The organism is Deinococcus sp. YIM 77859 (assembly GCF_000745175.1).
In the GTDB taxonomy this organism is placed as follows: domain Bacteria; phylum Deinococcota; class Deinococci; order Deinococcales; family Deinococcaceae; genus Deinococcus.
Genome location: NZ_JQNI01000002.1, coordinates 1807913 through 1863431, shown reverse-complemented (window position 1 = coordinate 1863431; position 55519 = coordinate 1807913). Strand labels below are relative to the sequence as shown.

Genomic DNA, 55519 nt, shown 5'->3' with positions numbered 1-55519 from the left:
CTGACCGCCTGCTGCGTGACGCCAGCCTGCCCGCCGGGCAGCGCCGTCAGGTGGACTGGGCCGCGCCCGGCGCCGTGATCGAAGTCACGCGCAGCTTTGTGCGGGGCGGTCAGGTGTTCAAGCGAGATACCCTGAAAAGCACCTACCGGCCCTGGCCGAACATCTTTCTGGTGGGTACGCGCCGGTAACGGCCCGCGAGTTTCCTACTCCTCTGCGGTGTATCCGAGCAGTTCCAGAATTCGGTCGAGTTCCTCGCGGGAGGCGAAGTTGAGTTCGACTCGGCCCTTGTCCTCGCCCGTGATGCGGACCTTTGTGCCGGTGCGGCGGCTCAGCGCGAGTTCGACCTGGCGGTAGGGCCGAGGCGGGTGGGCTGTGCTCGGGACGGACGGGCGCGCCTCCCGCTTCAGGGCTTCGGCTTCGCGCACATTCAGGCGGCGGGTACGAATCTGGTCGAGCGCCCAGGCTCGGTCCCCCTCCGGCTGGGCCAGGATCGCGCGGGCATGTCCAGCGCTGATCTCGCCCGCTTCCAGGGCGCGTAGGGCATCGTCGGGCAGGCTCAGCAGCCTCAGCGCGTTGGAGATGGTGCTGCGGCCCTTGCCCAGGGCCTGCGCGACCTCTTCCTGGCTCAACCCCTGTTCGAGCAGCGCCTGGTAGGCCCGCGCCTCCTCCAGCGGCCCCAGATCCTCGCGCTGGAGGTTTTCGATGATGGCGATCTCAAGCGCCTCACGGTCCCCTAGGTCGCGAATCAGGACGGGCACTTCGGTCAGGCCCGCCAGTTGCGCCGCCCGCCAACGCCGCTCGCCCGCCACGATCTCAAAGGTCTCACCGCGAGGACGCACCAAGAGAGGCTGCAACACACCCTTTTCACGGATGCTCTGCGCGAGCTCGGCCAGGGCTTCCGGCTCGAACACCTGACGCGGCTGGTAGGCGGCGGGCAGGATGCGGTCGACGCGCACCGTCTGGACCGCCGGGCCAGACGCGGGTTCTGCGGCTGGAGAGCGGCTCAGCAGCGCGTCCAGGCCGCGCCCCAGACTAGATTTTTTGGACACGCTGGATCACCTCCTCACTGAGGCGCTTGTAGGCGGCGGCTCCGCTCGATAGGGGCGCAAAGGCATGGATGGGTTTGGCAAAGCTGGGCGCCTCTGAAAGACGAACATTGCGCGGCACCACCGACCAAAACACCAGTTCTCCGAAGTGCTGCCGCACCATCGTCTCGACCTCCTGCGCGAGGTTCGTGCGCCCGTCAAACATCGTGATCACCACGCCCAGCACCTGAAGCCGAGGATTTAAGCCGCCCTGCACCCGCCCCACCGTCTCCATCAGCCCGGCCAGGCCCTCTAGCGCGTAATACTCGGCCTGCACGGGAATCAGCAGCGCGTCTGCGGCGGCCAACACATTCACCGTCAGGGGGCCCAGGCTGGGCGGCGCGTCGACAAAGGCGAGGTCATAGTCCTGCACGCTCGCCAAAAGCCGCGCCAGAGCATCCGGGTCATCGGCCAGCTCCACGCCTGCCCCAGCCAGGTCAGGGGTGGCAGGCAGCAGGTCGAGGCCCGGCTGGGAGGTCGGTTGGATGAATTCAGCCACCCGGCCAGGCTGCCCCAGCGCCTCATAGAGGCCTTGCTTCGCGCCGCGCAGCCCAAGCCCGCTGGTGGCATTCGCCTGGGGGTCCATGTCGAGCAGCAGCACCCGGCGTCCCCCCGCCGCGAGGTAGGCGGCGAGGTTGATGGCGGTGGTCGTCTTCCCTACCCCGCCCTTCTGATTCACGACTCCGAGGGTCTTCACGTCGCCCGCCAGAATAACGGCTTGCGGTTCGGCACGCCCTCACGCCGGGGGTAACGGTCGGGCGTAACGGCCACCTTCTCGATCACCACCAGCGTTCGGGCGTCGCGCGCAAGAGGCAGCTGAAAAGGTTCTACTCTTCGCAGCTCTCCCCCCACTTCGGCTGCCGCCCGTGTTCCGGCCTCCAGTTCCTCCGGCGTCAGTGACCCCTTCTGGGCGACAAGCAGGCCACCCACCCGCAGAAACGGAAGCGCGAGCTCTGCAAGGATGGGCAGAGCCGCCACCGCGCGGGTCACCACCCGGTCATAGGCTTCCCGTTGCCCCGGCTCGCGGCCCAGATGCTCAGCGCGGCCAACCCGCGGGGTCACATTCTCCAAAGCCAACGCCTGAGCCGCACGGTCCACGAACTCCACCTTTTTGCGGGTGGCGTCCATGGGGGTCAGCCTGAGGTCGGGCCGCACGATGGCCAGCGGCAGGGCCGGAAAGCCTGCGCCTGTTCCCAGATCCAGCACTCGCCCCTCACCGCTGAGCCAGCCGCCACGCAGACAGGTCAGCGAGTCCACGAAGTGCTTCAGGACGATATCCCGCTCGTCCCGCAGCGCCGTCAGGTTCATCTGCGTGGAGGTCTCCGTAAGCAGAACCAGCAGGCGGGCAAAGAGGCCTATCTGTGCGGCATCCAGGTGCAGGCCAAGGTCCGCGGCCCCTTGCCGCAACAGCAGTTCGCCTTCGGGCGTCACAATTTGCACTTCACTTTCATCGCCTGCTCACGCTTCAACATAGGGCTCTTCCTCTCCTCCAGAGACAGGGTGTTGAGGAGGGGCACCCGTAGGCCCGCACTTTTTGCCCCGCGCAGCCCGAGAAAGCGGCCGCGCCAAGACTCCTCGTGGCACGGTCAAGTTTCCCCTGCACCACGAGGAGCGTCAAGCTTCAGCGCCCAGCGCCCCCTCCACGAACGGGCTGACCTTTCTTCAGAGCCGCCGAGGCCGCGGCCCATGGCGGCGCAGATGAACCAACAGAGCGCTGATATCGGCATGCCGAACCCCCGGCACACGAGCAGCCTGCTCGACGGTGCGCGGCTTTGCTCGGCTCAGTTTCTCGCGCGCCTCATTGGAAAGAGCCCCAACCTCGTGAAAATCTACCCCCTCCAGGCTCAGCTCACGCGCTCTCTCCTCTGCCGCCAACTGGCGTTCAGCTCGCTCGATGTACCCGGCGTATTTCACGCGGATGGTGACGGCTTCGCGCTCCTCGGTCGTCAGAGGCGGCAGCGTCAGCCCCAACGCCTCCACGTCCTCCAGCGTGAACTCGGGGCGGCGCAGCCAGGCGTCCCCAGGCTGGCCCTGAACCCGTTGGGTTTGCAGGGTGCTTATCCCCTCGGCCACACGCGCGTACTTGGCCTGCACCGCTCGCCGCGTCGCCTCGTCCACCAAGCCCAGGCGTACGCCTAGGTCAGTCAGGCGCTCGTCAGCGTTGTCCTGCCGCACCAACAGGCGGTGCTCCACACGACTGGTCATCATGCGGTAAGGCTCGTCACTGCCCTTAAACACCAGGTCGTCAAGCAACACACCGAGGTAGCCCGTTTCACGTGAAATCTGAAGTTCAGGGAGACCCTGGGCACGGCGGGCCGCGGCCGTTCCCGCCACCAAACCCTGGGCCGCGGCCTCCTCATAGCCGCTGGTGCCGTTGATCTGGCCTGCCGTAAAGACACCGGGCAGAAAGCGGGATTCCAGGTTGAGGGTCAGCTCTGTGGAGTCCACCACGTCGTACTCCACGGCGTAGGCATAGCGCTGAATCACGGCCGCCTCAAAGCCGGGAAGGGTGCGTACAAGCTGGTCTTGCAGGGCGGGAGGCAGGCTGGAGCTGAAGCCCTGAAGATACACCTCGCTTGTCTGAACGCCGTCCGGTTCCACAAACAGCAGGTGCCGGTCGTGGTGGGCAAAGCGCACCACCTTGTCCTCGATGCTGGGGCAGTACCGCGGGCCCAAGGCGGCGATGTCCCCCGCGTACATCGGCGACGCGTGCAGATTCTCGTGAATCAGACGGTGCGTTTCGGGGGTGGTATGGGTCTGCCAGGTGGGCGACTGTGTCGCACGGGGACCAGGACGGCCCGTGAACCCGCGCGACTGAGGATCAGCGGGAATTTCCAGCAGGTCCTGAAAACGCACCGAGTCGGCCCGCACGCGGGGAGGCGTTCCAGTTTTGTAGCGCTTGAGGACGTGGCCACTGCGAGCCAGGGGCTCGCTGAGAAACCGGGCGGGCGGCTCGCCCTGGCGGCCTTCGGGTCGGGCGTGCCGCCCATACCAGGTCACGCCGCGCAAAAAGGTCCCGGCGGCCACCACCACGCTGCGGGCATGCAGCCGGCGGCCATCGGTCGTGATCACCCACCAGCCGCCCTGTCCGTCGGCTTCGAGATCAGCGGCCTCACCGCGCACCACGTCGATGTTCGCATGCCCCAGGATCACGTCCTGCGCCCGTTCTGCGTAGGCGTCGCGTTCGTTCTGCACCCGGAGGGACTGTACGGCCGGTCCCTTGCTGGCATTCAGAACGCGGGTATGAATCGCCGTGTCGTCGGCGAGGCGGCCCATCAAGCCACCCAGGGCCTGAAGCTCAAAGACAAGCTGGCTCTTGCCGGGACCGCCTACAGCCGGATTGCAGGGCATGCGGCCGATGGTGGCTGGATTCCCCACCAGCAGGGCCGTTCGGGCGAACTTCGCCGCAGCCCAGGCCGCCTCCAGGCCCGCGTGTCCACCCCCGATCACGATCACGTTCCACCCGCTCATACGGCCCGGAGTGTAGCAGCGGGGGAGAGGGGGGCATTCGAGCGGGGCTCACGGTGGTGCCGCGGAGAGCAGCGAAGCGGCTAGAATGCCTAACGAGCGTTAGCTAGACAAAAGGTGGCGGTGGCCCCCAGGGGGAGCACCCTGCCGAGCGCTCAGGAGGCCCCAATGATTCAGCCGTTCACGTCTGACCCCATTCGCTGGGTCGCAGAAGACGGCCAACCAATCCGGGAACTGCCCGCTCGCTTCACGCCCGCGCTGCTGCGAGAGCTGCACCGGGACATGGTGCGCGGTCGGGAGTTCGACAAGAAGCTCGTGACGCTGCTGCGTCAGGGCCGCACCACCTTCTATGCCCAGGCCAGCGGTATGGAAGCCACCCAGGTGGGGCTCGCCCGTTCCATTCGTGCTGGGCACGACTGGGTATGGCCGTACTACCGTGACCACGTCCTGGCCCTGGCGCTGGGTGTGCCCCTGCTCGACCTGATCAGTCAGTGCCTGGGCACCAACTCTGACCTGTGCCGTGGTCGGCAGATGCCCCACCACTTCGGCGCGGCGCAGCAGCGGTTCGTCTCGATCAGCTCCTCCATCGCCTCACAGGTGCCGCCTGCCGCTGGCAACGCGATGGCGCAGAAGTACCTGGGCGTCGATGAGATCACCGTCTGCACCTTTGGAGACGGCGCGACAAGTGAAGGCGACTGGCACGCGGGCCTGAATATGGCCGGGGCGGCAGGAGCTCCCTGCCTCTTTGTCTGCGAGAACAACCAGTGGGCGATCAGCACCAGCCTGCGCGAACAGACGGCCAGCGAAACCATTCACATCAAGGCCAAGGCGTACGGAATGCCCGGCTACTACGTGGACGGAAACGATATCGTGGCCGTGATGGAAGTGCTGAGCCACGTGGCGGAAGAGGTCAGGGCGGGCCAAGGCCCCGCGCTCGTCGAGTGCCTAACCTACCGCGTCGGCTCACACAGCAACGCGGACGCGGACGCCGAGAAGAACTACCGGAGCCGCGAAGAAGTCAATGCCTGGCTGGCGCGCGATCCCATCACCCGCGTCGAGCGGCTGCTCTCGCATCTCGGCGAGCCTGTCAGCGCCGAGGAACGCGCCGAACTGATCGGGGCGGCCCACCGCGAGGTGGATGAGGCGGTGCTGGCTGCCGAGGCGACCGGACAACCCGACTGGCGGATTCTTTTCGAGGACGTGTACGCGGACCTGCCGGTACACCTGCGCGAGCAGGCGGCCTTCCTGCGCGCCGAACAGGAAGGAGTGCAGGCATGACGGCCACCCAGCCCAAACTGGGCGCCGCCAGCGAAACGGGGGAGACGCGCATCCTCACCCTCATTCAGGCCATCACCGAGGCGCTGCGCGAGGAACTCGCCCGTGATGAGCGGGTGGTGATTTTCGGCGAGGACGTGGGCGCGCGTGGCGGTGTGTTTCTCGCCACAGCCGGGTTACAGGAAGAGTTCGGCAAGAGGCGTGTCTTTGATACGCCCCTTTCCGAAGCCAGCATTGTCGGCGCGGCGGTTGGAATGGCGGTGCGGGGCCTGCGCCCCATCGCGGAAATCCAGTTTGCCGACTACATGGGTCCCGGCTTCGACCAGATCATCAGCCAGGCAGCCAAGATCCGTTACCGCTCGGGGGGGCAGTTTACGGCGCCGCTGGTGATCCGCACGCCCTCTGGAGGTGGCGTCAAGGGCGGGCACCACCACAGCCAGAGCCCCGAGAGCTACTTCACGCACACACCCGGCCTCAAGGTCGTTATGCCCTCCACGCCCTACGATGCCAAGGGCCTGCTGAAAGCCGCTGTGCGTGGGGGCGACCCGGTCATCTACTTCGAGCCCAAGCGCCTCTACCGTGCCGCGAAGGGTGAGGTGCCCACCGGTGACTACACGGTGGAGCTCGGCCGGGGAGCGGTGCGCCGCGAGGGAACAGACCTCACTGTGATCGGCTATGGCGGCGTGATGCCCGACGCCGAGCGCGCCGCTCAGGCCCTTGCGGCAGAGGGCGTGCAGGTCGAGGTGATCGATCTGCGCTCGCTGGTTCCCTGGGACCGTGACTTGGTGTTGACCAGCGTCGCCAAGACAGGCCGGGCCGTGCTGGTCAGCGAGGCCCCACGCACCTCGAACTTTATGGGCGAGGTTGCCTACGTGATTCAAGAGCAGCTGTTTGACCAGCTGCTCGCGCCGGTTCTGCAGGTGGCTGGGTTTGACACGCCCTACCCCTACGTGCAGGACAAAGTCTATCTGCCGGGGCCAAACCGCATTGCGGCGGCCTGCGTGCAGGCCCTGAACTACTGAGTTTCACGTGAAACCCGATCTGCTGCGGCCACTGCTTGGCCTGCTCGGCCTGATGATCGGCTTTGGTTTGTACGGCCTCGCCGGGCGCGCGCCGCAGCCCTGGCCGGATGTCTTGATCGGCGGGATGTTCGTGGCCCTAGGCCTTGCCGCCTGGCTGTACGCCCGCGGCGAACGTTGGATTCAGGTGCTGGGTGCTCTGCTGGTTCTCTACGGCGCCGCCCGTATTCTCTTTCTCCGTTGACGGTTGCGACCCGAGCTTCCCCATTCCCAAGAAACCGAGGTCTGAATGAAAGAAGTGCTGCTGCCCGAACTTGCCGAGAGTGTGGTAGAGGGCGAAATCCTGAAGTGGCTGGTGCAGGAGGGCGAGACGGTCGCCCTGGAACAACCCCTGTGCGAAGTGATGACCGACAAGGTCACGGTGGAGCTTCCTAGTCCCTTTGCAGGCGTGCTGCAAAGGCAGCTGGTGCAGGAGGGGGACATTGTGGCGGTGCACGCACCCATCGCCCTAATTGACGAGACGAGCGGAGCAGGGGAGGGGGTACAGAATGCCGCCGCGTCCACTGCACCCAGCGCCACCCAGGCCATCCAGGACACCGGCGAGAACCCTACGACGGCGGACGTGAAGCTGCCGGTTCAGGCCGCCGAGGAACGGGAACAGGTGGGCGGCAGCATCGTGGAGGCGGGACACGTCGGCCCCAAGAACGACGATGACGCCAGCCTCTTCAAGGCGTTTGCCTCCGACGAGACCGTGCGGCTCTCCGGCCTTGGCCAGCGCAGTGGCAGCGGCGCACCCGGCAGCAGCACGGCCGGGACAGCGGTGCTGAGCCGCCCGGCTCCGGCCCGGCGTGATGGCCGCGTGCTTGCTGTTCCCGCCGCTCGGCAGCTGGCCCGTGAGCTCGGGGTGGATCTCGCGCAGGTCACTGGGAGCGGCCCCAATGGGCGAGTCCGGGTGCAGGACGTGCTCGCCTACAGCCGAGACCAAAGCGCTGCCCCCACGCCCCAGGCGGCGCCGGCTCCTCAGGCTGCCCCGACGAACAAGGGTGCAGGCGGAATGCCCGTCGCACCCGTGCAGTACCGCACGCCCAAGGGGTACGAGCACCTCGAAGACCGCGTGCCCCTGCGTGGGATGCGCCGCGCGATCAGCCAGCAGATGCAGGCCAGCCACCTCTACACGGTGCGCACCCTCACGGTGGACGAGGTGAATATGACGCGGCTGGTGGAGTTTCGCAGCCGCGTCAAGGAGGAGGCGCAGGCAGCGGGCGTCAAGCTCTCCTACCTGCCCTTTATCTTCAAGGCGGTTGCGGTGGCCCTGCGCAAGTACCCCAGCCTCAACGCCTCCTTCGATGAGGCAAGCGGGGAGATCGTGATGAAGCGGTACTTCAACATCGGCATGGCGGTGGCAACCGATGCGGGGCTCACGGTGCCGGTGCTGCGCGACGTGAACCACAAGAGTGTCTTTGAGCTGGCCCGCGAGATCACGGATCTGGCGAGCCGGGCGCAGGCCGGGAAGCTCACACCCGACGAGCTGGCGGGCAGTACCTTCAGCGTCACCAATATCGGTTCTATCGGAGCGCTGTTCTCCTTCCCGATCATCAACGTGCCTGACGCCGCTATTCTGGGCGTGCACTCCATTCAGAAGCGGCCCATTGTCAATGAGCGGGATGAGATCGAGGTGGCCCACATGATGTACCTCTCGCTCAGCTTCGATCACCGCCTGGTCGACGGGGCCGAAGCGGCCCGCTTCTGCAAGGAAGTGATTCGCCTGCTGGAAAACCCTGACCGCCTCATGCTGGAAGCGATGTAGGGCGCCGCATGGCTCGCTGCTTGTCGCCCGCCTTGCACCCCCGGCGGCAGGCAGCGGGTCACTGTGTTCAATGTCCCGTCATGGGCCCGTCAGCTTGGGGAGGTAGTGTAGTTCTTCACAGGACGCGTGCCGCAGTGGCCGCGCCCCGGATTGGATACAGTGACCGTGATGATCCGCTCCCGTCCACTCGCGCTCCTGACGCTGCTCGCGCTCGCCTCTCCGGCGGGAGCGCTTAAGCTGATCGTCTGGGACCGCGACCTCCAGACCAAACTGGGGTACGGCGAGAGCAGCGGCAACCAGATGACCGTGCAACTGGTGAGGGACTACAGTGGCCCCGTCGTCGTGTTGTTTTCCCGTGAGGAGGACGAGCGCAACCGCGGCCTTTACCTCACCGTCAAAAGTCGCTACGACGGTACCCTCAAGGCCGGACAGCTCACCCTGAACGTGCAGAACATGCCCGTCACCCTGGCCCGGTTCCTGAGCGGCCTGAAGCTGAACCTGCTGCTGCAACCGACCGCGCAGGTGTTTCTCCTACCCGGCCTGCGCACCGTTGCTGACAAGACCGCCGACCCCAAGGACCAAGGAGACCGCTGAATGCTCGCGCAGATTCTCATTGTGGAGGACGACCCGCACCTGGGTCCGCTGCTCAAGGAATACCTCTCCGCCGATTACCTCGTCGAGCACGTGGCGACGCTCAAGGACGCGCAGGCGTGGCTGGGCACGCACTCGCCGCAACTGATCCTGCTCGACCTCAATCTTCCCGACGGTGACGGCCTCGACCTGGTGCAGGCGCTGCGGCAGTACGCCAGCACGCCGGTGCTGGTGCTCTCCGCTCGCTCGGGCGTGCAGGAGCGCGTGGCAGGGCTGAATGCCGGAGCAGACGACTACCTCACCAAACCCTTTGCCATGCCCGAACTCGACGCGCGCATCACCGCCCTGTTGAGACGGACCGCAGCGGGAACGGGTGTGAACCTGGGCAACACCAGTCTCTCGACCAGCAGCCTGCTCCTCACGGTGAATGACCGGAACGTCAACCTGACCGAGCACGAGGCCAGGATTCTGGAACTGATGATGCGTACGCCCGAACGGGTCTTCTCCCGGGCAGACATCGAGTCACACCTGTACGGGTGGGAAACGCCCAACAGCAACAGCGTCGAGGTACGCATCTCACAGCTGCGCAAGAAGCTGGAGCAGGCGGGCAGCGATCTGCGGATCCGTACCATTCGCAACGTCGGCTATGTGCTGCAAACGTAAGACCTCCCAACCTACACTCCAGCCATGACCCCGTCTGCTGCCCAGCCCGCGCGCGCCCGCCGGGGTGGGCGTTGCTGTTTCTTCCCGAGGCCGGCATGACGCGGCCCGCTCCTTTCCGGACCGCTCGGGTGGCTTGGCGCCATAGCCTGCGCTTTCGCCTCGCGCTGGTGTACACCCTGGTCGCGCTGGCACTGATCTCGGTGATTGGGTTGGGTGTGATGACCCTCCTGCTGCGCAGCATGGACCGGCAATTCCAGGCGAGGCTGAACGACCGGGCCGAGGTTGTGGCGGAACGCTTTCAGAATCTCAAGCTGGGCCTGGGTGAAGCCCTGCCGCCCATCAGCGGCTACACGGCCATTCTCGACGAAGAGAACCGGGTGGTGGCCGCCGCGCGGGGCATGCGCCTGACGCAGGGAGAACCCTTTCCCTACGCCGGACAGACTCGGCTGGAGGTGCTGGGTACCCCGATGCGGGCGGCGACCCGTCCGGCGGGTGACTTTGGAACGGTGTGGGTGGCGCTGCCCGAAGAGGATCTGGTGGTCGCCCGGCAAAGCGCGATGCGGGCGCTGCTCCTCGCGCTGCTGGTCACACCTGCCCTCATGCTGATCGTGGGCCTGTGGGTCGGCAAACGTGCCCTGGCAGACCTGGAAACAGCCGCCGACCTGGCCGACCGAATCGATCCCACCCGCAGCGTTGCCACCCTGCCCCTCCCGGCGCGGGAGGACGAGGTACACCGGCTGCTGGCGGCCCTCAACCGCCTGCTCGTTCGGATCGAGGCGGTGCAGGCCCGCGAGAAGCAACTCCTGGGGCAGATCGTTCACGAATTGGGAGCGCCCCTCACCGTGCTCAAGGCCAGCCTGGCCCGCGCTTCGGAACGGGGGGACGACCCGGAAGTCGTGCGAGCTGCCCTGGTTGCCGACGAACTCACCTTTACCACCCAAGACCTCATGCAACTCGCCCGCGGGCACCTGGAGATGAAGGTGGCCTGGCACTTCATCCCCGCGCGGGCCCTGCGCGAGCGGCTTGACCGCCTGGTGCCGGGCACCGCGTTTGAGGGCAACTGGAGCGGCATGCTGCTGTGCGACCCTGACCGGCTTACCCAAGCGCTGCGCAACCTGCTCGCCAACGCTCGCCGCGCCGCCGGACCCGAAGGCCACGTCACGTTGACGCTCACCGAAACAGCCGAACAGGTCCGCTTTACCGTGAGAGACAGTGGTCCCGGCCTGCCGCCTGAACTCGGCGAGCAGATTTTTGAACCCTTTATCAGCGGCAGCGGCTCGAGCGGCCTGGGCCTGAGCGTTGCCCGGCAGATCGCGGCGCTTCACGGCGGCACCCTGACGGGCGGCAACGCCCCTGGAGGGGGGGCGCAGTTCGTTCTCACCCTGCCCAGCGCGGCGCTGGGTGACGAGGAGGACGAGGCTGAGGAAACGGGGCTCCCCGTGCTGGGTTCAGCCCCGTAAGCCCGCTTCCCCCGCTATCCTTTTTCCGTGACTCCTGCCCCAGCCGAACTGCACGCGCTGCTCACCCTGCGCTTCACACCCGGCTTGGGCCCGCGGCGCACCGAGGCCCTGCGGCGACATTTCGGCAGCGCAGAAGCCGCTCTGGCAGCACCCCTTACAGCCCTACAGGATGTGCCGGGGTTGGACGCGAAGTCGCTGGCGGCCCTGAGCAGTGCCCAAGCTCGTGAGCAGGCGCAGGCGGAACTGGGCAAGGCACGGCAGGCGGGCGTGACGCTGCTGGGGCGCGGCCTGCCCGGTTACCCGCCCGCGCTCGAAGCGTTGGCTGACCCGCCCACGGTCCTGTGGGTGCGGGGCGAGTTGCCGGATTTTCCCGCCGTGCCGCGTGCCATTGGCATTGTGGGAACGCGGAGTGCCAGCCCGCACGCGCTGAGCCTGACGCGAAGGCTAGCGGCGGACCTCGCACGGGCGGGGGTGGTCGTGGTGAGCGGCCTCGCGCGGGGCGTGGACACCGCTGCCCACGCGGCTTGCGTGGAGGCGGGAGGCGTGAGCGTAGGTGTGCTGGGCAGCGCCGTGAACCACATCTACCCCAGCGAGAATGTGCCCCTTGCGCGCCGCCTCACCCTGGTCAGCGAGTACCCCCTGGGGACTGGCCCCGCGCAGCACCACTTTCCTACGCGCAACCGCCTGATTGCTGCCCTCACGGCAGGAACGGTCGTCGTGGAGGGGGAACCCAAAAGCGGCTCGCTCATCACGGCGACCCACGCCCTCGACTGCGGACGTACGGTCTTCGCTGTGCCCGGCCGCGCCGGAGATCCCCGCGCCGCCGGGCCTCACCGCCTGCTGCGCGAGGGGGCAGTGCTGACCGAGACGGCGGCAGACATCCTGGGCGAGCTGGGCTGGGGGGAGGCTCCCGCGACGCCGCTCCCCGATCTGTCCCCCGAACAGGCCCGCGTCTACGCCGCCCTCAACACGCCGGGCACCCTCGACGATCTGCACGTCACCACCGGCCTCGCGCTGCCTGACCTCCAGACTGCGCTGGTGATGCTGCAACTGCGGGGCCTGGCCGAGGAGGTCGGCGGGCGCTGGGTGCGGCGGTAGGGGACGGAACGCACCAGACCCCTCGCCTGAACGGTCAACGGCTGGACTTCACCCTAGCGAGCCAGCGGCTGAGCGCCTTGAAGGTCAAGGGCTTGGAGGAAAGGCCGACAGAAACGGCTCCCAAATCCGGGGCACCCGCCCTCAGGGATCACTCGTGCCCGTCACTCCGCCACGGTTTCCGGTCACCAGGCCAGCCTCGGAGGGACCTTCTGCCCCCGCCTGGGGGTGGGCAGGTTGAGCGGCGCTTCCCGGTGTCTCCCCGCCGGTTTGAGCGGCTTCAGGTTGGCCGTCCTGAGCGCCGGAGATGCCGTCCACGCCCTCTGTGTCCTGCCCCGGGGTGTCCTCGGTGATTCCCCGCAGTCCGCCCGTTGCTATGTCCGCATTGTCTGTCATAGAGCCTCCTGCTGCCCTCCCAGCTTAGAACCGGCGCCGCAGGGCCGAGGTGGGGCTCCATAAAGAACCGTTGGTACTTTCAGACGTGCTGCGGCCCGTACTCCTTTTCCACGTCCACCCGGGGCGGCCCGGGGAGGGTCACCCCTTCGCGGTCTTCTTCAAGCAGGTGCGGCAACAGCTCGCGGAGGCCTACGGTGAGCGTTCCGCCCTCGCCCGCCACGCCGTTCGTGGTGGGGTCAAGGGTGAGGGTCCAGCCTCCGCCTGGCCAGGTGAGGTGCTCGGTGAGCCTCTCTTCCCCTTGCAGCGCGGCGACCTCTAGGTCGTCGAGGCGGACGCGGAGTTTTCCAGACGTGAAACGCACCTTCATGCGAGCAGTCTAGGCGCGTAGGATGCTGCGGTATGACCCCAAGGCTCAAGGTGCTCGTGCTGGGTGGAACGCAGTTCGTGGGCAGGCACATCGTAGAGGCGCTGCTGAGCGCAGGACACCGGGTGAGCGTGCTGACGCGCGGGCGCACACCGGACGAGCTGCCGGACGAGGTCGAACGCCTCAGGGGCGACCGCGATGAGGGACCGGCGGGCCTCTTCGCCCTATCGGGCCGGACTTGGGACGCCGGCGTGGACGTGAGCGGCTACACGCCGCGACAGGTGCGCGCGAGCGCCGAGGCACTGCGGGAGGCCGTTCACCGGTACGTGTTCATCAGCACCGCCAGCGTCTACGCCGAGCAGGACCGCCATCCTCTCCATGAGGACGCCCCTCTCCTTCCCGGGGCCGCCGAGGACGTGACCGAGGTGACGGGCGCGACGTACGGCCCCCTGAAGGTGACCTGCGAGCGCATCGTGGGGGAGATCTATGGCGAGCGGGCCACCATCCTGCGCCCACAGATCGTGGCCGGGCCCTACGACCCAACCGGGCGTTACACCTTCTGGATCGACCGGATCGCAGCCGGAGGCGACTTTCTTGCCCCCGGCGACGGCTCTGACTTCGTCCAGGTGATCGACGCCCGTGACCTCGCCCACTTCGTCGTGACGGTGCTGCAAAAGGACGTAGGAGGCGTGTTCAACCTGGCCGGGCCACGCCTGAGCTGGCGCGACTTCGTGGATGTGGTGCGGGAGGCCACCGGCGCGGACGCCCGGCCCACTTGGACAGCGGCGAACACGCTAGCAGCGCAAGGCGTCGGCGGGCGCGAACTGCCCCTGTACCTGCCGGTGCGGGGGGAGCAGGGCGGCCTGATGGACCTGGACAGCGGGCGGGCGCAGGCGGCAGGTCTGACCCTGCGTGAGCCCCGTCAGACGGCCCGCGATACCCGGAGCTGGAGCGCGGGCACGCCCCAGAGGACCTTCCTGACCCGTGAGCGCGAGGCGGAGGTGCTGGCCACGCTGGCCAGACGGGAAACGGCGGGGGGGCCTGATTGCGGTTTGCTGGGCTCCTGACGTGGCAGAGAAGAGAGCTGAGGAACAGGGTGGTATGCTGGCCGCGCAAGATCGAGCGGCCCGGATGAAGGGGGAGGTGCGCGTTATCACGCAGGAAATCTGGGCGGACGTGCTGGGGTACGTCCGCAAAAACATCTCGGAAGTCGAGTACCACACCTGGTTTGCACCGGTAAAGAACCTGGGGGTACAAGACGGCGTGCTGGTGATCGGCGTGCGGAACTCTTTTGCGCAGGAGTGGTTCCGCAAACACTACCTAGAACTCCTGGAGGACGCCCTCCGCGCCCTGGGCGCACAGAACCCGCAGGTGAGCTTTCAGGTCCTGCCCGCCTCGCAAGACGCCCTCCTGCTGCCGAGCGATCCGCCGCCCACCTCACCGGGAAAGGCTGGGAACCGAACCCCGCCCGGCAGTTCCTCCTCTGGCCTGCCGAACGAGAGCCGCAAGGTCCTGAATCCCAAGTACACCTTCGAAAATTTCGTGGTTGGCCCCAACAATAACCTCGCCCATGCGGCGGCGCTGGCCGTGGCCGAGTCGCCCGGCAAGGCGTATAATCCTCTTTTTATCTACGGGGACGTGGGGCTGGGCAAGACGCACCTGATGCATGCGGTTGGGCACTACATCATGGAGCGCTTTCCCGATAAGCGCATCGAGTACGTCTCCACCGAGTCCTTTACCAACGAGCTGATCAACGCGATCCGTGACGACAAGACGACCCAGTTCCGCAACCGCTACCGCTCGGTGGACCTGCTCCTTGTGGACGACATTCAGTTTCTGGCCGGCAAGGAGCGTACCCAGGAGGAGTTCTTTCACACCTTTAACGCGCTGTACGAGAACCACAAGCAGATCATCCTGAGTTCGGACCGCCCCCCCAAGGACATTCAGACACTCGAAGGTCGCCTGCGCAGCCGCTTCGAGTGGGGCCTGATTACCGATATTCAGACCCCCGAGTTCGAGACGCGCGTGGCCATCCTGAAGATGAATGCCGAACACAACCGCATCGATATCCCGCAGGAGGTGTTGGAACTGATCGCGCGCCAGGTCACCAGCAACATCCGCGAGCTGGAGGGGGCCCTGATGCGCGTCGTGGCCTTTGCCAGCCTGAACAATGTGCCCTTTTCGCGTGCGGTGGCGGCCAAGGCGCTGAGCAACGTTTTCGCGTCTCAGGAGGTCAAGGTCGAGATGATGGACGTGCTGCGTGCGACGGCGGCGCATTTCGACCTGCCCGCCGAGGTGATTCGCGGCCCCGGGCGTGCCCGCGAGGTCGTGGTCCCCCGGCAGGTCGCGATGTACCTCAGCCGCGAGCTGACCTCCCACTCCCTCCCGGAAATAGGTCAATTCTTCGGCCGTGACCATTCCACCGTGATGCACGCGGTGGCCAAAGTCACCGAGCAACTGAGCAAGGACAGCGAGCTGATGGCGACCGTCGACACCCTTCGGCGCCAGCTGCAAGATGTGGAGGATGAGGGAAAGTTTGCGTAACTTCATCTATTTATCCGCTCATTACAGAAAAAGTTCCAAAACCCGTTCCAAAGTGGTGTGCCAACTTTCACAAGCTGTGGATAACGCTGTGGAAAACCCCAAAAATCTGTGGATAAGTCGCCGTTTTCTGTGGATAAAATTGTGGAAAACCCCCCGAGTTATCCACAGGCCAGCCCCCCTGTGGAAAACCCCCCGAGTTATCCACAGGTTATCCACAGGTTTTGGCGGTTATCCACAGGACCCTGTGGATATTTTTTCCCGCTCCTGGCGCGGCTTCAGATATGTTTTCCACAGTTTCCACAGGCCCTACTACTACTACTACTGTTTTTAGATTTTTAGAAAAACAGGAAAAAGATAGGGCGTTTCCCGCGAGAAGCCAGAGAGGAAGATCATGAGAGCGCATGTCACCAAGAAAACCCTGAGCGAAGGTCTGGGCCTTCTGGAACGTGTCATTCCCAGCCGCAGCAGCAACCCCCTCCTCACCGCCCTGAAGGTGGACGCCAGTGATGCAGGGCTTACCCTGAGCGGTACCAACCTCGAAATCGATCTGTCGTGCTTTGTGCCCGCAGACGTGCAGGATCCGAGAAGCTTCGTCGTTCCCGCGCACCTGTTGGCACAGATCGTGCGAAATCTGGGGGGAGAACTCGTCGAACTCGAGATCACTGGGAATGAACTCTCGGTGCGGTCGGGCGGCAGTGACTTCAAGCTCCAAACCGGCGACCTTGAAGCCTATCCGCCGCTTTCCTTTCCTCCCCATGCCGACGTGAGCCTAGACGCTGCCGAACTGGCTCGCGCGCTGGGCAGCGTGCGCTACGCGGCGAGCAACGAGGCGTTTCAGGCCGTGTTCCGCGGCATCAAGCTCGAACATCGGCCGGAAGCGGCGCGGGTGGTGGCTTCGGACGGCTACCGAGTCGCTATCCGCGACTTTCCGGCCAGCGGGGATGGGCGGAACCTGATTGTTCCCGCTCGCAGCGCCGACGAACTGATTCGCGTTCTGAAGGACGGCGAGGCCCGCTTCACCTACGGTGAGGGGACCCTCAGCGTGACCACCGACCGTGTGCGCATGAACCTCAAGCTGCTTGATGGAGAGTTTCCCGACTACGAGCGCGTGATTCCAAAGGACATCAAGCTTCAGGTGACGCTGCCCGCTACTGCCCTCAGGGAAGCTGTGAACCGGGTGGCCGTGCTTGCCGACAAAAACGCCAACAACCGGGTTGAATTCCTGGTGTCGGAGGGCAAGCTGCGCCTGGCTGCCGAGGGAAGCTACGGCCGCGCGCAGGATACGTTGGACGTGACCCAGGGCGGTCCTGAGCCGGCGATGAGCCTCGCTTTCAACGCGCGGCACGTGCTCGACGCCCTGGGGCCGATCGAGGGGGACGCCGAACTCCTCTTCTCCGGCTCTACCAGCCCCGCCATCTTCCGCGCGAGTGGGGGAGGCGGGTACATGGCGGTCATGGTCACGCTGCGCGTCTGAGGGGCCAGCCAAGGCCCTTCCCAACCCCCCCATGCCGTCCCGGCTTAGACCGGAGGTATCCGCAGCGGCCCGGCGGCGCTTATAGTGTCCGGGCTACACCGACCGCCCCGAGGCGTAAGGTTTGAATTCTGGGAGGCAAGCGCATGAACATCGAAAAGGTCATCGCCCGGGAAGTGCTCGACTCGCGTGGAAACCCGACGGTGGAGGCCGAGGTCCACCTCGACAGCGGGGCCGTGGGCCGTGCCATCGTGCCCAGCGGAGCCAGCACCGGCACGCATGAGGCGCTCGAACTGCGGGACGGCGGCGAGCGCTACAGCGGTAAAGGTGTCCTCAAAGCCGTGCAGAACGTGAATGAGGTGCTTGGTCCCGCTGTGGTGGGTCTCGACGCTTCCGAGCAGGGGGCCGTCGATGCGGCCCTTCTCAGCGTAGACGGCACGCCCAACAAGGAACGGATGGGCGGCAACGCGATCCTGGCTGTGAGCCTGGCGACGGCCCGCGCCGCCGCCCATGAGCTGGATATCCCGCTCTACCGCTACCTGGGGGGCAGCAATGCCAAGACGCTCCCCGTTCCGATGATGAACGTGATCAATGGGGGCGCACACGCTGACAACAATGTGGACTTCCAGGAATTCATGGTGATGCCCGTCGGTGCGCCGACCTTCCGCGAGGCGCTGCGCTACGGGGCCGAGACCTTCCACGCGCTCAAAAAGGTCCTTGCGGGGCGCGGCTACAACACCAACGTGGGTGACGAGGGCGGGTTTGCGCCCGATCTGAAGAGCAATGAGGAAGCCCTTGAAGTTCTGCTCGAAGCCATCCAGAAGGCCGGGTACGAGCCGGGCAAGGACATCGCCATCGCGCTTGACCCCGCCGTGACGGAGCTGTACAGGGACGGCCAGTACCACCTGGAGAGCGAGGGGCGCACCCTCTCCACCGAGGAGATGGTGGACTTCTGGACCGACTGGACCTCCCGTTACCCCATCGTGAGCATCGAGGACGGCCTTGCGGAGGACGACTGGGACGGCTGGCGGCTCCTGACGCAGCGCCTGGGTGACCGCGTGCAGCTCGTGGGTGACGACCTCTTTGTGACCAACCCCGAGCGCCTCGCACGCGGCATCGAGACGGGGGTGGGGAACGCCATCCTGGTGAAGGTGAACCAGATCGGTACGCTCACCGAGAGCATGGACGCGATCGAGCTCGCCAAGCGCAGCCGCTACGGCACCATCATCAGCCACCGCTCGGGCGAGTCCGAAGACGCCTTTATCGCTGATCTGGCCGTCGCCACCAACGCCGGGCAGATCAAGACCGGTTCGGCCAGCCGCTCGGACCGCATCGCCAAGTACAACCAGCTCCTGCGCATCGAGGACGGACTCGGCGACCGCGCCGTGTACCCCGGCCGCCGGGCGCTGAGGTAAGGAGGAAAAAAGCGGGGTGAGGCCCCACTCCTCACCCCCAACTCCTTTTGGAATGGATTCCAGGACATGAAACACTTTGACAGGGCAACGAAAATCGTCGCCACCGTCGGCCCGGCGAGCCGTGATCCGCAGATTCTGGGGCGGATGATCGATGCCGGATTGAATGTGGTGCGGATGAATTTCAGCCACGGGGACCCGGAAGACCACCGGCAGACGGTGCAGATGGTGCGGGAACTCGCCGCGCACAAGGGTGTGCCGATCGGCATTCTGCAGGACCTCCAAGGACCCAAGATCCGGGTAGGCCGCTTCCGAGAGGGGGCAGTCACACTCGAGCCGGGGCAGAAGTTCACGATCACGATGGATGAGGTCGAGGGCACGGCCGAGCGGGTCAGCAGCACCTACAAGGGGTTGGCGCTCGACGTGCACCCCGGTATGACGCTGCTGCTTGACGATGGGAACCTGGCTCTGAAGGTGGAACAGGTGCGTGGTCAGGACATCGTGACGCGGGTTGTGATCGGGGGCGTGCTGAAGAACAACAAGGGCATCAATGTGCCGCAAGCGGACCTCTCGGTGCCCGCGCTGTCGGACAAGGATGTGAGCGACCTGGAGTTCGGCGCGCAGCTCGGCGTGGACTGGGTGGCCCTGTCGTTTGTGCGCTCGCGTGATGACCTGCTGCTGGCCCGCCACTACCTCTCGCGCTTTGGCAGCCGGGCCAAGCTGATGGCGAAGATCGAGAAGCCGCAGGCGGTGGACCGCTTCGAGGACATCCTCAAGGAGGTCGACGGCGTGATGGTGGCGCGCGGCGACCTGGGCGTGGAGATGCGGCCCGAGCAGGTGCCGACCATCCAAAAGCGCCTGATTCGCCTGTGCCGCGAGGCTGGGAAACCGGTGATCACGGCGACCCAGATGCTGGAGAGCATGATTCACCTGCCGCGGCCTACCCGTGCGGAGGCATCGGATGTGGCGAACGCCATCTATGACGGCACAGACGCTGTGATGCTCTCGGCCGAGTCCGCGGCGGGACAGTACCCGGTGGAGGCGGTGGCCATGATGGACCGCATCGCGCGGGAGGCGGAAGCCAGCGAGCACTACGCCCTGCTGCAACGGCAGCTTGTGGTGGATACCGAACTTGCGCAGGACGCCATCGCTTTTGCTGCCTGTTCTATCGGGGAAAAGCTGGAGGCTTCTGCCATCGTGACCTTTACCAGCACGGGAGGAGCGGCGACCCGTGTGGCCAAGAACCGGCCGCGCCTGGCGATTCTGGCGCTGACGCCCAACGAGCAGACCCGCAACCAGCTCACGCTCTCTTGGGGCATCATGCCCAAACTCAGCGAGGATCCCCACGACACGGACGATATGGTCCGGATCGCCAACGATGAGCTGAAGTCGAGCGGCTTGGCCGATGTGGGTGACCGCTATGTGATTACGGCCGGCGTTCCCTTTGGCGTACGCGGCACCACCAACATGCTGCGGGTCGAGCGGCTTCGTGAGGAAGACCTGAGCGACCGGGTCTAGACGTTCACCTCACCTTGAATAAGCCTAGACCCTCCCGTGAAGGTGAGGGGCTAGGCCCATTTTTATCCACAGGGCGCGGGTTTTTCCACACCCGAAATGTGGATAACTTTTGGCGAAGGGGGCGGGGCTACGCCAACACCAGCCGGACGAAACGGTCTTTGCCCTTTTGGAGAACGGTTCCGCCCTCCCGCGTCAGGTCTGCTCGGCTCAGGCTGCCCTGCGGCTCGGTATAGGGCTCCCCGTTGACCTTGAGGCCACGGTTACTGATCAGCTTGCGCGCCGCGCCGTTGCTGGGTTCCAGTCCGGCGAGCACGACCAGGCGCGCCATGCTGACGCGGCCACTCTCGCCCAACTCCTCCTGGGACACGGTCACTGTGGGGACGTTTTCGGGAATGCCGCCCTTGGCCACGGCCCGGAAACGTTCCTCGGCGGCGTCGAGGTCTGCACCGGGATGCAGCCAGGCGACCACCTCGCGGGCGAGAACGCGGTGCGCCTCCACCGGGTGCCCGGCGAGCAGCTCGGTGATGCGCTCCTGTGGCAGGTCGGTCAGCAGCGTGAAGTAGTTGTTCAGCAGAGGGTCAGGCACCTTCATCAACTTGGCAAACATCACGTGCGGCTCGTCCGTCAGGCCGATGTAGTTGTCCAGGCTCTTGGACATCTTCTCGCTGCCGTCCAGCCCGACCAGGAGAGGCAGCGTCATCACGACCTGCGGCTCCTGGCCGTAGTCGCGTTGTAGCGCCCGGCCCACGAGGTTATTGAACAGCTGATCGGTTCCGCCCAGTTCCACATCCGCCTGCAGGGCCACACTGTCGTACCCCTGGGTGAGGGGATAGAGCAGCTCGTGGAGGCTGATGGGCGTTCCGGCATTCAGCCGCTTGGTGAAGTCGTCGCGTTCCAGAATGCGCGCCACCGTGTACCGGCTGGCCAGGCGGATCACGTCGGCATAGCCCAGCGGCTCCAGCCACTCGCTGTTAAAGCGCAGCTCCAGCACCTCGGGGTCGTCGCGCAGGATCAGCCGGCACTGCTCCAGGTAGCTTTGCGCGTTGGTGCGCGTCTCCTCGAGGCTAAGGGGTGGACGGGTCTTGCTTTTGCCGCTGGGGTCGCCGATCATCGCGGTGAAGTCGCCGATCAGCATGATGACCTTGTGCCCCAGGTCCTGAAACTGCCGCATCTTGCGCAGAATGACCGCGTGGCCCAGGTGCAGATCCGGGCGGGTCGGGTCCGCGCCCAGCTTCACCCGCAGCGGCGTGCCGCGTTCCAATTTGCGCCGCAGGTCCTCCTCAGTCACGAGGTCCACGACGCCGCGCCGCAGGATGGCGAGCTGTTTCTCAGCGGGTAGGTTGGGTCCAGTCTCGGTTGTGCTCATGGTCTCTCCAAGAGGAAGGCGGCGCACTCGCTGTTGCAAAGTACGCCGCTTCGGGGTTGGATTTCAGGCTGTGACCGACCCGCCCACCCTAGCGGCGGGGTGGATACGCACGTCGGGTCAGATGCCTCATGGGTGCAGTGTAGCAAAGCCAGTGGGTTTACCCTGGCAGGGTGAAGAGCATCCACGAGTTGCGGACCACCTTTCCCCACTCCGGGCGCCTGGAGTGGATTGGGCTGCGCGAAGCCCGCCGCGCTCCCGTCCGCTCTGTGCCGGAGGCCGAGGTGCATCCGCTGGTTGGTCTCATCGGCGACCACGGCAAGCAGGCCCCAGCTCGGCTGCGGGCCCTGACGGGCGAACCGGGCGAGACGGCGACGCGGGGCGGCGGAACCCCCAGCCCCGGCGGGCCAGGACGGCGGCAGGTCACGCTGCTTCAGGCCGAACACCTGCCCGTCATCGCAGCGCTGGCCGGCTTGAAGCAGGTGCGGCCCGAGCAGTTGCGCCGCAACCTGCTGGTGCGCGGCATTCCGTTGCTGGCCCTCAAGGACGCCCGCTTCCGAGTGGGGGAGGTGGTCTTGGAGGGCACCGGCGAGTGCCATCCCTGCTCACGGATGGAGGAGACCTTGGGCGAGGGCGGTTACAACGCTGTGCGTGGGCACGGTGGACTAACAGCCCGGGTGATCGTGGGCGGCCTCATTCGCGTGGGGGATACGGTGACGTTCCTGGAGCCCACAAAGGGGCAGGTTGGATGAGCCGAACTGTTCTCGACGCTCGTCTAGGGGCTGTCCTGGAGCTGATTGACGCCGATGTTCATGCGGATATCGGGTCCGACCACGCCCACCTTCCCATCCACCTGATTCGCGAGGGCCGGGCTAACCGTTGCCTGGTGGTCGAACTGCATCCCGGTCCGCTGGCACTGGCCCAGAGGAACGTGGCCCGCGCAGGTCTGGCAGGCCGCATTGAGGTGCGTGCCGGGAATGGATTTGCGCCCCTTGCCCCCGGTGAGGTGAGCAGTGCCAGCGTGACCGGCTTGGGCGCGGGAACCATCGCCGGGGTCCTGCGCCGGGCCGGGGAACGCTTGCCCCCGGCGCTTGTGCTCCAACCCAACGACGCGCCACACCCTTTGCGCGTCTGGGCGCGGGAAGCAGGCTACCACCTTCGCCGTGAGCGCCTGATTCCTGGGCACTGGCCCTATTCGGTGCTGCGCCTGGAACGCGCCGTGGGGCCCGACCCCGCCTACCGTTCCCTTCCCCTGGAGGCGGCTCTACGCTACGGCCCGCACCTTCTGTGCGAGGGGCCGGAACTGCTGCGCAAGCAGGTGGAGGCCGATATGGCGCGGCTCACCCCCGTAGCCGCCCCAGGTCGACCGGCACAGGCCGCACTGGACGCAGCACGAGCCGCCCTTAAGGTCATGGGCTCAAGGGAATGACGCGGTGGCTGAAGCCGGGCATGCACGGGTCTGGGCGGGATTCCCGCGACTGGAGTCGTGGGAGGGAGAGCCCAGCCGCTCGCGGGGCGGGGTGCGTTAGCTCTGGCTCTCTGATGCCTGGTAGTGGCTTTAAGGTAAGGACGCATTGTCGCGGTGGATGAAGAGCCAGGCGACGGGTTCGAGGTTGGCCTGCTGACGGCAGAACGAGAGACTGTTGCGGACCAGGAAGGGCAAGGTGGCGCGAAGAGTGGCATGGAAACGTTCGATGTGTGGGTTCCCCCAAGCTCGGTCCATCGCCAGCCAGATCCAGAGCCGACGGTCCTGACGACCAACGAACGGGCAACACTCATCGCATTCCAGCACCAGCGGGGCTGCTCCTGCCGGCGGACACGGGGCTAGGAGCGAGGCAGCGGGTTGCACCTGGGGCAAACTGGGCCGTTCATTCTCCGTGAAACCACCGTCATCCGCTCAAAGCCACTACCCTCAAATGCATATTCTTGACCCCGTTCGTATCTCGCGCTATTCTTTACCCATCACCGCCCAAAAGGCGGCTTTTTTATTGGGTCTTGGCTCTAAATGCCCCTTTACCTGAGTCTCGCCCGCCGGAGTGGGCAGGCAGGCAGGCTGGCGACATGACCAACGACGAGCAGAAGACAGGGTATGATCCTGCCAACACCTCGCCTGCCGAGGGCCAAAGCCGCCCGATTCCCGCCGAGGACCGCGGCCAGAACCCGAACATCGATCCGGCCGACAAGGATCAGCCTGCCGAGGGGGGCCGGGACGAGGTGCCGGGCCCAGGGGCAGACCGGCCCACGACCTCCCGTGACTGAAGCGCCCGAGCTGAATGTGGCCCGCCCGGAGCAGGAGCGGGCCGAACTGCTGCGGTGGATGTTTGAGCGGCTCCGTGCCGAGTATGGCGAGAAACATCTGATTCCCCGGCGGGAACCGATGCACGAGCTGGTCAGCACCATCCTCTCGCAACGCACCACGCACCAGGACGAGGAGGCGGCCTACCAGGAACTGCGCGCCCTAGGTGACTGGGACGCGATCAGTGCGGCCCCGACTGAGGTCGTCGCCCACGCGATTCGCCGCAGCAACTACCCGGAGCAAAAGGCCCCGCGCATCCAGGCGACCCTGCGTGCGATTCGTGCTGAGCGGGGCGGGTATGACCTGGACTTTCTGGCCGAGATGCCGGTGCCAGACGCCCTCAAGTGGCTGACCGACCTGCCGGGTGTGGGGCTCAAGACGGCTTCGCTGGTCCTGCTCTTTAACTACGCCCGCCCGGTCTTTCCGGTCGACACGCACGTTCACCGGGTCACCACCCGGGTCGGCGTGATCGGGCGAATGGGCGAGCAGGCTGCTCACCGCGCGCTCCTGAAGCTGTTGCCGCCCGATCCGTCCTTTCTGTATGAGCTGCACGTCAACCTGTTGCGGCACGGTCAGAGGGTCTGCGTCTGGAGTCGCCCAAGGTGCCCTCGCTGTGTGCTGCGGGAACGCTGTGACGCCTACGCCCTGTTCGGGAACAATGTGCCCAGTTTTGGCCCCCAGGGGAAGGGCACAGGGCGGCCGAGGACCCTAGGGGGAGGCTAACGCCCTCTATTCGTTTTCGACCGAACGCACGCTCTCGTCGGCGCCACGCGAGCTGTAGAGGCTCTTGCGGATGCCCTGCACGACGGGGGCAAGGTGCGTACGTGCTTCGTCCTCCGGCAGGTGGGCCGCAACGCCGCAGGCGACAACGCGGGCGTACGGAACGTACAGCCACGGCAGAAGACCGTTCTCCTCGCCCCCCAGCCGCGCGTTCTGAAGCATCACACCGTCGACATCGGATGCCTGGGCCAGCAAAGAAACCTGGTCTGCCTCCGCCTGGGTGAGGGTACCGGTGACTTGTAGGCCTCCTTCAAGAATCAGGACAACGTCTTGCATAGGTTCACTGTAGGGGAGGTAACCCGGGCCAGGACGTTGTGCTCGGCCCGTCCCGCTCCTGCCTAGCCCCTCTCCCGTTCGCGCAGCACGAGTTGGACGAGCCCCAACACGATCAGCTCAGCGTCCTCTGGACGAACGGGACGCAGTTCGTCCACCACAAAACGGCGGGAAAACAGGCTGCGGCGCTTGCGAACGCGCAAGGTGGGCTGACCGTCCACATCCGTGACGGTATACGTGGGATTCACGAGGTAGTCAAAGCCGAGCGCGACGAAATCCCCGATGAGGGGAAGGGCGCCCATGACGCCCTCCACGACGCTCAGCCAGGGGTGGTCGTCACGGATGGTCAACCGTGGCGTACCGCTTGCGTCCAGCAGCTCGTAGCTCGCCCCCCAGAGGGTACGCAGCCCCTGTGCCTGGAGTGCCCCCACAACCGAGCCGTCGCGGCGGCGGATCTCACGGCGGGCCCGCCAGTCGAGTGCACCGGCCATCAGGCCCTGCGCGCGGATGCTGTGTGTCTGCTGCTTGCGGTCCTCGTCGGCATACACGCGCACCTCGTCGCGGACGCTGAAGAACTTCTCCCTGACCACCGCGATCAGCGTGCCGTGCGCGTCGGTGACCCGCAGCTCCGTGAGGAGGCTGAACTTGAAGACCAGGGTCAGCGGGAAGGTGGGCTTCACAGGTTCAGGTACGCGCTCAGCCGGGAACGGGTTGCCACACGTCCAGTCGGGTGCCGGCCACGACGCCCGCACCCTGCGCCCACACCTGGGCAGGTTGTGCCCGCCGGGCCTCGGGCTGCACAGTCTGGATGCGCACGGCGCCCTCGCCACAGGCGACGGTCAGGCCCTCGTCATCCACCCGCAGCACCTCACCCGGTTGGCCCTGCCCCCCCGTGACGCTTAGGCCGCTCAGCTTCAGGCGAACCCCGTTCAGGAAGGCGGTCGTCTGGGGCCATGCAGCCACTCCCCGGTAGCGGTTCACGACCGCCGGTGCGGGGTCCAGCCAGCGCACGAAGCCGTCTTCCTTGACGAGGAGGGGCGCGTAGGTGGCCTTTGCCTCGTCCTGTGGGGTCGGTGTGAGGTCCGGCAGGCGGGAGAGGGCCTCCACGATCAGCCGCGCCGCCTGCCTGCTCAGCGCCTCCGCCAGTTCGATACTGGTCCACTGGGGCGCGATGGGTAGAGCTTCCTGAAGCAGGATCGGCCCGGTGTCCAGCCCCGCGTCTGTCTGCATGATGGTTGTGCCCGTGACGGTCTCGCCGCGAATCAGGGCCCACTGAATCGGGGCTGCGCCGCGGTAGGCGGGTAGCAGGCTGGTGTGCGTGTTCAGGAAGCCGAACCGGGGCACGGCGAGCAGCGGGGCAGGGAGCAGCTTGCCGTAGGCACAGGTGACGGCCACATCTGCTCCGCTCTCCCGCAGCTGCGCGGCAAAGGCCGCGTTGTTCCGCAGCTTCTGCGGCTGGGCGAGGGGGAGGCCCACCTCGGCGGCGCGGGCCGCCACAGGCGGGGGAGTGAGGCGCAGCCCACGGCCGACCGGCTTGTCGGGCTGCGCGACGACGAGCACCAGCTCGAAGTGAGCACGAATGGCTTCCAACACCGGCACGGCGAAGGCGGGCGAGCCAAAAAAGGCCACGCGGAGGGCAGGAGGCGCGCTCAACCCTGCTGCTCCCGCCGACGCTTCTCGGCTTCCGCAAGGTCACTCAGAAACTGCTTGGCCCGGCGCTGCATCGCGGCCAGCTCCCGGCGGTGGTCTTCGGTCACCTCGGGGGGCAGGCGGTCGAGAAAGAACACGCCGTCGAGGTGGTCGGTCTCGTGCTGAAAGACGCGGGCGAGGTAGTCTTCCGCCTCGACCGTGTGCTCCTGTCCGTCGAGATCGGTGTAGCGCACCGCGACGGCACGCGCCCGCGGCACACCCTCCTCATAGATGCCGGGAATGCTCAGGCAGCCTTCCTGGTACGAGCGGTCCTTTTTCTTGTCGATCACCGTCAGGACGGGATTGAGCATCACGAACTCGCGCAGAACGCGGGACTTCAGGGGCTTGTCTTGCCCCTCCTGCTCCTCCTCGTCGTCCTCGTACTCGACCGCCACGAAAAGCCGCACCGGCAGGCCCACCTGCGGGGCAGCGAGGCCCACACCACGCGCTTCGAACATCGTCTCCAGCATGGTGTTTGCGATCTCGCGCAGGGATTGCGGTCCGGCACCCGGTACCGTCAGGGTTTCGTTCGGCTGCACCGGGCGCGCCTTGCGGCGCAGCACCGGATCGCCATACAGGCGAATGGGGTACACGCGGGGGGCCTCGGCCATATGTTCCCCGTTTTACCAGAGGGTTCAGCCTTGGTGCGGGCAGCGGTGCACCTTCCCCGACGGTGGAGGGCCCCTGAGGCCTTTTCTCACCCCGGCCCCACCCGGTCCCCCTAGGGTCAGGCTATGCCCGTACGCTCTGCCCTGATCCTGACTGCCGCCCTGCTTGGGGGCCTTGCCAGCGCGCAGGCAATAGCCTCCGCCCCGGCCCCCGTCGCCCCGCAGCAGACGGCCGAACAGGCTGCCGCTCGGGCCCGCGCCCTCGCCGAGGAGGCTCGCCGCACCTCCCCAAGTGGCCGCGCCAGCATCGACCAGCCCCTTTGGAAGCAGGCCGCCGACGCTGCCGAGCAGGCGGTGAGGCTCGCGCCGGGGAATGCCGAGTTCCTTCGGCTGCGCGCGCAGATCTATACCGAAGTCGGCTTCTGGCGTCAGGCCGAGCTCGCCTGGGACGCCTACTTCCGTGCTGCGGCGCCGGCGGGTGAGGCGGAGCGGCAACAGGCTGCCACCGTGCAGTACAACCTGGGCTATGCCGCGTACACCCGCAACCAGCCGGACGAGGCTGCGCGCTTTTTCACCGCCTGCCTCGCCCTCGACGCGCGAAACGCGGATTGCGCCGCCTGGGCCGCTCGTACGGCTCTGGAAGCCGGGAACTACGCCCAGGCGGTGACGCTGTACGGCCGGGCGCTGGCCCTGCGGCCCGGTGACCGGACCCTGACGTACTTTCGCAGCCTCGCGGAACAGGCCAGCCGCTACGGCCCCGCTGCCACCCGCGCCTTTAGCCGCGCCTATGCCGAACTCGACGCGGGCCGGAACGCCCAAGCCCTGGCTGGTTTTCAGGAGGCCGCGCGCCTTGCTCCCAACTTTGCGGAGGCGTGGCGGGAAGCGGGCCGTCTCGCCCTGGCCCTGGGAAATGCCCAGGCTGCCCGCGCGGCGTACCAGGGAGCCGCCGCCCTTCCTACGGCGACCGCCAGCGACCGCTATAACCTCGCGCTCGCGCAGGAAGGCGAGCAGTACGGGCTGAAGGCGGTGCAGACGTTCCGGAGCGCCTACACGCGGTACACGGCGGGCGACCAGGCCGGCGCAGAGGCCGGCTTCCAGGAGGCTACGCGCCTGAACCCGCAGTACGCCAAAGCCTGGGCCTGGCTCGGCCGCGTCCGCTACGAGGCAAACAACTACGCTGGAGCCGCCGAAGCCTATGAGCAGGCCGTGAGGCTCGACCCGAACGACCGCAGCAGCGCCTACTTCCTGCGGCTGGCGCAGCAGGGCAAGTGAGAGGGCACCCAGGCTTTCACCCGCCCGTCCGCCTTGGCGTTTACGCTGCGCTCATGCGCCCCGCTGCTCTGTTGCTGCCCCTTCTCCTCTCGCTCACGGCGTGTGGCTCCCGCGACGTCCAACCCCCCGAAGCCTATGACGTGAGCGGTACGATCGGCGGCGACTGGGGCGAGCGTCCCCGCCTGCGGCTCGCGCTGGTTGGAGTCGGCTTTCCATCGGCGGTCACGAACGACGGCAATCAGCCGCAGAACGTGGTGGACGGCGCGGGCGGATGGACCTTCGGCTTCGATCTGCCCCGCAGCCCAACCGTGGCGACAGTGGCCGGTGTCTATCAGGTCGTCGTCTATAACGACCTCGACAACTCGGGCACGTACAACCTCGGAGAGCCCTTCGCCCGCAACCGGCAGTGGTTGATCTACAGCCTGGTGGGCGGTGAGATCCCGGCGGTCGAGGTGAACGGCGAAGAGATCACGCCCGCCATGACGGTGAGCAGCGGCTGGAACCTCTATGACCGCCGCAAGCCGCTCAGCGCCGCGAACCCCAGCCCGGCGAGCAAGGTGACGGGGTACGATCTCAGCCGCTGAGGTTGCGCCGCCACAGGTGCTGCCCGTGGGAGGCGTTCTTTTTGGGCCTACAGGTGCTTCTTGAAAAACGCCACGCTGCGCCGCAGCGCCAGCCCCAGATGCCCGCTGAGGTTGTGGTTGTCGCCCTCGTAGCGGTACGCCTCGACCGGCTGCCCAGCCGCACGCAGATCGTTCGCCAGGGCCTGTTGGAAGCTGTAGGGGACGTCCTCGTCGGCGGTGCCGTGGTGAAGCTGGAGGGGCCGCCCCTTCAGGTCTGCCAGGTAGGCATTGGGGCTCAGCGCGCGCAGGTAACGGCGGTTGAGGGGATCGAGAACACGATCAGCCCCACCGGGTGAGCGGCCCCAGTCGGTTGCCAACACGTCGTAACTGGCGACGACGCCCGCCCAGAGGGAGGCGGCTTTGAGGTCGGGGTCCACGAGCATCGCCCGCAGGCTGAGTTGCCCGCCCATGCTGTGGCCCCATAGGCCGATGCGTTCCCGGTTCACCCGGGGGTCTTGTTTCAGGCTGGCGGCGGCGTTCAGCACGTCGACCGTGTAGCCGGGGTCGTCGTAGCCGCCCCGCGCCTCGCCCTCCGAGTTCCCGTGGCCCCGGTAGTCACTCTTGAGGGTCACGAAGCCTGCCCGGGCAAAAGCGTCCTGATAGGCGACATACCGCTTGGTCGTGCGGTACTCGTTCGGTGGGATGTAGCCGTGGTTAAACACGATGGCGGGCCAACCCCCCCGCGGGGGCATGCCGTTGGGGACCGTCAGCAGGCCGTAGATCGTCAGGCCGTCAGACTCGTAGCTCACGATCTGCCGGGTGTAGTTGATCCCGGGGCTCAGGGTACGAACGACGGTCAGGGCGCTGCCGGGATACTCCCGTGCCCGCAGCGCCTGAATGCTGATGGGCTGCCGTGCCACGAGCTGCCGCAGCGCCGCGTCCGTCACCTCACCCAGCGGGGTGCCCGGCGTAGGGGTGCGCGTGTTCGGCTCCGGTGCCGCAAACGGCAGATTTTCTCGCTGCATCCAGGCAAAGGACCCCACCGCCAGGAGCAGCAGCGCCAGATAAGCCGCGCGTCTCATCGGGTGGAGACGGCCTCTGCGCGCAGGCTGCCGCGCACCCGGAGCCGTCGGGCGGGGAGAACAGAAAACAGCATCCTCTCAGCATAGAAAGCCTGTCTCCAACTGATGGGAGGCACGCCCACGGTGCCGAGCAGAGGAAAGGCTTCAGGGGGCAAGAGGAGTTCCCGGCACGCTTTCCAAGGGCCGTCTCGGCACCGCGTACCGTGCATGCGCGGCGACGCTGACCGTCTCCAGTTTCGGGTAACGCAGGGCGGTCAGGGCCCCCCCGAACACACACCCGGTGTCGATGTTGACCGTGCGGTTCAGCCAGCGCGGCTCCAGCACGGGCGTGTGCCCGTACACCACGAGGGCCGCGCCCCGATACGTCTGCGCCCAGTCGCCCCGGATGGGCAGGCCGTATTCATCCCTTCGGCCATTCACGTCCCCGTACAGCGCGAAACTCTGCACCCGGCCCGACACGCGCCCCTGGTACCGCTCCGGCAACCCCGCATGCGCCGCCACCACCCGCCCTCCGTCGAGCACCAGGTGGCTGGGTAGACTTCCCAACCAGGCGCGCACCTCTTCCCGAAACCCCGGCCCGGCGGCCGCCACCTGCGCCAGCGTCGCGTCCAGGCCGTGCAGAGCGCGAACAGCCTTGCCTTCCAGCGCCCGCCTCAGCTTCTCATCGTGGTTACCGAGCACGCATAGGGCGGCGCCCGAGCGAACCAGGTTCATCACCAGGCGCAGGACGCCCGCGCTGTTCGGCCCCCGGTCGGTCAGGTCACCCAGGAACACCGCCGTTCGGCCGGGTGGGGGCGTGGCTGCGTCACCTTCCACCGTATAGCCCAGCTGTTTCAGCAGCTCGTCCAGTTCCGCGCGGCACCCATGAACGTCCCCGATGAAGTCAAAAGGCCCGGTCAACGCTCGGCGGTCCACCGGCAGGGGCACTCGGTTCACCCGCGCCGTGTTCACCTCCGCCGCCGAGCGCAGCACCCACACCTGCCCAAAGCCCTCCCGTTCCAGGCTGCCCAGTGTTCGGCGCAACTCCGTCTCCGGCAAGGGCCGTCCTTGCCGCAGCGGCTGGGGTAGGTCCAGCACGAGGGCCACCGCGGCCACATCGTGCGCTCGCGCCAGCTCGACCAGCCGCCGCCGGTCGTGGGGACGAAAGCCGGGCAGGTTCACCACCGTCCGTTGCCCCTGCGCCAGCCGCTCGCCCGCTTGCTCCAGCAAAGGGTCCAGGAGAACGCCGTCACCGCCCAGTACCTCTTCGGGCTGGAAATGCCGCGCGGCGAACATATGTCTGTCCGCCGCCGTGCCCATCAGGACCACCAGTGCCAGCTCGGGAAGGAAAAGCTGCATCGGCCTCTGATCCTCGCACACGGGGGGATGGCCCTCAAGGAACGGTCAAGGTGTTCTCCGGCCCGCGCACGGCTACAGTGCGATATGGCTTCCCTCTGGCAGCGTCCGGCCCTCGACCTTCTTCAAGAGGCCGCCAGCGGCGCCCCGACTCCGGGTGGTGGCGCTACGGCAGCGCTGACCGGGGCCTTTGGCGTGGCCCTGCTGGAGATGGCCCTTCACATCACCCTGAACAAGGACGAGCGGGCGGCGGAGGCGTTGCGGCCCGTCCTCCCGACCCTGAGCGCCCTGCGCGCGCGGCTCCAGACCCTGGTGGAAGAAGACGTGCAGGCGTTTGAGGCCTACGTGCGGGCAGCGCACCTGCCGCAAGACACCGGGGAGGAGCGGCGCGAGCGGGAAGAGGCGCGGACTGCGGCGGGAGAAGCCTCGATGCGCACGCCGCGGCACTTGGCCCGGACGCTGGTGGAGGCGCTGGAGGAGGCCCCGCGGCTCGTCCCCCAGGTTCACCCGGAGGTCACGAGTGACGTGGGGGCGGGGGCAGCCATCCTGGAAGGTGCCCTACACGCCGCTCTGCTCACCGTGACGATCAACCTGCCCCACGTCCCCCAGGAGGAGCGGGACGCTCTGCAGGCCGAGCGGGACACGCTGGAGGCGCGGGGCCGAGAGCGGGCGGCACAGACGCTGCGCCTCACGCGCGAGCGCCTTGCGGGACGGAGCTGACAGCTGCTGGGCCCGTACAATCAGCAGCGATGCTCTGGACCCGTCCTCTGGTGATGCTGCGGCTGCTGGCGCTGCTGCTGACCGGCGAACTGGTTCGCACCGGGTTTTTCGTGTCGGCGTTGCCGGTGGCAGGACCGGACCTGGGGTTGAGCACGGCGGTGATCGGCCTGATGGTGGGCCTGCATTACCTCGCGGACGCGCTCGCCAAGGGGCCGGTCGGCCTGGTGACCGAACGCTGGGGACCGGGACGGGTGCTGACGCTGGGAGCAGGGCTGGGCCTGCTGGTGGTGCTGGGCACGCGCCTCGCCCCGTCGCCCCTCTGGGGCGTGCTGGGCTGCGGCGTGTGGGGCCTGGGCTACGCGGCCCTGTGGCCGGGCGTCATGAGCGCCTCGCAGGCGCTGGCGCTTCCGGGGCGCACGGCGCGGGCGCTCGCTGTGTCCAGCCTGAGTGTCGCTCCCGCCATTCTGACGGGCGTGCTGGGCGTGGGGCCGCTGATGCAGGCCCGGCCAGAAGTGGCCTGGCTCCTTCTGGTCGGGGCGCAGGTGGGGGCGCTGGGGCTGGCGCTTAGCCTGCTGCGGCTGCGGCTTCCGGGCAGAACGGCCCCAATGGGAAGCATCCGGCAGGGCTGGAGCCGGGTGGCCGCGCTGCTGCCGGCCGCCTTTGCCCAGACGCTCGCGCCGGGGCTGCTGGTGACCCTCTTCTACCCCCTCCTGGCACGGCTGGGCCTGGGGCTGGGGGACCTGGTCGGCCCGGGTCTGCTGGCCCTCATGGTGTTCGGTGCATGCCTGTGGGGGGCGGGCCGGCTGGCCGACCGGATCCATCCGCGCCTCGCCCTGACGCCCGGACTGCTGGGGCTGGCCCTCACCTTTCTGCTGGCGGCCCTGCCGGGATTAGAAGGGCGACTGTGGCTGCTCGCGCCGCTGTTGGGCCTGGGGTATGGGGCCTTTGTCGCGGGGTGGAACGGCCTGGTTGGACGGGTCTTGCCGTCTGGGTACCGCGCTGCCGCGTGGGGCACCGTCATGGCGGTGGAGGCGCTGGGCTATGCCGTTGGTCCCCCGCTGGGGGGGCTGGTTTGGGCCAGCTTCGGCCCGCCGGGCGTGTTCCTGCTGGGAGCCGCCGTGTTTCTGCTCACCGAGGGGTACTACCTGTGGCCGGGCCGAGCGGTCATCCGCGCTGCGCCCTCTCCCAAGTGACTCCAGAGCAAGGGTGTGGGCAAAAGGCCCCGCGTTGACCCAAAGTTGGTGGATCCGTGGAGTCTCACAAGCCCAGTGGGTCTACCAGCAGCGGCTCTTCCAGCTCAAAGGCTTCTGCGTAGCGCACGCGGGCCAGTGTTCCCCAATACATCTGGCGGGCACGGCGGCGCTCGACGATCTCCGGGGTGACGGTCTCGGAGATTGCGGCTCCCGTGAACTGGCTCACGTGGGCGCGGACTGCGGCCTCCCACTCCGCCTGCACCGCGCCTACGTCCACCAGCAGGGTCGCGCGGATGTCCGCGTTGCCCTGGTACAGCAGTACCCGCGAGACACGGTGCGGCTCCCCGGGCACATCCGCCTTGCGCAGGGCTGCGAGGTGCACCGCTCGTTTGGCGAGGTGGTACGTGCCGAAATGGTCCGGGTGGCGGTCCTGATGATGGGGAACGGCGAGCACCCGCGGCCGCAGCGTGCGCAGGGTAACCGCCAGGGCCGCGGCTCCCTCCGGCGTGTCTGCCAGCGCCCCGTCCGGTAGCCCCAGTTGTCCCCGCCAGGCCAGGCGCAGGATGGCCGCCGCTGCCACACATTCGGCCTCCCGTTCCTCCGGTGTGCCCTGCGTTCCCCGCTCGCCGCGCGACAGTTCCAGCACGCCGACCGCCCGCCCCGCCCGCGCGAGGCGAATCAGCGTCCCGCCCACCCCGATCTCCGCGTCATCTGGATGGGGCGCGAGGCAGAGCCAGTCCAGAGGCTGCACGCTTCCGTACACCGTGCGGAAAGAGTTCCCCATGCCGCCCAGGATAGGGCGGGCCGCAGCACGGCACAAAAAAGCCGCCTTTTGGGCGGTGATGGTTAAAGAATAGCGCGAGATACGAACGGGGTCAAGAGTATGCATTTCAGACGACGAGTTCGAGGTTGGCTGCTGACGGCAGAACGAGAGACTGTGGCGAACCAGGAAGGGCAAGGTGGCGCGAAGAGTGGCATGGAAACGTTCGACGTGTTGGGTTCCCCCAAGCTCGGTCTATCGCCAGCCAGCGCCACAAGAGGCGGCTGGCGACGGCAAGAAAAACACCCGCTTGCCGAGCGGATGTTGAGCTGGGAGCTGGAACGTCTCGCAGCCTTCCTGATGAAGAACAGGGCTTGAGTTCCCGGCTGGATTGCGGAACACTCGGCCTGCGGTCTACTCCAGGTGGGCAAGAGCTCGCCGGAATACGTTCAGGGTACCGCCGTCATACAGCACGAGCCGTACGGTGAGGTCGGGGTGTTCGCGCAGGAAATCCCGGATGGTCCTCAGGGCGACGGTCGCCGCTTCCTCTTTCGGGTAGCCGTAGACGCCGGTGCTGATCGCTGGAAAGGCCACCGAGCGGCAGCCCTGCTCTACAGCCAAACGCAGGCTCTCGCGGTACGCGCCCGCGAGGAGAGCCGGCTCGTTCTGCCCGCCGCCGCGCCAGACCGGACCGACGGCGTGAATCACGAAGCGTACTCCCTGAGCCGCCAGGTTGAAGGCCGGGGTGATGACGGCCGTCCCCGGGGGCGTACCGCCGATCCTGCGAAGGGCACGCAGCAGCTCCGGCCCCGCTGCGCGGTGAATGACGGCGTCCACGCCCCCCCCACCCGCGAGTTCGCTGTTCGCGGCGGTCACCACCGCGCAGGTTCGCTCCTGTCCGATATCGCCCTGCACCAGTTCCAGTGGCACTGCCTTGCCTCCGCTCAACTTTCGACCACGCGCCGGAGATCCTCGCGGGTAAGGGCGCTGCTGCGCACCCTTTCCGCGATGCGCAGCGCTTCGCGGTCCTCAGCCGTCCACTCGCTTTCGGGAAGCTGCCGGGCATGCTCGGCACGCTGCACCGCCCGCAATTCCTGCACCGCGCGGTCAAGGTCGTCATTCACGATCACGTACCGAAAGGCATGCGCCTCCATAATCTCGTCACGGGCGCGGTTGAGGCGCTTCTCGATTCGTTCGGGCGTCTCGGTGGCGCGGCCGGTGAGGCGGCGGCGCAGCTCGGTCAGGCTGGGCGGCATGATAAAGATCAACACTGCTGCCTCACCCATGCGCTGCTTGACCTGCATCGCCCCCTCCACCTCGATCTCCAGCACCACGTCCTGCCCGCGGCGCAACGCCTCCTCGATGGGCTCAATGGGCGTGCCGTAGTGGTTTCCTACAAACTGTGCGTGCTCCAGAAAGCCATTCTGACGCGCCTTTTCCAGAAACTCCTCGGGCGTCACAAAGATGTAGTCCACGCCGTCTTGTTCGCCGGGCCGCGCCTCACGGGTGGTCCAAGAGGTCGAGTAAAACACGTCCTGCCCGGCCAACCACCGTTCGCGCAGCGTGCCTTTGCCGACGCCGGAGGCACCCGTCATCACGATCAGTAGGCCCCGGCGGGGGGGAGAAGGGGTGTTGTTGGTGTGTGGATTGGGCGTGGCCACCATCATTCCAAACAGCATACGGCTCAGCGAAGAGGCAGCGGGGCAGGGGAGACAGAACCCCCGCCTCGCCTGCCCCGGTTGGCCGTTCTGCCTTACTTGGCCCGGGCGCGGCTGCGGCTGCTGCTCTTGGTGCTGCGGGCACGGCTGCGACCGAGGGCCTGGCCCTTCTCGTAGCTGGCCTGCATCTTGCGGCGGGTTTCTTCGGCGAGCGCCCTAAAATCCACCAGGCCCGCCTCGATGTTCTCCACCGTGGGCTTGAGTGCGCTGGGGCGACGCTGAGCGGCGAGCTCCTGGTTTGTCTGCTCGAACCACGCCTCAAAGGCGGGCGTCACTTCAAACAGCATGTCTTTGGTGTCGCGTTGGTACTTGCCTTCTGCACCCCGGCGGCTGAACTGCTTGGGCAGAGTGAAGCGCTCCGGAAGATTGATCGCATCGAACTTGCCTTCCCGCACAGCCTCACGAAACTGCTTGACAAACGCATCGCTGCGTTGGGGATTGCTCAATTCCTGGACCTGCTCGCTCAGTTTCTTGTAAGGCATGTCGAACTCCTCCGTTCTCAGAGTATGAACCGCCCCCCTGTACCTGTAAAGCGTTCCCCTCTTGCTTTCGGAGCCTCTTCTCTGCCTGCGCTCTGGTCCTGCTAGGGAGCGTTTCCTTTTGGGCATTCAGCAGCGCGGCGATTCACTCAGAGAACGTCACCGCGCTGCTTCCACGTTGTGTTCGTCTGACTGGCCAAGGCTCTTCAAACGACAGGGCAAGGCGGTGGGTGGGGGTGTGCCGGTTTTCTTGCCCCACCAAATAAGTCGCTGGCAGGTGATGATGCGATCATCACCTCGAGCGGAGCGAGAAGCCAAAAGGTGGCGGGTGGCGGAGGTGGAGCACTTCCGGTTGTCGTTTCCCGGAAGGGCGGAACTGTAGCCGCCTGCCACTTAGGCCAGCGTGATCAGGATGGCCGGCTCTCGTCCAGGCCCACGCCGAAGCCCTGGTCGAGCAGTGCCTCGCTGTATGTCCGGAAGGCCAGCATGGTCTGGGTGCGTAGGATGCCTTCCACCTTGCGCAGGTGTCCCGTCACCACATCGGCCAGGTCGTCGTACCGCTCCAGCTTCAGCAGAGCCACGATGTCCCATTCGCCCGTCACGCTGTACACTTCCCGCACACCCGGCACGCCCGCCAGCGCCTCGGCGGTTTCCTGAATGCGCTGCCTCTCTGCCTGCACCATCACGATTGCGGTGACCATGGGGGTATTGTGGCCCACACGAGCGGCCAGCGATCAGAAGGGCGACACGGCGCTTGCTTAAACTTGTGGCCTGACCGTTCGTTCGGGGACGTTCTGCCGTGCTGTGCGGGCGTATCGTAGGGGCATGACTGCTGCCGCTCCCACCCCCACGGCGGTGACGCCGCGTGAACAACTGCTCAACCGAATTCAGCGCGATATTCCTATCGTGCAGCGCCCCTACCGCGTCCTCGCGGAGGAAGTGGGGCTGACCGAGGGCGAGGCCCTGAGCATCCTGCGCGAGGTGAAGGCGGAAGGCGTGCTGCGGCAGATCAGCGCCATCTTTGACACCCGGACCCTGGGCTACCAGTCCAGCCTGGTTGCCGCCGAGTACGACGAGGAACAGCTCGACGCGGGGGCCGAAATCGTCAGCGGGCACCCCGGCGTCAGCCACAACTACAAGCGCAACCACAGCTTTAACCTGTGGTACACGATCGCCGTGCCGCCCGAGAGTGATCTCGAAGCCCATGTGCAGAGGCTGCACGAACTCAGCGGCGCGCGGGTCACCCGTCTGATGCCCACGCTGCACCTTTTCAAGATCGGCGTGGAGTTTGACATGACCGGCCAGGAGGACTGGAACGCCAAGGCGAAACCGCAGTACACCAACGAGCAGCGCAACATCGGGTATCAGGTGACGGAGCTCGACCGCGCCTTTGTGCTGGAGTTCCAGAAGGATCTGCCCCTGACAGAAGAGCCCTACGCGGCTGCCTGCGCCGCTCTGGGGCTCAGTATCGATGAACTTGCCGCACATGCCCAGAAGATGAAGGAGGCCGGAGCGCTTCGGCGCGTGTCCGCCGTGTTCCGCCATCAGAAAGCAGGCTTTACCTTCAATGCGATGGGTGTCTGGGCTGTTCCCCAGGACCAGGTGGCCGCGCTGGGCCGCCGTATGGCCGAGTTCAAGGCGGTCTCGCACTGTTACCTGCGGCCCACCTACCCCGAGTGGCCCTACACCATCTTCACGATGGTCCACGGCCGGAGCAAGGAAGAGGCGTTTGGCAAGATCAAGGCGATCGAGGAGGAAGTCGCGCCCGGCATTCCCCACGCCATCCTGTACTCGACGAAGGAATACAAAAAGGTACGGCTGGAATTCTACAAGCCGGAATTCTATGAGTGGGAACAGACTCATTTGGGTGCGCCCAGCACGGCAGGTTGCTGAGTAACGCCGGAACTTATACCGCCTGCCACGCCTCGGGCGACAGACGGGCAGCGGCGTTTATTCCCTCGCCGCCTGCGTTCTGCCCTGGCAACGTCCAGGCCTCTAGGCTGCGGTGATGGCCCTCAATAACGGCTACACCTACCGTGAGGAGCTGGGTCGCCGGGCCCAGGGGCTGACCGTGCTCGCGTACCTGACCCGTCACTACCCGCATTCCGCAGAGGAGGACTGGCGCGCCAGGCTGGAACGCGGCGAGGTGCGCCTGGACGGTCGGCTCGTCCATGGCCCAGAAGGGTTGCGCCCCGGACAGATCCTCGAATGGCGGCGGCCACCCTGGGAGGAGGAGGACGTGCCGCTGCGCTACGACCTGGTCCACCGGGACGCGGCGCTGCTCGCGGTCGCCAAGCCGTCCGGGCTCCCCACGCTGCCGGGCGGGGGCTTCCTGAGGCATACGCTGCTGGCGCTCGTGCAGGCCGAGTTTCCCGCAGCCCGGCCCCTGCACCGCCTAGGCCGCGGCACGTCGGGGCTCGTGCTGTTTGCGCGCTGCCCCCAGGCAGCTTCTGTTCTGGCGCGGGCCTGGCGGGAGCACGCCGTGCAGAAGCAGTACCGGGCGCTGGCAAGCGGCATTGTGGTCAAGGAGGAGTACGTCATCACCACGCCCATCGGTCCGGTCCCACATCCGCGCCTGGGTACCGTGTTCGCGGCGAATGCAGCGGGCAAGCCTTCCCGCAGCGTGGCCCGCGTGCTGGAGCGCCGGCCCGCGACGGGGGAAACGCTCTTGAGGGTGGACATCCACACCGGCCGCCCGCACCAGATTCGTATTCACCTCGCTTCGGTTGGTCATCCGCTCGTGGGTGACCCGCTGTATGGTCCGGGCGGCCTGCCCCGACCGGAGCTGCCCGGCCTGCCGGGGGACGGTGGATACCGGCTCCATGCCGAGCGCCTGACCTTCACCCATCCCCTCACGGGTGAGCGGTTGAGTCTGGAGGCCCCGCCGCCCCCGGAGCTGCGAGGGACCCGGTGACCTGGCTCCCGGTGTTCCCCCGGCGCGGCGCTACAATCCCCCGGTGACGATTGTGGCTGCGCCGAGCGCGCACGTGTGGACCCTGGAACATGGCCTCACCGCCGCCTTCGAGCGCCGCCGGGGGGTGGGGTTTGCGCTGGACCTGCGCGTTCCGGTGGGCAGCGCCCATGATCCGGTGGGCCACGAGGGGTCTGCGGGTGTGCTGGAAGAGTGGCTCTACAAGGGGGCGGGTGGCCGGAACGCCCGCGCCTTTCAGGACGCGCTCGACGACCTGGGCCTGCGCCGGAGTGGGGGGGCCGGAATAGAGGCGACCCGTTTTGGGGTGAGCGGCCTCACCGCGGACCTGCCCGCCGCGCTCGCCCTGATCGCCGACCTGTTGCGGCGGCCTGCCCTCCCGCCCGAGGAGTTGCCCATTCTCGTTGACCTTGCGCGGCAGGACCTGGAAGGCTTAGAGGACAGTCCTCCCGATCTGCTCGCCGTCGCGGCCCGGCGGCTGGCCTTTCCCCGGGTGCCCGGCTCGTCCTTTGCGGGCTTCGCGCATCCGGTGAGCGGCACCTTAGAGGGCCTCGCCCGGCTCACCGTGGAGAGCCTGCGCGCCTTTCTGACTCGCTACGGCCCGCGGGGAAGCGTGCTGGGTCTGGTCGCCGATGCCGATCCGGCGGAGGTACGGGAGCTGCTGGAGCGGACCTTCGCGGACTGGCAGGGGGGGCAGCACGACGTGGTGCCCGTCGCCTTCCAGCCGGGCGGACGGGTCCACCTCCCCCACGAGGACGCCGAGCAGACGCATCTGAGCGTCACGGCGCCGGGCGTTTCGCCCCACAGCCCCGACTGGCTCTCCTGGCAGGTGGCTCTGGCGGCGCTCTCGGGGGGAAGTGCCAGCCGCCTCTTTCACGCGGTGCGTGAGGAACGCGGCCTCGCGTACAGCGTTCAGGCGTCGTCCGTTCTGTTGGGCGGACAGGGCTTTCTCACCGCGTATGCCGGCAGCACGCCGGAACGCGCCCCCGAGACGCTGGAGGTGCTGCTGGCCGAACTCGCCCGCTTGCCGCAGGGCCTCTCCCAAGCCGAGTTCGGGCGTGCTCGGGCCGGGCTGGTCGCGGGTGTGGTCTTTGGAGCAGAGAGCCTGCGTGGCCGGGCAAGCGGCCTCACCCGTGATCTGGCGGTGTTTGGCCGCGTGCGGAGCGTGGCTGAGCTGCGCGCGGAGCTCGGTGCCCTCTCCCTGGAGGAGGTCAACGCTTTCCTGGCTGGCTATGATCCCGTTCCATACGCGACGGTCGTGACGCTGGGTCCCGGGGAGGCACACGCGTGACGCAGCGGCATACCCTCTCCAATGGCCTCACCCTTCTCCTCGAACCGGATGGGGACGCACAGACCGTGGCCGCCGGGTACTTCGTGGCGACCGGGGCGCGGGACGAGCGCCCAGAGGAGCTGGGGGTTTCGCACTTTCTCGAACACCTGATGTTTAAGGGCTCTGAGCGCCTAGACGCCGCCGAGCTCAACCGGCGGCTCGACGAGCTGGGCGGGCACGCCAACGCCTTTACCGGTGAGGAAGTCACGGTCTACCACGCTGCGGCCCTGCCGGAACAGGCCTCTGAACTGCTGGACACCCTCACCGAGCTGCTGCGTCCAGCCCTGCGGGCCAGTGACATCGAAACCGAGCGCGGCGTGATTCTCGAAGAGATCGCCATGTACGCTGAGCAGCCCGCCGTTCGCGCCGCCGACGCCCTGCGCGCGGCCTACTGGGGCACGCATCCCCTGGGGCATCCAGTCTTGGGAACGCCCCAGACGGTAGGGGCCCTCACCCGCGCGGCCCTGCTGCGCAACTGGCGCGAACGCTACGGGGCGGAGCGGGTGGCCCTGGCCGTTGTGGGGGCCTTTGACCCTGGCCAGGTGCTGGCCTGGGCACAGGCAGCCCTGGGCGACTGGCCGGCTGGAATCTCCGCGTTGGCGCCGGCTGCCTCCCTGCCTCCCCCCGCTCCCGGCACGGTTCGTCTCCTCCGGGATCCGCATCTCGCGCGGGAGCAGGTCGCGCTTGCCCTGCCCGGCCTGTCCGCCACACACCCGCTCCGTGAGGCTGCCGCAGTTCTTGCCGAGCTGATCGGCGGTGAGAATGGTCTGCTGTACTGGGCCCTGCTCGACACCGGGCTCAGTGACAGTGCCGACCTCACCCACCTTGAATACCGCGACACCGGGGTGTTTGAGGGCGGCTTCTCCTGTGATCCCGAGCGGGCACAGGAGGTGATGGACGCCTACCGCGCGGTGCTGAGCGCCGTTCCGGATGCCCTCACCGAGGCCGCGGTGCGCCGTGCAGCCCGCAAACTCGCCGTCGCGACCCTGCTGCGGGCCGAGACGCCTCAGGGCCGGCTCTTTGCGCTTGGTCTCGACTTTCTCGCGCTTGGTCGTCCGCTGAGCACTGCCGAGCAGGTTGACCGCTATGCCGGGGTGACGCTCGCGGATGTGCGCGCGGTGCTCGACCTCTGCCCGCTCACCGCACCGGTGGTGGTCGCGCTGGGACCCGCAGAGCGCCTGCGCTGAGCCGCTCGTCTCGTGAGAGGCGGATTGCAAATGGATTTGCTTCCTGGCAAAAAGCCGACTATAGTTCACACCGTCAGACAACTGGGGCCTGCTGGCCCGCCCATTTCCCTGCCGCCTGTCCGATCGGGCTGCTCGGCTGCTTCCTTCTCTAGGAGTGTTCATGAAACCACAGCGCGGTTTGTCTTTGGCCCTGTTGACTGCTCTGCTTCTTTCGGCTTGCAGCAGCCTATCCGACACGACCCAACCTACGGTCACCCTTGAACTTTCGACCACAGAGCTGAGTGCGGCGGGTGCGGTGGTCTTTAGGGCCACGGCGTCGGATAACGTGGCAGTCAAGAGCGTGGCGTTTTATGACGGTGAGACGCTCCTTGGCACCGATAGCGAAGCGCCCTATGAGTTCAGCCGCAGCTACACGGCCGCCGAGAATGGAACCCACACCATCAAGGCGGTGGCGATGGACCCGACGGGGAATAGCGGCAGCGCCACCGCCACCCTGACCGTCAGGATTCAGGCACCGCCTGCCCAGGACACCGAAAAACCCGCAGTCAGCCTGACCGCAACGCCCCAGACGCTCAGCAGTGCGGGGAGTGTTCGGCTGGTGGCGACGGCGACCGACAATGTGGGTGTTACCAAGGTGACCTTTTACCGCGGTGACACCAAGCTCGGCGAGGACACCACGGCACCCTACGAGGTGACGGATAACCTGACCGCCGCCAACAACGGCACCGTCACCTACCGTGCGGTGGCTGTGGACGCGGCTGGGAATATGGCGGAGGCGACGACCAACGTCTCAGTCAATATCTCGACCACAACGCCCCCACCCGCAGATACCATCAAGCCCGTCGCCAATATGGAGGTGGTGACCAACAGCCCGACCAGCTACACCGTCAATGTGACGGCGAGCGACGCGAGCGGCATTGCCAAGGTGGAATTCTACGATGGTGGCAAGCTGGTCGCGACGGATACGGCGGCCCCCTACACCGCGGCCCTCACCTACACGGCGGAGCAAAACGGCGAGCACACCATCCTGGTCAAGGTGTACGACAACGCCGGGAACGTGACCGAACTCAGCAAGACCATCACGGTGAACGTGGACAACGTGAAGCCGACCGTGACGGCCACGGTCACCCAGGTGAGCCCCGGCAGGGTCACGATCACCGCGGATGCCTCCGATAACCAGGGCGTCACCAAGGTGGAGTTCTACGAGGGCGAGACCAAGCTCGGTGAGGACACTACAGCGCCCTACTCGCTGGAACACACCTACACGGCCGCACAGAATGGCCCGCACACCATCACGGTTCGCGCCTACGACGCGCAGGGCAACGTGGGGGAGACCACCGTTACCTTCACCGTGGCTATTGACACGCCGCCCACCGTGAGCCTCAGCCTGTCGAGCGACACACTATTGCGTGAGAACAGCGTTGTGGTGACGGCGGACGCCCAGGACGACCGGGGGATCAGCCGGGTCGAGTTCTACGTGGACGGCGTGCGGCAAGCAGTCGACATCGAAGCGCCCTACCGAGCTACCCTGACGTTCACTCGCCTCCAGAACGGTCCTCATGTCATCACTGTGCGGGCGTACGACACCGCCGGTCAGACGGCGGAAGCCAGCCAGACGATCACTGTCGCCCTCGATCCCGCAGAGGTGAACGATACCCCCGCTCAGGCGACCCTCATCACCCTTGGGCAGGCGGTGGACGCCTGGATTGCCGGGGCACCGCGCGACGTGGATTACTACCGCTTCACCGGCGAGGCCGGGGACCGTCTGCGGCTCACGGTGAAGACGAGCAGCGGTCCTTTCCCCAACAGCACGCTCGATCCCTACGTGATGGTCCTGATGCCCGACGGCAAGACTGTCCTGGAAAAGGACGATGACAGCGGAGCGGGCTTTGACTCCGAACTGCTGTTCAACCTGCCGCAGACGGGCACCTACTACATCCTGGTGACCAGCTTCGACATCTACGACGATCCCAATGCGACCGACGACCGGATCACCAACCAGTACCGTCTGGAACTCAGTCGCCGTTAAGGCTTCGCCTCTCTGGATCCCCTATAAGGAGACTTGATCTTGAACACCACCCGCAACGCCCTCGTGCTGCTGACGGCCGCCATCGCTCTCGCGGCTTGCGGTAGCACGCCCAGCACGTCTACCGGCGCTCCCAAGACCTCCTCTGGAACTGCAGTCAAGGTGAGCGGCAAAGACATCGTCGCCAGCGAGAGTGGACGGTACTTCATCGAGCTGACGGGTGACCCCACCGCGCTCGGTGCGCAGAGCATTCGCAGCCAGCAGGCCGAGTTCCGCCTGCGGGCAGCCCAGGCGGGCATCAAGCTGCGAGAGTTCGCCAGCTACCAGCGCCTCTTCAACGGGTTCAGCGTGACAGCCAGCGCGAGTGAGGCGGCGCGTATCGCCCGCCTGCCGGGCGTTCTGAACGTGTTCCCAGTGGTGAAGATCGAGCGGCCCGTGACCGAGCGCGCACCGGACACGGCAGAGCCCCAGATGCAGACCGCTGTGGGCATGACCGGTGCGGACTATGTTCGTGATGAGCTGGGGCTGACCGGCAAGAACGTGAAGGTCGCCATTATGGACACCGGGATTGACCTGGATCACCCGGCTTTCCGGGGCCGCGTGATCACCGGGTACGACTTTGTGGGGGACGATTTCGGGACGAATGGCAACTATACACCCGTTCCCGACGACAATCCCGATGACTGTGGTGGGCACGGCACCCATGTCGCAGGCATCGTGGGTGCGAATGACCCGACCAACGGGTTCAAGGGAGTAGCCCCCGATGTGCTGTTCGGGGCGTACAAGGTGTTCGGCTGCGAGGGCTCGACGAGCGCGGACATCATGCTTCAGGCGATGGAGCGGGCCGAGGCCGACGGCATGCAGGTGCTCAACATGAGTATCGGTGCCTCTTTCCAGTGGCCCGAGTACCCCACCGCCAAGGCGGCGAGCCGCCTTGCCAAGCGCGGCATGATCGTGACCGTCTCGGCGGGCAACAGCGGCACCAACGGTCAGTACGCGACGGGCGCGCCCAGTTTGGGTGAGAACGTGATTGCCGTCGCCTCGGTAGACAACACCAAGCAGGAGCTGAGCGTGCTCACGCTGAGTACGGACGGAAGCCGCCTGGGGTACGCGGTGGCGAGCGGCGCGCCCAGTCCCGCAACGGGCCTCAGCCTCGAGCTGACCAAGGCTCCAGGAAGCACCACGACCACCACCAACGACGGCTGCACGGTGAACGGGGCCAGCCCCTTCGCCCCCGGCAGCCTGACTGGGAAGGCCGTGCTGATTCGGCGTGGGACCTGCTCCTTCCGTGAAAAGGTGCTCAACGCCCAGGCGGCGGGGGCGAGGGCTGTCTTGATCTACAACAACACCTACGGCGTGATCACGCCCTCGGTGGCGCCCAGCCTGGCCAACGACAACGTTGTGATCGAGATTCCTGTGGTAGGTCTTTCGAATGTCGACGGCGCACGGCTGGATGCGGCCATCAACGCTGGCGGCGCGCCTCGCGTCACCTTTACCGGTGAGCGCCAGCTGTTCAGCAACCCCACCGGCAACACCCTGAGCAGTTTCTCCAGCTACGGCACCTCGCCCGACCTCGCCCTCAAGCCGGATATTGCCGCGCCTGGTGGCCTGATCAAGAGCACCTATCCCCTCAGCATTGAGGCGACCGGGTATGCGGTTCTGAGTGGCACCAGCATGGCTGCGCCGCACGCCGCGGGCGTCGCCGCGCTGATGCTGGAAGCCAATCCGCAGCTCGCCTCGGTGGACGGGGAAGCTCGCCGCCTCTTCCAGAACACGGCAAAACCCATCAACTTCTTCCTCAACGGTCAAATCACCACCTACGTGGATTACGTGCAGCGCCAGGGTGCAGGGATGATCAACGCCCCTGCGGCGCTTGCCGCCATGTCGACGGGCACCAGCGTGACCCCCAGCAAGCTCGCACTGGGCGAGAGTGACGCTTTCCCCACCCGCACCAAGGTGCTGACGGTTCACAACGACAGTCCCCTCAAGCAGACCTACCGTGTGTACCACGTCCCCGCACTGACGATCGGCGGCACGACTTTCGCGCCCCAGCCCTCTGCGGCCTATGCTTCGGTCAGCATCAACGGGCAAGCGGTAGACAGCAGTGCAAACGCCCTCACAATCACCATCGAGCCCTTCAGCCGCGCGGAACTGAATGTGACGGTCACGCCGCCCGCCAGCGCCCCAGACCGCTCACAGTACGGGGGGTACATCCGGCTGGAGAGCAGCGTTGGCACCAATCTCAGCGTGCCCTACGGCGGCTTTAAGGGGGACTACCAGAGCATTCAGGTGCTGGGGAACATCTCGCTGCCGGGCTACGGCCTGGGCAACACGGCCCGTGACTTCCCGGCTCTGTACGACGCGGTCGAGGGTCAGGTGTACTTCGAAGGCGTGAACCCAACCGAGAAGCCCGTCTTCACGCTGGGGAAGGTGAATGTGGCTGATGAGGGCGAGGAGCCGCTTTTGATCGATGATTACCCTCGCCTGTGGGTGCACCTCGCGCACCAGTCGCGCTGGATTGAGATGGACGTGCTGGATGCGAACGGGAACCTCATCGGCACCGTCTCGCGCGACGAGTACGTACGCCGCAACGCCAGCAACAGCTACACCGGCGCGGGCAGCGACGCCTACTTCACCTGGACCTGGGACGGCACGCTGGCCGACGGGAGCGTTGTTGCCAACGGTGATTACCGCCTGCGCCTGCGCGTTCTCAAGGCCCTGGGTGACGAGAGCAACCCCAACCACATCGAGACGTACACCAGCCCGGTGTTCGGCCTTCAGCGCCCATAAACATTTCTCTCTAGAGAAGGGCCAGACCACCTCCGGTCTGGCCTTTTTGATCACCTCACAGTTGATGAACGTGGGCGGACCACGAGCCTCCAGCCGACTTTAAGGGTTGTTTGTGGCGCAGGACGAGGGCGCTTCCGTCCGTTGAGCGGCTCAGAATCAGATGGGTAAAACCGCCTGACCCAGCTCAGCGCAGCGTGAACTCTCCGGAGACCGAGCTTAAGACGGTTCAACTGTTCGACTGGAAGAGCTTCTGTTCCAGTCCACGTGTTTCGGCAGCCCCGCCAGAACCGCCGCAATCACCTCTTCCAGCGTGAGTGGCCCCGTGTCGATGACCCGGGCATCTGGAGCGGGGGCGCTCTGACCTGCGTCGCGGCGGTCACGCTCGATCAGCGCTGCCTCGATAGCGGGCACGTCCTCGGGGCGCTCGCGGGCGCGGCGCTCGGCCCGCACGCGTGGACTGGCCGTCAGGTAGAACTTGGCCTCGGCGTGCGGAAAGACGTTTGTGCCCATGTCGCGGCCCTCCGCCACAAAGGGTTCGGGCAGGGCGCGCAGGAGCGTATTCACCCAGGTTCGCACCTCGGGCAGGGCCGCGACGGTGCTCACGCCCGCGTCTACCCGGCTGGAATGCAGGTCCGGCGTGAGGTCACGCTCTCCAGCCCACACCCGGTTGCCCTCTGGGAGAGGTTCTAGCCGCAGGGGCGTCGACCGCAGGTGTGCGAGGAGGGCGTGGGCGTCATGCCGCGGCACGCCCGCTTCCAGGGCGAGCAGGGTCGCCGCGCGGTACAGCAGGCCGCTACTCACGTACGGCACCCCCAGCGCCCGCGCGACCCCCGAGGCGACACTTGATTTTCCACTCGCAGCCACGCCGTCAATCGTCACGATCACCCGCCCAGTGTAGAAGATGCGTTTTGCCGACAGGCCCGGCCCTCACCTGCGCTCGCTAGACTGCTCCCCGTGAAACAGCCTGCCTCTCTTCTGACTGCCCTGCTCACCGCCGTGCTCCTGTTGACCTCCTGCCAGAAGGAGGAGAGCGGAGCCACCACGGACACGACCGGCGAGACGGCCCAAACCGAGACGACGCAGACAGACGCCACCAAAACAGCAGCCAGTTCCTCGGTCACCCAACCCGGCCCCGTTCCGGCGGGCTATACCGTGGTGCCTCCTCTTTCGGACAAGCCGGTGCGCAGCTTTAAGGCGGCGCCTGAATTCACCCTGCAAGACGGCCGGGACTACTACGCGCTCATCGATACGTCGAAGGGTCAGATTCTCGTTGACCTCTACGAGAAGGAGACACCCGTGACCGTCAACAATTTTGTCACGTTGGCGCGCCACCACTTCTATGATGGAACGCGCTTTCATCGCGTGATCGAGGGCTTTATGGCGCAGGGCGGTGATCCCCTCAGCGCCGACGAGAGCAAAAAGGCTCAGTGGGGGACGGGCGGTCCCGGCTACAGCTTCGCGGACGAATTCCGTGAGAAGCTCACGTTTGATAGCCCCGGCCTGCTGGCGATGGCCAACAGCGGTCCTGCCACCAACGGGTCACAGTTTTTTATCACCTTTGTCCCCACGGACTTCCTGAACGGCAAGCACACCATCTTTGGCAAGGTCGTGCAGGGTGACGACGTGCTTCCCAAGCTGACCCGCACCATGGACGAGAGCAACGCTGAGATTCCCGGGGCGGTGGCCGACAAGATCCTCACGGTGCGGATTCTGACCAAGGGCTGAAGCGGTGAAGCGCGAGCCGCCGGGAAGACGCCTTTCCCGACGGCCCCTTGGAGGTAAAGGCCTAGTCCTCGTCCGCGAAATACTCGAAGCGGAAGGTGCCGATCTCGACCGTATCCCCCTCGCGAGCGCCCGCGCGCTTGAGGGCGGCGTAGAGGCCCTGGCGCTTGAAGAGGCCCGAGAGGTACTCTGCGGCGTCCTCCAGATAGCGGGAGAAGCGGGTAAGCCGGGCTTCAAAGCCGCCCCCGTGCACCTCCCAGACGCGCTCGGGCTCCGCTCCGGGCTTCTCGGGGGCGTCCTCACGGAAGGTGATGCTCAGGGGTTCCTCGTAGACCTCTTGCGGTTCCTCCTCCAGGGCGTGGGTCTGTGCCCAGAGCTCGCGGTCAGGCAGGAGCTGAAACAGACCGTCACGCAACTCGGGGAGGCCCTGGCCGGTGTGGGCGCTGACCGGGAAGATCGGGAGGCCAAAGGTGGCGAGTTCGTCCTCAGCAAACGCCGCGAGTTCCGCGTCTACCAGCTCGATCTTGTTGAGGGCGATGCACGAGACATTCTCCAGCAGATCAGGGTTATAGGCGTGCAGCTCGGCCTGAAGCTGACGCAACTCCTCCACCGGGTTGCGGGTCACGTCGAGCACGTACACCAGCAGCCGAGTGCGGCTGATATGGCGCAGAAATTCCAGGCCCAAGCCCCTGCCCTCCGACGCGCCCTCGATGATGCCGGGAATGTCCGCCATGGTGAACCGCTGCTCGCCATCCGCGCTCTCGACCACACCCAGGATGGGGGAGAGGGTGGTGAAGGGGTAGTCGGCGATGGCGGGATTTGCTCGCGAGAGGGCCGCCAGCAGGCTGCTTTTGCCCGCATTGGGGTAGCCGACCAGACCTACGTCCGCAATCAGGCGCAGCTCCAGCCGCACCCGGCGTTTTTCGCCCGGCGTGCCCAATTCTGCAAACCGCGGGGCCTGCCGGGTGCTGCTCACGAAGGTGCTGTTGCCGCGTCCGCCCAGGCCGCCACGCGCGATCACCTTTTCCTGCCCGACACGCACCAGATCGGCCAGCACCCTGCCGGTGTCACGGTCAAAGGCGGTCGTGCCCACCGGCACGTCAATATAGAGATCTTCGCCATCGGCGCCCTGCCGCAGGCGGCCCTCGCCGTAGCCGCCGTTGGGCGCTTTGAACCTGCGCTTGCCCACCAGACGTTCGAGGCTTTCCACACCCTCGATCGCGCGCAGGATGACGTTCCCGCCGCGACCGCCGTGCCCTCCGTCCGGCCCGCCCTTTTCCAGGTACTTTGCTCGGTGGAAACTCATGCTGCCGTCGCCGCCATTTCCCGCAGCGACCTCAATATCCAGGACGTCACGAAACGCCATACGCACCTCCTTGCCTGCCCAGGTCTAAAAAAGCACGCCCCGCCACGTCGCCGGGCAGGGCGTGCCGTGTGCCGCGCTTCAGTCGGCGGCAACCTGAGGCGCAGTGGCCTCGATGCTGATGAACCGGCCCCTCTCGCCGCGGTTGGTAAAGACAACCTTGCCGTCCACCAGGGCGAAGAGCGTGTGATCGCGGCCCATGCCGACGCCCGCTCCGGCCTTGAACTTCGTGCCGCGCTGGCGAACCAGGATGTTCCCAGCCACGACGGTTTCACCCCCGAACTTCTTCACGCCCAGGTACTTGGGATTGCTGTCACGCCCGTTCTTGGACGACCCCACGCCTTTTTTGTGTGCCATGTCTGTTCACCTCTTGTTGCCCATTCGCTCCGGCGAGAACAGGCTTAGCCCTGAATGCCGGTAATGCGGATGGCGGTGTAGTTCTGCCGGTGGCCGTTGCGGCGGCGGTACTGAATGCCGCTCTTGTACTTGCGCACGTAGATCTTGGGGCCACGGCCGTGCTCCACAATCTCAGCCTGAACTGTGAACCGGCCTGCTTCCGCACCAAAAAGAACCTGCTCGCCGCCCACGAAGAGGGGGGTCAGGCTCAGCGTGTCGCCCGCCTCGCCCGTCAGGCTCTCGACGCGCACGACGTCGCCTTCCTGCACGCGGTACTGCTTGCCGCCGCTTTGAATGATCGCAAACATCTCTACCTTCCTCCTGCCGCGCCGGGAACGCTGCCCCGGTGTCCGGCTTCTCGCTCGCCCGGCCCGCCCAAGGACGGGGGGCGAGTCACCAGTGAAAAATCCTAGCACACCGCTCGCGCCGGGGCTACATGCCGAAGCCGCCCGAACCGGGCGGGGTCCCCCTGGGGAGAGTGCCGGAACGAGCCAATCATCACCCGCCCCCACAGTGGGAGCGTTCTTTGAGTGATGTGCCGTTGCGGTGTCTCTCGCGTGTCCTCGCGGTACACGCTGGCTCAGTGGGGGCCGAGCCTTCTGCCTGGGGGAACCTCCGGGGTGGGCGGCGCGGGGCCGCCTGCGCCTGCGGATCAAGATAGCAGAGGCCGCGCTCCTCCCTACAGGCGGGGCGACCGCGCCCGGTAGATGGTCCGGCCCTGCGCGTCCGTTTCCCGCGTCACTTCCAGGGGCCTGCTCAGCCCAGGGTGCGTGACGACCAACTTGCCGGACTGCGCCACAACCCAGTCTGGCTCGATCACGAAAGCCATAGAGGGTCCGGCGTCCTGCCGCTCCAGCCATACCGCGTCTCCAATCGTCACCGCGCCCTGTTGTGTTGCTACGGTCGCCCTCGTGATGGGGATCAGGATGTATTCGGGGAACGCGGCGTGTCGGTAAAACCCCTTCAGCCCGAAGGACCCCTGGGGCCTACCTTCGATCACGAGCAGGGGGGCGCCTGCCCGCAGATGCTTCAGCACCGGTTCCAGCCACGGCGCGAGGGACGCGTTGAGACGGTCAGCGGCTTCCTGAGCCTGTCCCAACGCCGCCCCCGACGGAACCGTCTCCCTCGGGGTGCGGCCCCCGAGCAGCAGTTCGAGGGGGGTGACGCCTGCCATCAGCCGCCCCTTCCAACCCAGCGGGTCTTCTTCCTGGTCGAGAAGTAGTCCTGCCAGTGCGCCCAGGCGGTACGCCTCGGTGGTGAGGTCCAGTCGGGCCGAGGGGAGCCACTCGGAGAGGTACCACGCGAGTACCGAGGCATTCCCGTCCGCCCCCTGGGTCATCAATCCCACCCGTACCTCGAAGTAGGTCGCACTGCCCTCTATGATGTCGGTCCACTGGCTGAGGCGCACTTCTTCCGGGAACCTGGTCTTCCAGCCCTGATACAGCCCGGCGGCCTCGGCCAGCAGGCGACCGCGTCGGGGCGTGTCCGGGGTGGTGAGGGCGTCCAGCAGCCGCTTGCCTATTTCTTCCCGGTAGGCACGGGGTTCAGCCACAACTGGGTAAGCCTGCACCCGGCGGCTGCCCTCGGCGAGGAGGCGCGTGACCTCCGGCCAGTTGTTTCCCTGCACGAAGGCGTGGAAGTTCTCGTGCGCCACGAACTGGACAAATGCGGTGTCTGCCTCTGCAATAGGCGCGTCCGGCTGAATGGCGTCCAGGCGGTAGTAGCCTCGCCGCCGCGCGACATCGTGAGAAAAGCCCCAGCCTGTGCCATGGGTCAGTGAGGGGGGCAGCTCGGCCACCGGGTAGCTGGAGACCTGCCCCGACTTGACCAGGTACGCCGTAACCCCGTCCGTGATGACATTCTCGACTGCCGCCCGGTCCCCAGCAGGCCAGGCCGTGGCGTAAAACCGTTCATACGTCGCCAGTTGACGTGCTATTGGGTGAATGCGCCATTCCAGAGGTGAGTAGCTGGCTGGGGCGGCGGCCTGAGCTATCGGGCTGACCTGAGTGGTGGACGCGGATGGGCTAGCAATAAGCGTCAGCAGTCCACATAGAAGGTGAACTGACATCTTCAAGCGCTCGACTGCAATTGAGAAATTCTACAGGCGCTTTTTGTCATAGAGCATACCCTCCTGATTTTTAGAGCGCTTGGTCTTTGAGGGCAATGATCCAGAAACTCACTTTTTGCGGATTAGAATGGTAATTTTAATAAAACAATATAAAACCAATCCTAACCATAAAATAAGCCACCAAGTTGATCTACTTGATAACCAATCATTAAAAAATGCACTGAGGAATAGCGCTACTCCCAAGATATACGCATATACTTCATTATGGAATTTCCCTCTCATAATCACTACCCCTACTTGATGAAAAACTGCGGTAGGGCGCATAATAAATGTGCCCTGGATAAGCCCAAATGTTATGTTAGTGGCAGTATTCAACACATTTTTCCTTAGTCCCGGTACATTTTTGAACCCACTCTCTCACAAGGCAAACGGTCTCCCATGCCAAGCAAGATGGAGTGGCCGCAGAGCCTGTGAGGACGCAGACAGTACCGACTGTTCTGCACACGGATTCAAGCTCGCAAAACGGCTCTGGATCATAACAAACACGTACCCATGTACACCCACACGACCCTCCCCCCGAGCCATCGCTATAACAAGGGATGGTGCCTTCTGAACTCTCTGTATCTGGACTGCCCTCCTGTTGTTCGGACAACCCGCCCCAGACGCCATTCTCCTGCTTTGTGTTATTCCATGAAGAGGCCTTTGCGTTATTCAGTGCTGGCGATAGAGAGAAGATGAGGGAGGCCGTCATTAGTAACCATCTACCTAAGTACATAACTCCTCCTTTGAGTTTGTCCACCCGGCCATTTACTCCAACGGTAATGTGCCTGCTTGAAACGGATTGACCTGCTCGATATCGAATCCTGAGCCTCTCCGTTCGATTATCCCGGCGCTGTTGACCAAGATCTGGGTGGGCGTGCCCTGGGCGCGGTAGGCGCTAGCGAGCTTTACCCCTATGCTCACGTCGGTCTTGTCCTCTACAATGCGAACATTTTTTGAAGCCCCCGCAAACTGCTTCCTCACCGCGTCCAGTTCGCCCGGCGCCACAATCCACACCGCCACCTTCGGATTCTCCCGCGCGTACTTCAGCAGGTGCGGCAGTTGATCCGTGCAAAAGCGGCAACTGGCCGAGTGGAAGATCAGCAGATGATTCCGGCTGCTCGCCCAGTTCACACCGGGCAGGGCCGGGGCCGGGCTGCCCACGCCGCCGGGCACCGTTAACCTCGGCACGGGCTTTCCGGCCAGCAGTGCCGTGCCCAGTTCCCGTGTCTCGGCGTTGGTCAGCGTGCCCTCGTAAAAGCCCTCAACAGTCCCAGCAGCGTTGACATACATCACCGCCGGAAGAGTTTTTAGTCCAAGGGCCTGAATGCTCTTGCCCGCTGTATCCGCGTAGACGGTGGGCTTGAGGGCAAAGCCACTCAGGTACTCACGCAGGGCGGCGCTGTTCTGCTCGGTGACCAGCGTGATCTGGAGCTTCGGGTTGCTCTTCTGGAGGGCCGAGAGTGCGCCCAGTTGTAAGCTGCACGCGGCGCAGTCGGGCTGGGCGAACACAGAGACCGTGGGTCTTCCATTGTGGGGGAGGGAAGTAGCCTTGACCGATTTGTTTAACCAGTCCAGGCGGGGCGTGCCGCTGAGGGCGAGAGCCGAGCTACTGACGAGCCATGCGCCCAGAAGCACAAGTTTCTGCATGACCGCAGCTTAGGGAGAGACCGACTTGGGCCGCATCCTCAGCCCTGGGGAGGACTCGTCGTTAGTTGTCTAGATAAGGGGGAAGACGGGTAGCCCCAGTAGAGATCCCTGGCCGCGTGACGGCTGTTCACGCCCAGTTTGGCGAGCACTGCACTGACCTGGGTGTGGACCGTGCTGGTTTTGGTGCCGATCCTGCTGGCGATCTCGGCGTTGCTGAGGCCGAAGGCGATCATCCGCAGGGCGCGGCGTTCGCAGGGGGTCAGCGGTAAGTACGCCAGTGCTGGCCCCAGGTAGAAGAACTTGCCTTGCTGCAAGTCCAGACGCTCAAGGATGGCGTGAACGTGGCGGGGATCAAGGGCCTCCTGAACGAGGAGGCCCAAGGGGCTGCGTTCCAGCACGTCCCAGAGGTAGGGCAGCCCCCGGGTACGCGTCAGAACGACCTGTCCCGCGAGGTCCAGGTGCAGAACCTTTCCCGGCGGATCGTCAAGCACGATGGGGGGGAGGGGCTGCATGGGGCGATGGTACTTGTTCGGGTGTGACGCGGCCGGCGAAGTTGGGTGAACCGACTCCAGAGCAACCCCTCGCCTGTTTCCCCCGTATCGATCCCCGTGATCCTCCGACTGCGCCGTATCTGGCGGGACACCCTGACGCTGCTGGGGGGCGGCGGCGACTTCACGGTGGTGCCCACGGTGCTCGCCGACGCGCGGGCGCGGAGTGCGGACTTGCAAAGGCGGTTGCCTTGGCTGCTGCCCTCATGGGAACTGCTGTTTCTGGCCGGGGTGGTGGGCCTGGCTGCGGTCCCTGTCCGGTTAACCCCCCTTTCACCCGTCCCTCTACACTGGCCTCATGCGGCTGCTGCTGGTCGAGGATGATCCCCGCATCGCCGGGCCCACGCTGGAGGCTCTGCGGGAAGCAGGGTACGCAGCGACGTGGCGGCAGACGGGTCCAGAGGGATTGGAGGAAGCTCTGCTGGGCGAATATCCCCTGATCGTGCTGGACGTGATGCTGCCGGGTATGGACGGCTTCGAGATCGCGCGGGAACTGCGCTCGGCGGGGTCAGAGGCGGCCATCCTCTTTCTGACGGCACGGGGCGAGCTCGAGGACCGGGTGCAGGGCCTTGACCTGGGGGGAGACGCCTACCTGGTCAAGCCCTTTGCCGTGCCGGAGCTTCTCGCCACGCTGCGGGCCCTCACGCGGCGCGAGCGGGGGGCGCCGAGTCCGCGCGTCACCTTCGCGGGGGGACGCGGGGTGCTGGACACCGTGGCCCGCGTGGTGACCTGGGACGGGGCGGAGGTGGCCGTGACCGGGCGGGAGTACGCCCTGCTGGAGGTGCTGGCACTCGCGCCCGACCGCTGGTTTACCCGCGAGGAGCTCCTCGACCGGGTGTGGGGGCCCGACTTCGGTGGCGAGGCCCGTATCGTGGACGTGTACGTACGCTACCTGCGCCGCAAGCTCGCCCCCGAGGCCGTGAGCAGCGAGCGGGGGCGGGGGTACCGGGTGGAACGGTGAGGCCGTGTTTCGCCGTCAGCCCTTGGCCCTTTGCCTCCCTTCCGTGCGCCTGACGCTGCGTGCCCGGCTGGCTCTGTGGGCAGCCTTGGCGACGGCACTAGCGGTGGCCTTGGTGGCGGCTGGCCTGTTTTTCGCGGTCAATGGCTTTCTGTTTGCCGCGCAGCGGGACCGGCTGGCTGGGGCGGTGGGGGCGGTGCAGGCGCGGGTGGAG

At 66.3% G+C, this 55519-nt stretch carries 58 protein-coding genes (2 of these 58 cut by a window edge); 33 read left to right on the top strand and 25 right to left on the bottom strand.

Annotation, left to right across the window (positions count from 1 at the left end; genetic code table 11):
* A protein-coding gene (locus EI73_RS09200) for a VanW family protein (protein ID WP_034386133.1) crosses the window boundary here: on the top strand, positions 1-188 show its 3' end. Its footprint begins 1075 nt before the window's first position; 188 of the gene's 1263 nt are visible here — the last part of the coding sequence; its start codon lies off the left edge, out of view; the stop codon is at positions 186-188.
* Between the two features lie 15 nt (positions 189-203).
* Here the strand turns inward: EI73_RS09200 and EI73_RS09195 are convergent, their stop codons facing one another.
* The 4 genes from EI73_RS09195 to mnmG form a co-directional block, all read right to left on the bottom strand.
* Positions 204-1049 carry a ParB/RepB/Spo0J family partition protein gene (locus tag EI73_RS09195; protein ID WP_034386132.1) on the bottom strand — a complete coding sequence of 282 codons (846 nt, stop codon included), beginning with the start codon at positions 1047-1049 and terminating at the stop codon, positions 204-206.
* Entirely contained in the window at positions 1033-1782 is a 750-nt protein-coding gene (locus EI73_RS09190; protein ID WP_034386131.1) for a ParA family protein, read from the bottom strand. The genes EI73_RS09195 and EI73_RS09190 overlap by 17 nt, the downstream gene beginning before the upstream one ends.
* Positions 1779-2516, bottom strand: coding sequence for a 16S rRNA (guanine(527)-N(7))-methyltransferase RsmG (gene rsmG, locus EI73_RS09185; RefSeq protein ID WP_081908992.1), 738 nt, complete (start codon positions 2514-2516; stop codon positions 1779-1781). The genes EI73_RS09190 and rsmG overlap by 4 nt, the downstream gene beginning before the upstream one ends.
* 231 nt (positions 2517-2747) lie before the next feature.
* On the bottom strand, positions 2748-4556 hold the full coding sequence (gene mnmG, locus EI73_RS09180; protein WP_034386129.1) for a tRNA uridine-5-carboxymethylaminomethyl(34) synthesis enzyme MnmG: 1809 nt from the start codon (positions 4554-4556) through the stop codon (positions 2748-2750).
* A 165-nt stretch (positions 4557-4721) separates the two neighbouring features.
* Here mnmG and EI73_RS09175 point away from each other — a divergent pair, with 165 nt between their 5' ends.
* The 8 genes from EI73_RS09175 (at position 4722) to dprA (ending at position 12466) form a co-directional block, all read left to right on the top strand.
* The gene (locus EI73_RS09175; protein WP_034386128.1) at positions 4722-5831 is read left to right on the top strand and encodes a thiamine pyrophosphate-dependent dehydrogenase E1 component subunit alpha; all 1110 of its coding nucleotides are present in this window, start codon (positions 4722-4724) and stop codon (positions 5829-5831) included.
* Positions 5828-6850: an alpha-ketoacid dehydrogenase subunit beta gene (locus EI73_RS09170; protein ID WP_034386127.1), complete on the top strand. Its 1023-nt coding sequence runs from the start codon at positions 5828-5830 to the stop codon at positions 6848-6850. Before EI73_RS09175 ends, EI73_RS09170 begins: the two co-directional genes overlap by 4 nt.
* Positions 6851-6857: 7 nt before the next feature.
* On the top strand, positions 6858-7091 hold the full coding sequence (locus tag EI73_RS09165; protein WP_034386126.1) for a hypothetical protein: 234 nt from the start codon (positions 6858-6860) through the stop codon (positions 7089-7091).
* 45 nt (positions 7092-7136) lie between these two features.
* Positions 7137-8654, top strand: coding sequence for a dihydrolipoamide acetyltransferase family protein (locus tag EI73_RS09160; RefSeq protein WP_034386124.1), 1518 nt, complete (start codon positions 7137-7139; stop codon positions 8652-8654).
* A gap of 168 nt (positions 8655-8822) precedes the next feature.
* Complete coding sequence (locus tag EI73_RS09155; RefSeq protein WP_034387990.1) at positions 8823-9248, top strand: hypothetical protein; 426 nt, start codon at positions 8823-8825, stop codon at positions 9246-9248.
* Positions 9249-9908: a response regulator transcription factor gene (locus EI73_RS09150; RefSeq protein WP_034386122.1), complete on the top strand. Its 660-nt coding sequence runs from the start codon at positions 9249-9251 to the stop codon at positions 9906-9908.
* Positions 9909-10003: 95 nt separating this feature from the next.
* Positions 10004-11368, top strand: coding sequence for a HAMP domain-containing sensor histidine kinase (locus tag EI73_RS09145; protein WP_034387987.1), 1365 nt, complete (start codon positions 10004-10006; stop codon positions 11366-11368).
* Positions 11369-11395: 27 nt separating this feature from the next.
* On the top strand, positions 11396-12466 hold the full coding sequence (gene dprA / locus EI73_RS09140) for a DNA-processing protein DprA (RefSeq protein ID WP_034386120.1): 1071 nt from the start codon (positions 11396-11398) through the stop codon (positions 12464-12466).
* Positions 12467-12607: 141 nt separating this feature from the next.
* Here the strand turns inward: dprA and EI73_RS09135 are convergent, their stop codons facing one another.
* Together EI73_RS09135 and EI73_RS09130 are read right to left on the bottom strand one after the other, a co-directional pair.
* Positions 12608-12859 (bottom strand): hypothetical protein, encoded by a 252-nt coding sequence (locus EI73_RS09135; RefSeq protein ID WP_034386118.1) that lies wholly within the window; start codon positions 12857-12859, stop codon positions 12608-12610.
* Between the two features lie 79 nt (positions 12860-12938).
* Positions 12939-13226 carry a hypothetical protein gene (locus EI73_RS09130; RefSeq protein ID WP_034386116.1) on the bottom strand — a complete coding sequence of 96 codons (288 nt, stop codon included), beginning with the start codon at positions 13224-13226 and terminating at the stop codon, positions 12939-12941.
* Positions 13227-13258: 32 nt separating this feature from the next.
* Between EI73_RS09130 and EI73_RS09125 the strand changes: the two genes are divergently transcribed.
* The 5 genes from EI73_RS09125 (at position 13259) to pyk (ending at position 20168) form a co-directional block, all read left to right on the top strand.
* Positions 13259-14290 carry an NAD-dependent epimerase/dehydratase family protein gene (locus EI73_RS09125; RefSeq protein ID WP_051935465.1) on the top strand — a complete coding sequence of 344 codons (1032 nt, stop codon included), beginning with the start codon at positions 13259-13261 and terminating at the stop codon, positions 14288-14290.
* Positions 14291-14354: 64 nt separating this feature from the next.
* Positions 14355-15767, top strand: coding sequence for a chromosomal replication initiator protein DnaA (gene dnaA / locus EI73_RS09120; protein ID WP_051935588.1), 1413 nt, complete (start codon positions 14355-14357; stop codon positions 15765-15767).
* Positions 15768-16158: 391 nt separating this feature from the next.
* Entirely contained in the window at positions 16159-17241 is a 1083-nt protein-coding gene (dnaN, locus tag EI73_RS09115) for a DNA polymerase III subunit beta (protein WP_034386114.1), read from the top strand.
* A 125-nt stretch (positions 17242-17366) separates the two neighbouring features.
* Positions 17367-18653: a phosphopyruvate hydratase gene (eno, locus tag EI73_RS09110; RefSeq protein ID WP_369699473.1), complete on the top strand. Its 1287-nt coding sequence runs from the start codon at positions 17367-17369 to the stop codon at positions 18651-18653.
* A 66-nt stretch (positions 18654-18719) separates the two neighbouring features.
* Positions 18720-20168: a pyruvate kinase gene (gene pyk / locus EI73_RS09105; protein WP_034386110.1), complete on the top strand. Its 1449-nt coding sequence runs from the start codon at positions 18720-18722 to the stop codon at positions 20166-20168.
* A gap of 127 nt (positions 20169-20295) precedes the next feature.
* On the opposite strand, the gene tyrS is transcribed toward pyk, so the two are convergent.
* Positions 20296-21534 (bottom strand): tyrosine--tRNA ligase, encoded by a 1239-nt coding sequence (gene tyrS, locus EI73_RS09100; protein WP_034386108.1) that lies wholly within the window; start codon positions 21532-21534, stop codon positions 20296-20298.
* A gap of 170 nt (positions 21535-21704) precedes the next feature.
* Here tyrS and EI73_RS09095 point away from each other — a divergent pair, with 170 nt between their 5' ends.
* The 4 genes from EI73_RS09095 (at position 21705) to nth (ending at position 24550) form a co-directional block, all read left to right on the top strand.
* Positions 21705-22283, top strand: coding sequence for an MOSC domain-containing protein (locus EI73_RS09095; RefSeq protein ID WP_034386106.1), 579 nt, complete (start codon positions 21705-21707; stop codon positions 22281-22283).
* Positions 22280-22960, top strand: coding sequence for a tRNA (adenine(22)-N(1))-methyltransferase TrmK (locus EI73_RS09090; RefSeq protein WP_034386104.1), 681 nt, complete (start codon positions 22280-22282; stop codon positions 22958-22960). The genes EI73_RS09095 and EI73_RS09090 overlap by 4 nt, the downstream gene beginning before the upstream one ends.
* 632 nt (positions 22961-23592) lie before the next feature.
* Positions 23593-23790 carry a hypothetical protein gene (locus EI73_RS09080; protein ID WP_034386100.1) on the top strand — a complete coding sequence of 66 codons (198 nt, stop codon included), beginning with the start codon at positions 23593-23595 and terminating at the stop codon, positions 23788-23790.
* Positions 23783-24550, top strand: coding sequence for an endonuclease III (gene nth / locus EI73_RS09075; RefSeq protein WP_034386097.1), 768 nt, complete (start codon positions 23783-23785; stop codon positions 24548-24550). The genes EI73_RS09080 and nth overlap by 8 nt, the downstream gene beginning before the upstream one ends.
* A 6-nt stretch (positions 24551-24556) precedes the next feature.
* Here nth and EI73_RS09070 read toward each other — a convergent pair whose 3' ends face one another.
* From EI73_RS09070 to def, 4 genes are all read right to left on the bottom strand, one after another.
* Positions 24557-24883 carry a hypothetical protein gene (locus tag EI73_RS09070; RefSeq protein ID WP_034386095.1) on the bottom strand — a complete coding sequence of 109 codons (327 nt, stop codon included), beginning with the start codon at positions 24881-24883 and terminating at the stop codon, positions 24557-24559.
* 62 nt (positions 24884-24945) lie between these two features.
* Positions 24946-25560, bottom strand: coding sequence for a hypothetical protein (locus tag EI73_RS09065; RefSeq protein ID WP_034386093.1), 615 nt, complete (start codon positions 25558-25560; stop codon positions 24946-24948).
* Between the two features lie 16 nt (positions 25561-25576).
* The gene (gene fmt, locus EI73_RS09060) at positions 25577-26533 is read right to left on the bottom strand and encodes a methionyl-tRNA formyltransferase (RefSeq protein ID WP_034386091.1); all 957 of its coding nucleotides are present in this window, start codon (positions 26531-26533) and stop codon (positions 25577-25579) included.
* Positions 26530-27180, bottom strand: coding sequence for a peptide deformylase (gene def / locus EI73_RS09055; protein ID WP_034386089.1), 651 nt, complete (start codon positions 27178-27180; stop codon positions 26530-26532). Before def ends, fmt begins: the two co-directional genes overlap by 4 nt.
* Positions 27181-27303: 123 nt before the next feature.
* On the opposite strand from def, the gene EI73_RS09050 reads away from it, so the two are divergent.
* Together EI73_RS09050 and EI73_RS09045 are read left to right on the top strand one after the other, a co-directional pair.
* Positions 27304-28449, top strand: coding sequence for a tetratricopeptide repeat protein (locus EI73_RS09050; protein WP_034386087.1), 1146 nt, complete (start codon positions 27304-27306; stop codon positions 28447-28449).
* A gap of 53 nt (positions 28450-28502) precedes the next feature.
* The gene (locus EI73_RS09045) at positions 28503-29033 is read left to right on the top strand and encodes a hypothetical protein (protein ID WP_034386085.1); all 531 of its coding nucleotides are present in this window, start codon (positions 28503-28505) and stop codon (positions 29031-29033) included.
* 47 nt (positions 29034-29080) lie between these two features.
* Here the strand turns inward: EI73_RS09045 and EI73_RS09040 are convergent, their stop codons facing one another.
* Both EI73_RS09040 and EI73_RS09035 read right to left on the bottom strand, forming a co-directional pair.
* Positions 29081-30094 (bottom strand): S9 family peptidase, encoded by a 1014-nt coding sequence (locus tag EI73_RS09040; protein WP_034386083.1) that lies wholly within the window; start codon positions 30092-30094, stop codon positions 29081-29083.
* A gap of 144 nt (positions 30095-30238) precedes the next feature.
* Positions 30239-31432, bottom strand: coding sequence for a metallophosphoesterase (locus EI73_RS09035; RefSeq protein ID WP_034386081.1), 1194 nt, complete (start codon positions 31430-31432; stop codon positions 30239-30241).
* A gap of 84 nt (positions 31433-31516) precedes the next feature.
* Between EI73_RS09035 and EI73_RS09030 the strand changes: the two genes are divergently transcribed.
* Positions 31517-32149 (top strand): cyclodeaminase/cyclohydrolase family protein, encoded by a 633-nt coding sequence (locus EI73_RS09030; RefSeq protein ID WP_034386079.1) that lies wholly within the window; start codon positions 31517-31519, stop codon positions 32147-32149.
* A gap of 29 nt (positions 32150-32178) precedes the next feature.
* Positions 32179-33342 carry an MFS transporter gene (locus EI73_RS09025; protein WP_034386078.1) on the top strand — a complete coding sequence of 388 codons (1164 nt, stop codon included), beginning with the start codon at positions 32179-32181 and terminating at the stop codon, positions 33340-33342.
* A 64-nt stretch (positions 33343-33406) separates the two neighbouring features.
* Here EI73_RS09025 and bshB1 read toward each other — a convergent pair whose 3' ends face one another.
* Positions 33407-34126 (bottom strand): bacillithiol biosynthesis deacetylase BshB1, encoded by a 720-nt coding sequence (gene bshB1 / locus EI73_RS09020; protein ID WP_034386076.1) that lies wholly within the window; start codon positions 34124-34126, stop codon positions 33407-33409.
* Between the two features lie 192 nt (positions 34127-34318).
* On the opposite strand from bshB1, the gene EI73_RS16305 reads away from it, so the two are divergent.
* The gene (locus EI73_RS16305) at positions 34319-34480 is read left to right on the top strand and encodes a hypothetical protein (protein WP_156103504.1); all 162 of its coding nucleotides are present in this window, start codon (positions 34319-34321) and stop codon (positions 34478-34480) included.
* A 36-nt stretch (positions 34481-34516) separates the two neighbouring features.
* Here EI73_RS16305 and EI73_RS09015 read toward each other — a convergent pair whose 3' ends face one another.
* The 4 genes from EI73_RS09015 to EI73_RS09000 form a co-directional block, all read right to left on the bottom strand.
* A complete protein-coding gene (locus tag EI73_RS09015; RefSeq protein ID WP_034386074.1) occupies positions 34517-35032 on the bottom strand; it encodes a macro domain-containing protein in 516 nt (171 codons plus the stop codon).
* A gap of 14 nt (positions 35033-35046) precedes the next feature.
* Positions 35047-35769: a guanylate kinase gene (gene gmk, locus EI73_RS09010; protein WP_051935587.1), complete on the bottom strand. Its 723-nt coding sequence runs from the start codon at positions 35767-35769 to the stop codon at positions 35047-35049.
* Between the two features lie 86 nt (positions 35770-35855).
* On the bottom strand, positions 35856-36302 hold the full coding sequence (locus tag EI73_RS09005; protein WP_034386072.1) for a hypothetical protein: 447 nt from the start codon (positions 36300-36302) through the stop codon (positions 35856-35858).
* A gap of 404 nt (positions 36303-36706) precedes the next feature.
* Positions 36707-37000, bottom strand: coding sequence for an Lrp/AsnC family transcriptional regulator (locus tag EI73_RS09000; protein ID WP_034386070.1), 294 nt, complete (start codon positions 36998-37000; stop codon positions 36707-36709).
* A gap of 124 nt (positions 37001-37124) precedes the next feature.
* Between EI73_RS09000 and EI73_RS08995 the strand changes: the two genes are divergently transcribed.
* The 6 genes from EI73_RS08995 (at position 37125) to EI73_RS16905 (ending at position 46561) form a co-directional block, all read left to right on the top strand.
* The gene (locus EI73_RS08995; RefSeq protein WP_051935464.1) at positions 37125-38192 is read left to right on the top strand and encodes an Lrp/AsnC family transcriptional regulator; all 1068 of its coding nucleotides are present in this window, start codon (positions 37125-37127) and stop codon (positions 38190-38192) included.
* Positions 38193-38307: 115 nt separating this feature from the next.
* Positions 38308-39213, top strand: a complete 906-nt coding sequence (locus EI73_RS08990) for an RluA family pseudouridine synthase (protein ID WP_034386068.1) — start codon at positions 38308-38310, stop codon at positions 39211-39213.
* Positions 39214-39256: 43 nt separating this feature from the next.
* On the top strand, positions 39257-40519 hold the full coding sequence (locus EI73_RS08985) for a pitrilysin family protein (protein ID WP_034386066.1): 1263 nt from the start codon (positions 39257-39259) through the stop codon (positions 40517-40519).
* The gene (locus EI73_RS08980; RefSeq protein WP_034386064.1) at positions 40516-41745 is read left to right on the top strand and encodes a pitrilysin family protein; all 1230 of its coding nucleotides are present in this window, start codon (positions 40516-40518) and stop codon (positions 41743-41745) included. The genes EI73_RS08985 and EI73_RS08980 overlap by 4 nt, the downstream gene beginning before the upstream one ends.
* Positions 41746-41905: 160 nt before the next feature.
* Positions 41906-43774: an Ig-like domain-containing protein gene (locus EI73_RS08975; RefSeq protein ID WP_081908991.1), complete on the top strand. Its 1869-nt coding sequence runs from the start codon at positions 41906-41908 to the stop codon at positions 43772-43774.
* A 39-nt stretch (positions 43775-43813) separates the two neighbouring features.
* Positions 43814-46561: a S8 family serine peptidase gene (locus EI73_RS16905; RefSeq protein ID WP_034387972.1), complete on the top strand. Its 2748-nt coding sequence runs from the start codon at positions 43814-43816 to the stop codon at positions 46559-46561.
* 216 nt (positions 46562-46777) lie between these two features.
* Here the strand turns inward: EI73_RS16905 and cmk are convergent, their stop codons facing one another.
* Positions 46778-47446 carry a (d)CMP kinase gene (cmk, locus tag EI73_RS08965; protein ID WP_051935462.1) on the bottom strand — a complete coding sequence of 223 codons (669 nt, stop codon included), beginning with the start codon at positions 47444-47446 and terminating at the stop codon, positions 46778-46780.
* Positions 47447-47515: 69 nt separating this feature from the next.
* Here cmk and EI73_RS08960 point away from each other — a divergent pair, with 69 nt between their 5' ends.
* Positions 47516-48286: a peptidylprolyl isomerase gene (locus EI73_RS08960; RefSeq protein ID WP_034386062.1), complete on the top strand. Its 771-nt coding sequence runs from the start codon at positions 47516-47518 to the stop codon at positions 48284-48286.
* Between the two features lie 61 nt (positions 48287-48347).
* Here the strand turns inward: EI73_RS08960 and obgE are convergent, their stop codons facing one another.
* The 6 genes from obgE to EI73_RS15640 form a co-directional block, all read right to left on the bottom strand.
* Entirely contained in the window at positions 48348-49649 is a 1302-nt protein-coding gene (gene obgE, locus EI73_RS08955) for a GTPase ObgE (protein ID WP_034386060.1), read from the bottom strand.
* A 78-nt stretch (positions 49650-49727) separates the two neighbouring features.
* Positions 49728-50003 (bottom strand): 50S ribosomal protein L27, encoded by a 276-nt coding sequence (gene rpmA, locus EI73_RS08950; protein ID WP_034386058.1) that lies wholly within the window; start codon positions 50001-50003, stop codon positions 49728-49730.
* Positions 50004-50047: 44 nt separating this feature from the next.
* Entirely contained in the window at positions 50048-50350 is a 303-nt protein-coding gene (gene rplU, locus EI73_RS08945) for a 50S ribosomal protein L21 (protein WP_034386056.1), read from the bottom strand.
* A 371-nt stretch (positions 50351-50721) separates the two neighbouring features.
* The gene (locus EI73_RS08940; protein ID WP_156103501.1) at positions 50722-52110 is read right to left on the bottom strand and encodes a hypothetical protein; all 1389 of its coding nucleotides are present in this window, start codon (positions 52108-52110) and stop codon (positions 50722-50724) included.
* Between the two features lie 807 nt (positions 52111-52917).
* A complete protein-coding gene (locus EI73_RS08935) occupies positions 52918-53799 on the bottom strand; it encodes a hypothetical protein (protein WP_156103500.1) in 882 nt (293 codons plus the stop codon).
* Between the two features lie 38 nt (positions 53800-53837).
* The gene (locus tag EI73_RS15640; RefSeq protein ID WP_051935461.1) at positions 53838-54311 is read right to left on the bottom strand and encodes a helix-turn-helix transcriptional regulator; all 474 of its coding nucleotides are present in this window, start codon (positions 54309-54311) and stop codon (positions 53838-53840) included.
* Between the two features lie 96 nt (positions 54312-54407).
* On the opposite strand from EI73_RS15640, the gene EI73_RS16300 reads away from it, so the two are divergent.
* The 3 genes in view from EI73_RS16300 to EI73_RS08920 are tightly spaced (at most 43 nt apart) and all read left to right on the top strand, a layout consistent with a single transcriptional unit that may run on beyond the window.
* Positions 54408-54671 carry a hypothetical protein gene (locus EI73_RS16300; RefSeq protein ID WP_156103499.1) on the top strand — a complete coding sequence of 88 codons (264 nt, stop codon included), beginning with the start codon at positions 54408-54410 and terminating at the stop codon, positions 54669-54671.
* Positions 54646-55308, top strand: a complete 663-nt coding sequence (locus tag EI73_RS08925) for a response regulator transcription factor (protein WP_034386050.1) — start codon at positions 54646-54648, stop codon at positions 55306-55308. Before EI73_RS16300 ends, EI73_RS08925 begins: the two co-directional genes overlap by 26 nt.
* A gap of 43 nt (positions 55309-55351) precedes the next feature.
* On the top strand, positions 55352-55519 hold the beginning of the coding sequence (locus EI73_RS08920; RefSeq protein WP_034387965.1) for a HAMP domain-containing sensor histidine kinase. The gene runs 1242 nt beyond the window's last position; the window shows 168 of its 1410 coding nt (coding positions 1-168); its start codon is at positions 55352-55354; its stop codon lies off the right edge, out of view.

Bases quoted from the DNA above. Each gene is read 5' to 3' on its own strand.
- EI73_RS09025 (WP_034386078.1), top strand. From the start codon at position 32,179: ATGCTCTGGACCCGTCCTCTGGTGATGCTGCGGCTGCTGGCGCTGCTG.
- EI73_RS09050 (WP_034386087.1), top strand. From the start codon at position 27,304: ATGCCCGTACGCTCTGCCCTGATCCTGACTGCCGCCCTGCTTGGGGGC.
- EI73_RS09135 (WP_034386118.1), bottom strand. From the start codon at position 12,859: ATGACAGACAATGCGGACATAGCAACGGGCGGACTGCGGGGAATCACC.
- EI73_RS08940 (WP_156103501.1), bottom strand. From the start codon at position 52,110: ATGTCAGTTCACCTTCTATGTGGACTGCTGACGCTTATTGCTAGCCCA.
- EI73_RS09170 (WP_034386127.1), top strand. From the start codon at position 5,828: ATGACGGCCACCCAGCCCAAACTGGGCGCCGCCAGCGAAACGGGGGAG.
- obgE (WP_034386060.1), bottom strand. From the start codon at position 49,649: ATGGCGTTTCGTGACGTCCTGGATATTGAGGTCGCTGCGGGAAATGGC.
- def (WP_034386089.1), bottom strand. From the start codon at position 27,180: ATGGCCGAGGCCCCCCGCGTGTACCCCATTCGCCTGTATGGCGATCCG.
- EI73_RS08990 (WP_034386068.1), top strand. From the start codon at position 38,308: ATGGCCCTCAATAACGGCTACACCTACCGTGAGGAGCTGGGTCGCCGG.
- rplU (WP_034386056.1), bottom strand. From the start codon at position 50,350: ATGTTTGCGATCATTCAAAGCGGCGGCAAGCAGTACCGCGTGCAGGAA.
- EI73_RS09005 (WP_034386072.1), bottom strand. From the start codon at position 36,302: ATGCCTTACAAGAAACTGAGCGAGCAGGTCCAGGAATTGAGCAATCCC.
- EI73_RS09155 (WP_034387990.1), top strand. From the start codon at position 8,823: ATGATCCGCTCCCGTCCACTCGCGCTCCTGACGCTGCTCGCGCTCGCC.
- mnmG (WP_034386129.1), bottom strand. From the start codon at position 4,556: ATGAGCGGGTGGAACGTGATCGTGATCGGGGGTGGACACGCGGGCCTG.
- EI73_RS09030 (WP_034386079.1), top strand. From the start codon at position 31,517: ATGGCTTCCCTCTGGCAGCGTCCGGCCCTCGACCTTCTTCAAGAGGCC.
- dnaA (WP_051935588.1), top strand. From the start codon at position 14,355: ATGAAGGGGGAGGTGCGCGTTATCACGCAGGAAATCTGGGCGGACGTG.
- EI73_RS08925 (WP_034386050.1), top strand. From the start codon at position 54,646: ATGCGGCTGCTGCTGGTCGAGGATGATCCCCGCATCGCCGGGCCCACG.
- EI73_RS09150 (WP_034386122.1), top strand. From the start codon at position 9,249: ATGCTCGCGCAGATTCTCATTGTGGAGGACGACCCGCACCTGGGTCCG.
- EI73_RS09080 (WP_034386100.1), top strand. From the start codon at position 23,593: ATGACCAACGACGAGCAGAAGACAGGGTATGATCCTGCCAACACCTCG.
- EI73_RS09175 (WP_034386128.1), top strand. From the start codon at position 4,722: ATGATTCAGCCGTTCACGTCTGACCCCATTCGCTGGGTCGCAGAAGAC.
- EI73_RS09090 (WP_034386104.1), top strand. From the start codon at position 22,280: ATGAGCCGAACTGTTCTCGACGCTCGTCTAGGGGCTGTCCTGGAGCTG.
- EI73_RS09035 (WP_034386081.1), bottom strand. From the start codon at position 31,432: ATGCAGCTTTTCCTTCCCGAGCTGGCACTGGTGGTCCTGATGGGCACG.
- EI73_RS09000 (WP_034386070.1), bottom strand. From the start codon at position 37,000: ATGGTCACCGCAATCGTGATGGTGCAGGCAGAGAGGCAGCGCATTCAG.
- EI73_RS16305 (WP_156103504.1), top strand. From the start codon at position 34,319: ATGGAAACGTTCGACGTGTTGGGTTCCCCCAAGCTCGGTCTATCGCCA.
- EI73_RS15640 (WP_051935461.1), bottom strand. From the start codon at position 54,311: ATGCAGCCCCTCCCCCCCATCGTGCTTGACGATCCGCCGGGAAAGGTT.
- EI73_RS08975 (WP_081908991.1), top strand. From the start codon at position 41,906: ATGAAACCACAGCGCGGTTTGTCTTTGGCCCTGTTGACTGCTCTGCTT.
- EI73_RS09040 (WP_034386083.1), bottom strand. From the start codon at position 30,094: ATGAGACGCGCGGCTTATCTGGCGCTGCTGCTCCTGGCGGTGGGGTCC.
- tyrS (WP_034386108.1), bottom strand. From the start codon at position 21,534: ATGAGCACAACCGAGACTGGACCCAACCTACCCGCTGAGAAACAGCTC.
- bshB1 (WP_034386076.1), bottom strand. From the start codon at position 34,126: ATGGGGAACTCTTTCCGCACGGTGTACGGAAGCGTGCAGCCTCTGGAC.
- EI73_RS09070 (WP_034386095.1), bottom strand. From the start codon at position 24,883: ATGCAAGACGTTGTCCTGATTCTTGAAGGAGGCCTACAAGTCACCGGT.
- EI73_RS08995 (WP_051935464.1), top strand. From the start codon at position 37,125: ATGACTGCTGCCGCTCCCACCCCCACGGCGGTGACGCCGCGTGAACAA.
- EI73_RS09145 (WP_034387987.1), top strand. From the start codon at position 10,004: ATGACGCGGCCCGCTCCTTTCCGGACCGCTCGGGTGGCTTGGCGCCAT.
- EI73_RS09130 (WP_034386116.1), bottom strand. From the start codon at position 13,226: ATGAAGGTGCGTTTCACGTCTGGAAAACTCCGCGTCCGCCTCGACGAC.
- EI73_RS09125 (WP_051935465.1), top strand. From the start codon at position 13,259: ATGACCCCAAGGCTCAAGGTGCTCGTGCTGGGTGGAACGCAGTTCGTG.
- dnaN (WP_034386114.1), top strand. From the start codon at position 16,159: ATGAGAGCGCATGTCACCAAGAAAACCCTGAGCGAAGGTCTGGGCCTT.
- pyk (WP_034386110.1), top strand. From the start codon at position 18,720: ATGAAACACTTTGACAGGGCAACGAAAATCGTCGCCACCGTCGGCCCG.
- EI73_RS09045 (WP_034386085.1), top strand. From the start codon at position 28,503: ATGCGCCCCGCTGCTCTGTTGCTGCCCCTTCTCCTCTCGCTCACGGCG.
- gmk (WP_051935587.1), bottom strand. From the start codon at position 35,769: ATGATGGTGGCCACGCCCAATCCACACACCAACAACACCCCTTCTCCC.
- EI73_RS08935 (WP_156103500.1), bottom strand. From the start codon at position 53,799: ATGCAGAAACTTGTGCTTCTGGGCGCATGGCTCGTCAGTAGCTCGGCT.
- EI73_RS09160 (WP_034386124.1), top strand. From the start codon at position 7,137: ATGAAAGAAGTGCTGCTGCCCGAACTTGCCGAGAGTGTGGTAGAGGGC.
- rpmA (WP_034386058.1), bottom strand. From the start codon at position 50,003: ATGGCACACAAAAAAGGCGTGGGGTCGTCCAAGAACGGGCGTGACAGC.